The organism is Flagellimonas maritima, assembly GCF_003269425.1.
Taxonomy (GTDB): Bacteria; Bacteroidota; Bacteroidia; order Flavobacteriales; family Flavobacteriaceae; genus Flagellimonas; species Flagellimonas maritima.
In genome coordinates this window covers 1,333,247-1,390,917 of the sequence record NZ_CP030104.1, presented here as the reverse complement: position 1 = coordinate 1,390,917, position 57,671 = coordinate 1,333,247, and the positions used below count along the sequence as shown (strand labels likewise).

General features: G+C 37.9%; 53 protein-coding genes (1 of these 53 cut by a window edge). 16 read left to right on the top strand and 37 right to left on the bottom strand.

Annotated features, from left to right (window positions below; genetic code table 11):
• Positions 1–43: 43 nt before the first annotated feature.
• Both HME9304_RS06140 and HME9304_RS06135 read left to right on the top strand, forming a co-directional pair.
• A complete protein-coding gene (locus tag HME9304_RS06140; protein WP_112377745.1) occupies positions 44–2,785 on the top strand; it encodes a carboxypeptidase-like regulatory domain-containing protein in 2,742 nt (913 codons plus the stop codon).
• Between the two features lie 30 nt (positions 2,786–2,815).
• The gene (locus tag HME9304_RS06135) at positions 2,816–4,183 is read left to right on the top strand and encodes a DUF5689 domain-containing protein (protein WP_112377744.1); all 1,368 of its coding nucleotides are present in this window, start codon (positions 2,816–2,818) and stop codon (positions 4,181–4,183) included.
• A 59-nt stretch (positions 4,184–4,242) separates the two neighbouring features.
• Here HME9304_RS06135 and HME9304_RS06130 read toward each other — a convergent pair whose 3' ends face one another.
• The 3 genes from HME9304_RS06130 to HME9304_RS06120 all read right to left on the bottom strand — a co-directional run bounded on the left by HME9304_RS06130 (position 4,243) and on the right by HME9304_RS06120 (position 8,503).
• Positions 4,243–4,866, bottom strand: coding sequence for a DinB family protein (locus HME9304_RS06130; RefSeq protein WP_112377743.1), 624 nt, complete (start codon positions 4,864–4,866; stop codon positions 4,243–4,245).
• 241 nt (positions 4,867–5,107) lie between these two features.
• A complete protein-coding gene (locus tag HME9304_RS06125) occupies positions 5,108–5,509 on the bottom strand; it encodes a response regulator (protein ID WP_112377742.1) in 402 nt (133 codons plus the stop codon).
• 27 nt (positions 5,510–5,536) lie between these two features.
• On the bottom strand, positions 5,537–8,503 hold the full coding sequence (locus tag HME9304_RS06120) for a PAS domain S-box protein (RefSeq protein ID WP_112377741.1): 2,967 nt from the start codon (positions 8,501–8,503) through the stop codon (positions 5,537–5,539).
• Between the two features lie 291 nt (positions 8,504–8,794).
• Here HME9304_RS06120 and katG point away from each other — a divergent pair, with 291 nt between their 5' ends.
• The 3 genes from katG (at position 8,795) to HME9304_RS06105 (ending at position 12,406) form a co-directional block, all read left to right on the top strand.
• A complete protein-coding gene (gene katG / locus HME9304_RS06115) occupies positions 8,795–11,044 on the top strand; it encodes a catalase/peroxidase HPI (RefSeq protein ID WP_112377740.1) in 2,250 nt (749 codons plus the stop codon).
• Between the two features lie 95 nt (positions 11,045–11,139).
• Positions 11,140–11,619 carry an ankyrin repeat domain-containing protein gene (locus tag HME9304_RS06110; RefSeq protein WP_112377739.1) on the top strand — a complete coding sequence of 160 codons (480 nt, stop codon included), beginning with the start codon at positions 11,140–11,142 and terminating at the stop codon, positions 11,617–11,619.
• A 13-nt stretch (positions 11,620–11,632) separates the two neighbouring features.
• Positions 11,633–12,406, top strand: coding sequence for an amidohydrolase (locus HME9304_RS06105; RefSeq protein WP_112377738.1), 774 nt, complete (start codon positions 11,633–11,635; stop codon positions 12,404–12,406).
• On the opposite strand, the gene HME9304_RS06100 is transcribed toward HME9304_RS06105, so the two are convergent.
• Positions 12,393–14,012, bottom strand: coding sequence for an Ig-like domain-containing domain (locus tag HME9304_RS06100; RefSeq protein WP_112377737.1), 1,620 nt, complete (start codon positions 14,010–14,012; stop codon positions 12,393–12,395). The genes HME9304_RS06105 and HME9304_RS06100 overlap by 14 nt on opposite strands.
• Before the next feature lie 70 nt (positions 14,013–14,082).
• Positions 14,083–14,772, bottom strand: a complete 690-nt coding sequence (locus tag HME9304_RS06095; protein WP_239023399.1) for a ComF family protein — start codon at positions 14,770–14,772, stop codon at positions 14,083–14,085.
• A gap of 47 nt (positions 14,773–14,819) precedes the next feature.
• Between HME9304_RS06095 and HME9304_RS06090 the strand changes: the two genes are divergently transcribed.
• Positions 14,820–15,716 carry a hypothetical protein gene (locus tag HME9304_RS06090; protein ID WP_112377735.1) on the top strand — a complete coding sequence of 299 codons (897 nt, stop codon included), beginning with the start codon at positions 14,820–14,822 and terminating at the stop codon, positions 15,714–15,716.
• A gap of 36 nt (positions 15,717–15,752) precedes the next feature.
• The gene (locus HME9304_RS06085) at positions 15,753–17,294 is read left to right on the top strand and encodes a glycine--tRNA ligase (protein ID WP_112377734.1); all 1,542 of its coding nucleotides are present in this window, start codon (positions 15,753–15,755) and stop codon (positions 17,292–17,294) included.
• 107 nt (positions 17,295–17,401) lie between these two features.
• Here HME9304_RS06085 and HME9304_RS06080 read toward each other — a convergent pair whose 3' ends face one another.
• Genes HME9304_RS06080 through HME9304_RS16910 form a run of 3 tightly spaced genes read right to left on the bottom strand, consistent with a single transcriptional unit; the run spans position 17,402 to position 19,303 of the window.
• Positions 17,402–17,947 (bottom strand): DUF4442 domain-containing protein, encoded by a 546-nt coding sequence (locus HME9304_RS06080; protein WP_112377733.1) that lies wholly within the window; start codon positions 17,945–17,947, stop codon positions 17,402–17,404.
• Between the two features lie 6 nt (positions 17,948–17,953).
• The gene (locus HME9304_RS06075; RefSeq protein ID WP_112377732.1) at positions 17,954–18,550 is read right to left on the bottom strand and encodes a DUF1287 domain-containing protein; all 597 of its coding nucleotides are present in this window, start codon (positions 18,548–18,550) and stop codon (positions 17,954–17,956) included.
• 57 nt (positions 18,551–18,607) lie between these two features.
• Complete coding sequence (locus HME9304_RS16910) at positions 18,608–19,303, bottom strand: LytTR family DNA-binding domain-containing protein (RefSeq protein WP_206170501.1); 696 nt, start codon at positions 19,301–19,303, stop codon at positions 18,608–18,610.
• Positions 19,304–19,859: 556 nt separating this feature from the next.
• Between HME9304_RS16910 and HME9304_RS16820 the strand changes: the two genes are divergently transcribed.
• Both HME9304_RS16820 and HME9304_RS06060 read left to right on the top strand, forming a co-directional pair.
• Complete coding sequence (locus HME9304_RS16820; RefSeq protein WP_123877362.1) at positions 19,860–20,255, top strand: hypothetical protein; 396 nt, start codon at positions 19,860–19,862, stop codon at positions 20,253–20,255.
• Positions 20,236–20,835: a TlpA family protein disulfide reductase gene (locus HME9304_RS06060; RefSeq protein ID WP_112377729.1), complete on the top strand. Its 600-nt coding sequence runs from the start codon at positions 20,236–20,238 to the stop codon at positions 20,833–20,835. The genes HME9304_RS16820 and HME9304_RS06060 overlap by 20 nt, the downstream gene beginning before the upstream one ends.
• Positions 20,836–20,846: 11 nt before the next feature.
• On the opposite strand, the gene HME9304_RS06055 is transcribed toward HME9304_RS06060, so the two are convergent.
• The 24 genes from HME9304_RS06055 to HME9304_RS05930 all read right to left on the bottom strand — a co-directional run bounded on the left by HME9304_RS06055 (position 20,847) and on the right by HME9304_RS05930 (position 45,247).
• Positions 20,847–22,514, bottom strand: coding sequence for a formate--tetrahydrofolate ligase (locus HME9304_RS06055; protein ID WP_112377728.1), 1,668 nt, complete (start codon positions 22,512–22,514; stop codon positions 20,847–20,849).
• 52 nt (positions 22,515–22,566) lie between these two features.
• A complete protein-coding gene (locus HME9304_RS06050) occupies positions 22,567–25,686 on the bottom strand; it encodes a WD40/YVTN/BNR-like repeat-containing protein (RefSeq protein WP_112377727.1) in 3,120 nt (1,039 codons plus the stop codon).
• A 359-nt stretch (positions 25,687–26,045) separates the two neighbouring features.
• Complete coding sequence (locus HME9304_RS06045) at positions 26,046–26,516, bottom strand: hypothetical protein (protein ID WP_112377726.1); 471 nt, start codon at positions 26,514–26,516, stop codon at positions 26,046–26,048.
• 156 nt (positions 26,517–26,672) lie between these two features.
• Positions 26,673–27,143, bottom strand: a complete 471-nt coding sequence (locus tag HME9304_RS06040) for a GNAT family N-acetyltransferase (protein ID WP_112377725.1) — start codon at positions 27,141–27,143, stop codon at positions 26,673–26,675.
• A gap of 35 nt (positions 27,144–27,178) precedes the next feature.
• Entirely contained in the window at positions 27,179–27,910 is a 732-nt protein-coding gene (locus HME9304_RS06035) for an acetolactate decarboxylase (protein WP_112377724.1), read from the bottom strand.
• Positions 27,911–28,100: 190 nt separating this feature from the next.
• Positions 28,101–28,733 (bottom strand): hypothetical protein, encoded by a 633-nt coding sequence (locus HME9304_RS06030; protein WP_112377723.1) that lies wholly within the window; start codon positions 28,731–28,733, stop codon positions 28,101–28,103.
• A 282-nt stretch (positions 28,734–29,015) separates the two neighbouring features.
• On the bottom strand, positions 29,016–29,519 hold the full coding sequence (locus HME9304_RS06025; RefSeq protein WP_112377722.1) for an SRPBCC family protein: 504 nt from the start codon (positions 29,517–29,519) through the stop codon (positions 29,016–29,018).
• Between the two features lie 17 nt (positions 29,520–29,536).
• Complete coding sequence (locus tag HME9304_RS06020; RefSeq protein ID WP_112379744.1) at positions 29,537–29,893, bottom strand: SnoaL-like domain-containing protein; 357 nt, start codon at positions 29,891–29,893, stop codon at positions 29,537–29,539.
• 50 nt (positions 29,894–29,943) lie between these two features.
• Positions 29,944–30,543: a DinB family protein gene (locus tag HME9304_RS06015; RefSeq protein WP_112377721.1), complete on the bottom strand. Its 600-nt coding sequence runs from the start codon at positions 30,541–30,543 to the stop codon at positions 29,944–29,946.
• 113 nt (positions 30,544–30,656) lie between these two features.
• On the bottom strand, positions 30,657–31,529 hold the full coding sequence (locus HME9304_RS06010; protein WP_239023398.1) for an RNA polymerase sigma factor: 873 nt from the start codon (positions 31,527–31,529) through the stop codon (positions 30,657–30,659).
• Between the two features lie 300 nt (positions 31,530–31,829).
• Positions 31,830–32,465, bottom strand: a complete 636-nt coding sequence (locus HME9304_RS06005; protein ID WP_112377719.1) for an SCO family protein — start codon at positions 32,463–32,465, stop codon at positions 31,830–31,832.
• Between the two features lies 1 nt (position 32,466).
• On the bottom strand, positions 32,467–34,149 hold the full coding sequence (locus HME9304_RS06000; protein WP_112377718.1) for a tetratricopeptide repeat protein: 1,683 nt from the start codon (positions 34,147–34,149) through the stop codon (positions 32,467–32,469).
• A 116-nt stretch (positions 34,150–34,265) separates the two neighbouring features.
• Positions 34,266–35,123, bottom strand: a complete 858-nt coding sequence (locus tag HME9304_RS05995; protein WP_112377717.1) for a TolB family protein — start codon at positions 35,121–35,123, stop codon at positions 34,266–34,268.
• A gap of 189 nt (positions 35,124–35,312) precedes the next feature.
• Positions 35,313–36,065, bottom strand: a complete 753-nt coding sequence (locus tag HME9304_RS05990; protein WP_112377716.1) for a hypothetical protein — start codon at positions 36,063–36,065, stop codon at positions 35,313–35,315.
• 170 nt (positions 36,066–36,235) lie between these two features.
• On the bottom strand, positions 36,236–36,643 hold the full coding sequence (locus HME9304_RS05985) for a hypothetical protein (protein WP_112377715.1): 408 nt from the start codon (positions 36,641–36,643) through the stop codon (positions 36,236–36,238).
• 180 nt (positions 36,644–36,823) lie between these two features.
• Positions 36,824–37,336, bottom strand: a complete 513-nt coding sequence (locus HME9304_RS05980) for an alpha-ketoglutarate-dependent dioxygenase AlkB (protein ID WP_112377714.1) — start codon at positions 37,334–37,336, stop codon at positions 36,824–36,826.
• Positions 37,337–37,487: 151 nt separating this feature from the next.
• Positions 37,488–37,787, bottom strand: coding sequence for a type II toxin-antitoxin system RelE/ParE family toxin (locus HME9304_RS05975; protein WP_112377713.1), 300 nt, complete (start codon positions 37,785–37,787; stop codon positions 37,488–37,490).
• Entirely contained in the window at positions 37,780–38,031 is a 252-nt protein-coding gene (locus HME9304_RS05970) for a type II toxin-antitoxin system ParD family antitoxin (protein WP_112377712.1), read from the bottom strand. Before HME9304_RS05970 ends, HME9304_RS05975 begins: the two co-directional genes overlap by 8 nt.
• 701 nt (positions 38,032–38,732) lie before the next feature.
• Positions 38,733–39,437 (bottom strand): hypothetical protein, encoded by a 705-nt coding sequence (locus HME9304_RS05960; protein WP_112377710.1) that lies wholly within the window; start codon positions 39,435–39,437, stop codon positions 38,733–38,735.
• 459 nt (positions 39,438–39,896) lie between these two features.
• Positions 39,897–40,349 carry a hypothetical protein gene (locus tag HME9304_RS05955; RefSeq protein WP_112377709.1) on the bottom strand — a complete coding sequence of 151 codons (453 nt, stop codon included), beginning with the start codon at positions 40,347–40,349 and terminating at the stop codon, positions 39,897–39,899.
• A gap of 326 nt (positions 40,350–40,675) precedes the next feature.
• A complete protein-coding gene (locus tag HME9304_RS05945; protein ID WP_239023397.1) occupies positions 40,676–42,652 on the bottom strand; it encodes a TonB-dependent receptor family protein in 1,977 nt (658 codons plus the stop codon).
• 98 nt (positions 42,653–42,750) lie between these two features.
• Complete coding sequence (locus HME9304_RS05940) at positions 42,751–43,818, bottom strand: Gfo/Idh/MocA family protein (protein WP_206170500.1); 1,068 nt, start codon at positions 43,816–43,818, stop codon at positions 42,751–42,753.
• A 330-nt stretch (positions 43,819–44,148) separates the two neighbouring features.
• On the bottom strand, positions 44,149–44,703 hold the full coding sequence (locus HME9304_RS05935) for a cysteine hydrolase family protein (RefSeq protein WP_112377705.1): 555 nt from the start codon (positions 44,701–44,703) through the stop codon (positions 44,149–44,151).
• 28 nt (positions 44,704–44,731) lie between these two features.
• Entirely contained in the window at positions 44,732–45,247 is a 516-nt protein-coding gene (locus HME9304_RS05930; RefSeq protein WP_112377704.1) for a hypothetical protein, read from the bottom strand.
• A gap of 128 nt (positions 45,248–45,375) precedes the next feature.
• Here HME9304_RS05930 and HME9304_RS05925 point away from each other — a divergent pair, with 128 nt between their 5' ends.
• Both HME9304_RS05925 and HME9304_RS05920 read left to right on the top strand, forming a co-directional pair.
• Complete coding sequence (locus tag HME9304_RS05925; RefSeq protein ID WP_112379743.1) at positions 45,376–46,140, top strand: exodeoxyribonuclease III; 765 nt, start codon at positions 45,376–45,378, stop codon at positions 46,138–46,140.
• Between the two features lie 62 nt (positions 46,141–46,202).
• Positions 46,203–47,243 carry an aldo/keto reductase gene (locus HME9304_RS05920; protein ID WP_112377703.1) on the top strand — a complete coding sequence of 347 codons (1,041 nt, stop codon included), beginning with the start codon at positions 46,203–46,205 and terminating at the stop codon, positions 47,241–47,243.
• Positions 47,244–47,412: 169 nt separating this feature from the next.
• Here HME9304_RS05920 and radA read toward each other — a convergent pair whose 3' ends face one another.
• Positions 47,413–48,774, bottom strand: coding sequence for a DNA repair protein RadA (gene radA, locus HME9304_RS05915; protein ID WP_112377702.1), 1,362 nt, complete (start codon positions 48,772–48,774; stop codon positions 47,413–47,415).
• Positions 48,775–48,788: 14 nt separating this feature from the next.
• On the opposite strand from radA, the gene HME9304_RS16905 reads away from it, so the two are divergent.
• Positions 48,789–48,953, top strand: coding sequence for a hypothetical protein (locus HME9304_RS16905; RefSeq protein ID WP_164674777.1), 165 nt, complete (start codon positions 48,789–48,791; stop codon positions 48,951–48,953).
• A 130-nt stretch (positions 48,954–49,083) separates the two neighbouring features.
• Here HME9304_RS16905 and HME9304_RS05910 read toward each other — a convergent pair whose 3' ends face one another.
• From HME9304_RS05910 to panC, 4 genes are read right to left on the bottom strand one after another with little or no spacing between them, the layout of a single operon-like run.
• Positions 49,084–50,226: an alpha/beta hydrolase gene (locus HME9304_RS05910; protein ID WP_112377701.1), complete on the bottom strand. Its 1,143-nt coding sequence runs from the start codon at positions 50,224–50,226 to the stop codon at positions 49,084–49,086.
• Between the two features lie 27 nt (positions 50,227–50,253).
• Entirely contained in the window at positions 50,254–51,219 is a 966-nt protein-coding gene (locus HME9304_RS05905) for a lysylphosphatidylglycerol synthase transmembrane domain-containing protein (RefSeq protein WP_112377700.1), read from the bottom strand.
• A 1-nt stretch (position 51,220) separates the two neighbouring features.
• The gene (gene panD, locus HME9304_RS05900; protein ID WP_112377699.1) at positions 51,221–51,571 is read right to left on the bottom strand and encodes an aspartate 1-decarboxylase; all 351 of its coding nucleotides are present in this window, start codon (positions 51,569–51,571) and stop codon (positions 51,221–51,223) included.
• Between the two features lie 13 nt (positions 51,572–51,584).
• Entirely contained in the window at positions 51,585–52,433 is an 849-nt protein-coding gene (gene panC, locus HME9304_RS05895) for a pantoate--beta-alanine ligase (protein ID WP_112377698.1), read from the bottom strand.
• Positions 52,434–52,535: 102 nt separating this feature from the next.
• Between panC and HME9304_RS05890 the strand changes: the two genes are divergently transcribed.
• From HME9304_RS05890 to HME9304_RS05875, 4 genes are all read left to right on the top strand, one after another.
• Positions 52,536–53,345, top strand: a complete 810-nt coding sequence (locus HME9304_RS05890; RefSeq protein WP_112379742.1) for a glycogen/starch synthase — start codon at positions 52,536–52,538, stop codon at positions 53,343–53,345.
• Between the two features lie 5 nt (positions 53,346–53,350).
• Positions 53,351–55,207: a DUF4270 domain-containing protein gene (locus HME9304_RS05885; protein WP_112377697.1), complete on the top strand. Its 1,857-nt coding sequence runs from the start codon at positions 53,351–53,353 to the stop codon at positions 55,205–55,207.
• 121 nt (positions 55,208–55,328) lie between these two features.
• Positions 55,329–57,176: a glutamine--fructose-6-phosphate transaminase (isomerizing) gene (gene glmS, locus HME9304_RS05880; protein ID WP_112377696.1), complete on the top strand. Its 1,848-nt coding sequence runs from the start codon at positions 55,329–55,331 to the stop codon at positions 57,174–57,176.
• A 209-nt stretch (positions 57,177–57,385) separates the two neighbouring features.
• Positions 57,386–57,671, top strand: the beginning of a protein-coding gene (locus tag HME9304_RS05875; RefSeq protein WP_112377695.1) for a TonB-dependent receptor. Its footprint extends 2,501 nt past the window's final position; the window shows 286 of its 2,787 coding nt (coding positions 1–286); its start codon is at positions 57,386–57,388; the stop codon falls past the right edge of the window.

Here is a 57,671-nt window from a genome sequence, read left to right as displayed (position 1 = left end):
AGACAATAACCCCATATTTTACGAAGTTAACCTACAATATTCTATGAGAATTGCATTATTCTTTGTAGTGTCCTGTTACACTTTATCGTTATGCGGGCAACAAGTAACAATGGTTTCTGGAACTGTTCTAGCTGAAACAACAAAAAATCCCGTTAAACATGCCGTTATAACAATTGAAGGCAATACCAAAGAATTTTCTACAGATTCAAACGGAGTTTTTCAATTGAGGACCTCTCAAATGGGAGAACACATTATTACAATCGAATCACTTGATTTCTTGCCCAAAAACTTTGCGGTACAATTGAACGGAAAACCAATAGATTTAGGAGTTATTTCTCTACAAAAGGATATTACTCGGGAAAAAACCGACAATCTGATCACTTTAACAGACAGCGACATTGCAGGGGATGATGAATCTGTCACAGGCTCTTCAGGATTATTGCAATCCAGCAGGGATATTTTCTTGAACAGGGCAGCATTCGATTTTGGACAGGCTTTCTTTAGGGTAAGAGGCTATGATTCGAGTTATGGCGAAGTATTGCTGAACGGAATGCCCATGAACAAATTTTTTGACGGAAGGCCCCAATGGAATAACTGGGGAGGCCTCAATGACGTAATACGAAACCAAGATTTTTCCAATGGTTTGGCAATCAACCAATTTACCTTTGGGGGTATACTCGGTAACACCAATATAGACACCAGGCCTTCCAAACTTAGACCAGGATTGCGGTTGTCCAGTTCTGCATCCAACAGAACATATACGGCCAGAGCAATGGCTTCATATAGCTCAGGGCTAAAGAAAAATGGACTGGCCTATACGTTCTCATCATCTAGAAGGTGGGCCAAAACAGGGTATGTAGATGGTACTTTGTACGATGCCTATTCTTTTTTTGGCGCGGTGGAATATAAATTGAACCAAGAAAATAGTTTGGTATTGACCGCTATATTGGCAAAGAACAGGCGAGGTCGCTCCTCTGCACTTACCAAAGAAGTCTTTGATTTGGTAGGAAATCGGTACAATCCCTATTGGGGAATCCAAAACGAACAAGTCAGGAATTCAAGGGAACGTGAAATTTTTGAACCACTATTTATTTTAAACCATTTTTTACAGTCTGATAAGCTCAGTTTAAATACGGGTGTCTCCTATCAATTTGGTATAAACGCAAGAAGTAGATTGGGGTATTATAATGCACCAAACCCAGACCCTACATATTACAGATATTTGCCAAGCTTTAATTTAAACAGTCCTATCGGTGCTGATTTTAACAATGCCTTGCTTTCAAAGCAGGGATTTCTGGAAAACCCCCAAATTCAATGGCAGCAATTGTATACAGCCAATTTAAATACAGCCAATGACGGAAAAGCGGCCTATTTGCTTTACGATGATGTAATAGAAAATAGCCAATTAACAATATCAAGTACTGCCGAATATGATATCAATGACGGTATAAGTATAGGTGCTGGAGTTAATTTAAAAACATTGTCGTCAGAAAATTTTGCAGAGATTCAAGATTTATTGGGAGCTGATTTTCATGAAGATATTGATTCTTTTTCCAACACTTTGAACGATGTTGACGGAAACGCAATTAAAACAGAAGGGGAAAGATTCAATTACAACTATGCAATAGAAGCATCCCAACTGGAAGCTTTTGGTCAGATAAATACAAATTTCAATAAATGGGGCGTTTTTGTATCTGCTTCGTTTTCCAGTTTCGACGTATTGCGAAATGGACTTTTTGTAAATGAGCGTTTTTCGGAAAACTCTTTCGGGAATAGTGAAAAAATATCTTTTTCAAATTTTGGGTTGAAATCGGGGGTTACGTATTTTTTATCCGGAAGACATTGGCTAAATATCGATGGCGCACTTATAAATAAAGCTCCTACATTACAGAACATATTTATAAATCCAAGAGAAAACAATACAACGGTTCCAGAAATCCAAACAGAAAAGATAACGACATTGGATGTGAGCTACTTTATAAGATTGCCTGATGTAACAGGAAGAATCACTGCATTTTATTCTCGTTTTCAAAACGCTACGGACATTAATTTCTTTTTTGTGGATTCTGGACTGGGCTCAGATTTTGTCCAAGAAGTAATTACTGATTTGGATAGGTTGCACAAGGGAATCGAACTTGGTTTGGAATATGAGGTTTCTTCCAGCGTAAAATTATCGTTGGCAGGTAACTTGGCAAGTTATGTATACGCGAGTAATCCCTTTGTTTCGATAAATTTTGATACAGCAGGTGCTGCAGAGGATTTGATAGACCCAGAAGGAAATATAGACCTAGGGATTGCCAAACTAAAAGATCTAAAATTGGCGCAGGGTCCGCAAACGGCATTTGCTTTCGGAGTCGAATACAGAAGTCCAAAATATTGGTGGGTAGGGGTTACAGCTAATTATCTGTCAGATAATTATGCAAATATTTCAACAATTACGAGGACCCAAAGTTTTTTGATTGACCCAGATACCGGAAAGCGTTTTCCAGACGCAACTGATGAAAATGTAGCCCAAATATTAAGACAACAGAAATTGGATGACTTTTATCTTTTGAATATGGTTGGAGGGAAATCTTGGATATTCAATAAGAAATACATCAGTGCATTTATAAGCGTAAACAATGTGTTTGATGAGGTTTTTAGAACGGGAGGCTACGAGCAGAGCAGAAATGGAAATTACGGACAGTTGAAACAGGACAACCTTAGTGGAACACCCTCTTTTGCCCCCAAATATTGGTACGGCTTTGGAAGAACATATTTTCTGAATCTAGCCGTTAGTTTCTGAGTTACATATATCTTGATTATGATCATAATTATGAAAAAAGGATTTAACCGCATAATACCATACCTGATTATTTTGCATATTATATCGGCCTGTGTGAACAATGGAGAATATGATGTACCAAGAAATACCTGCGAATCTGGGTTGGTGGCCAATATTACATTGGTGGATTTATTTAATATGCTAGAAGAGAAGACTTTTCAAATTCAAGAGGATTTGGTTATCGACGGCTATGTTATCTCATCGGACAGGGAAGGAAATTTTTTTGGCACATTATATATTCAGGATAATCCTTCCAACCCGACAGGTGGATTTCAGATAGATATTGATTTGCGAGAATCACATTTGTTTTTTGAAGTTGGAAGTAAAGTTTTAATTAAGTTAAAAGGCCTTTATCTAGGTTCTAACGGGGAATCATTTAAGCTTGGAGGCTCTTTCTTGGCATTTGGAAACCTTTCAGTAGGAAGATTACCTGCATTAAAAGTACATGAGCATATTTTTCTATCCTGTGATGCCGCAGTAAAAATAGAACCCGTTCCTACACAAATACCGAACTTAAAAAGTTCCATAGATAAGACTCTGGTCAGTTTTGATGGACTGGAAGTCATTGAAGAAGAACTGGACAGTATTTTTGCGATGGCTAAAAAAGAGACAGAACGTACCTTACAAGATTGTGAAGAGAACAATATCAAAATACTCAATAGTGGTTTTTCTGACTTTCAGGACGATGTTTTGCCAGAAGGAAATGGTAGTATTACAGGTGTTTTACTAAAAGATGGAGATGATTTTCAAATTGTTATCAGATTTTTGGAAGATATCGATTTTTCCAACGAACGCTGTCCAGAGATTATCACGGAATTTACATCAAAAAGTATTTTTATTTCAGAATTGGCCGATCCAGAAAACAATACCGGGGCACGGTTTGTAGAATTGTATAATGCTGCAAAAGAGCCGTTAAATTTGAACAAATGGACTCTTAGGAGATACACCAACGATAATATAGAGGTGAGTTCCACTATAGACCTATCTGAGATGATAATAGGTGCAGAAAGTACATTTTTAATATCTCCAAATGCAAGTGAGTTTGAGTTGGTATACGGTTTTGCACCAGATTTAGGAGTATCTACGAACAGCCCTGCCGATTCCAATGGAGACGACAATCTGGAACTTGTAGACCCCTTTGGTACGATTATCGATGTTTTTGGAGTCGTAGGGGTTGACGGAACAGGGACAGACCACGAGTTTGAAGATGGCAGGGCTATACGAAAACTGGAAATATCGAAGGCAAATGCAACTTATACTTTCAGCGAATGGGATATTTTTAATGATACAGGAGGTTCTGGCACAACCAACCAGCCCCAAAATGCTCCAGGGGATTTTACCCCAGGTTTACGAGAATGATTTTGATAAAACGAAAAACCTCTTGCTAAGGCAAGAGGTTTATTTTAATTGATAAAGTTTTATTTGTCCTCTTCCTCCTCTATAGGAAAATCTTCATGCTCCATAATCTCTTCCATTTGGAGAACATGGCGTTCTGTGTGGCCGGCCATAAAGACGATCAACAGTACGCCATCAATTGTGCCAAAAGGCAGATCACTGTTATAACGATTTCTTAGATCATCTTCTGTAGTTTTTACATACTCAATATGTTCTTTTCTCTTATCCATAAAAGCTTCTAAGGTAGCTTCGTGCGAACCAAACCCTCCACTTGGCTCAAAGGTCTCCGATGTTTTTACTTTATTGGTGCGATCGGTAATAAGGCCCATAAGCTGGTCATCCTTTAATTTTACGGAATCCTTCATTGCTGGATTTGCACCTGTAGCAACAGTTTTTTGGACCAGTCCTCCAAAAGCATTTTCAGAAATGGCAAGATGTTCAACACATTCAGCAATGGACCATGCGTTTTCATCCGATTTAAAATTCAGTTGTTCATCAGTAAGTCCTTCAAGAGCATCGGTCATATGATCACGGGTCTGGGTAAGATGTTTGATTGCCATTTTACGATCATCATCCGTAAGTTTTACACTGTTTGTGGTAAAGCTAAAAAGTAGCAGTAACACAATGGGTACGATAAATTTTTTCATGTTCAATAGTGTTTAAGTTTATAAGAAATTAACGTCTTTTACATAGTTCAGACGATTAAAGGTAAGAGGAATTGGACAAACTCAGGAATTTTTAGAATAGTCGGTTATGTTCAATTTAATTTTCCGTATAAAAACTTTATATGAACAAGACATCTATTGTGTTTTTTCAAACTAGAGAAATTGAAGTTTTCCCATGTCATTGTTCAATAAAAACCAGCCAATACCTCTAAATTCTAAAAAACTAAATCATGGACTCCAATACCTCTTCTAAATCTTGAGGGGAAAGAGGTTTTAAAATATAGTTGTTTACAACGTCATAATTTTTTATACGTTCCAAATCCCTGGGATCTACAGAAGAGCTGATAATGTATACCGTAACCTTTTCCCTATTATTATTGGGAATCTGAACAAAGTCTTCCAAGAACTCCCATCCGTTCATAATGGGCATATTTAAATCTAAAAAAATGACAGAAGGCAAGTCTTTGCCCTGCGAGGTCAATTCATTAAGACCGTCCATGGCATCTTGCCCATTATTAAAGACCAAAATATCATTGCAGAAGTCTATTTCTTTCATAATTCTTTTGGTTCCATAAATAAAAATGGGATCATCATCTATGATGCAACTTGTTTCTATCTTTTTCATTATTCTTTTTTTTAGCAAATATTAATCTTACGAATTTTGCGAAGAATCAAATGTCAATAGAAATTTTGTACCAACATCTACCGTGCTTTCAACTTCTATAGTTCCGTTCATGGCCTCAATTTGATTTTTGGTTATGAACAGCCCTATTCCCTTGGCATCTTTGTGTCTATGGAATGTTTTGTACATGCCAAATAGTTTTTTGGCGTGTCTTTCCAAATCTATCCCCAGACCATTGTCCTCAAAGGAAATAGTAGTTAAACTATCGTTCTCTACGGCACTTACTTTTATAACAAGTTGCCGTTTTGGAGATGAATATTTAATACTATTGGACAACAAATTAAGAAAAATACTGTCAAAGTAAGCAGGAATACCCTTTATTTTTAATTCTTTTGGAATTTCTATTGTGCAAATTGCATTTTTATCCTTTAATAAAATACTGAGATTTTTTTCTACATTTTTGAGGGTTTTAAAGATATTGACCTTTTTTACTTTTTCGGAAGCACCAACTTTTACTTGCACTACTTCGTTGAGATGCATTACGGTTTCTCCTAAACTTTCCGAAGCATTATGGAGCATCGCCAATAGATTTTCACGTTCAGTATCGTCTTTTTCAGATGATAGGAATCCTGTTAGCATGGACAGATTACTGGAATGAGATCTTAAGTTATGTGATACGATATGGGCAAAATTCAATAGACTCTCGTTTTGCTCTTTTGTGACGAGCAATAATTTTTTAGTACGTTTTTCAGCTTGTATCCTTGAGCTTATATCTAGTATTTGTGAAATAAAGTGCGATAAATTTCCTTGTATATCTTTAACCGCTGTAACTGTTAATATTGCTGAAACCAAATTACCATCTTTGTGAAAATAACGCTTTTCAATCTGATACGTAGATATCTCTCCCTTAATCACCTGCCGTAACAGTTTAAGATCAAGATCAAGGTCGTCTGGATGGGTTATATCCTGAAAAGTAAGCTTCAGTAATTCATCTTGGGTATAGCCGAGACTATTGCATAAACCTTTATTGACAGAAACCCAGCTGCCGTCTAAGCCGACCAATGCCATGCCTACTGCCGAGTTTTCAAAAGTTTTTTCAAAGGATTCTTGGCTACGTTCCAGCTTTAATCTTGTAGTTTTTAGTTCGGTAATGTCCCAATTGGCTCCAATGATGTTTTCTATATCCCCTTCTATTCCTTTTTGTGCCTCACCAAAAGCAATCAAATGAACGATATTGCCATCAGGTCTAATACCTCTAAATTGTATGTTGAACGGTTTTTCTTCAGTTATGGTCAATTCCAGCTCTTGAGATACGCGTTCCCTATCTTCAGGGTGGATCCTATTCATCCATTCGTTTAAGATATCTGATGAATCCTCCGATATCCCATACATTGCATACATGTTTTCATTACAGAGAACGACATTTTCTTTTATCCTGTAATCCCAAATACCAATATTGGCCACGCTCGTAGCCATATTTAAACGCTCCGAAATTTCTTTATGCTTTGACTCTGCTTTGATTCTTGAAGTAATATCAAGTACTTGTGCGATAAAATGAGAGGGTTTTCCCTCAATGGTCTTTACAACAGTTAGAGTAAGGATTGCATGTATCAAATCGCCATTTTTGTGCAAATATCTTTTTTCGACCCGAAAGCTTTCACGCTTGCCATCAATGACTTCCTTGAGCAACAGGGCATCTTTATCCAAATCTTCTGCATAAGTGATATCCTTGAATGTCAATGATAATATCTCCTTTTCGGAATAGTCTAAACTTTCACAGAGCATCTTATTTGCTTTGAGGATTTTACCATCAAGCCCGACCAAAGCCATACCTATGGCCGAATTTTTAAATGTGTCCGTGAAGGATTCTTCAATTTTTTCAAGTTTTAATCTAGTTCGTTTGAGCTCCGTTATATCCCAATTGGTCCCAGTCATTTTAATGGCCTTTCCCTCTTTATCCCTTTGGGTAACCGCATAAGCTTTAATATGTCTTATTTCTCCCGTAGGCCAGACAACCCTAAACTCAGTATCAAATTCCTTTTCACCGGAGATGGCCATTGCTATCTCTCTGTCCCCTCTTTCTTTATCTTCTGGATGTAGTCCTGACTGCCAAGCTTGGTATACCCCATCAAAATCTTTTTTATCGATACCATATAAATTGTACATATTATCATCCCAGACAAGTTCATTTTTTTGAATATCAAAATCCCATATTCCTACATTGGCACCTTTGGTGGCAATGGCCAATCTATCACTTATCATTTTGGATTTTAACTCAGCTTTTTTTCTTTTGTCGATGTCTTGGAAAGTTCCCTGTAGGCGAATGCATTTTCCATTCAGCATTTCGGCCTCACCTTTTGCACGTACCCAAAGTTCTTTGCCTTTTGCGGTTACGATGACCAATTCGGTATCCCAGGGTGTACCGTTCAGTATACTATCTTCAACCAATTTTCTGATTGACTTCCGGTGTTTTCCTTCCTTGTAAAAATTTATTCCTTCTTCAATAGATGGGACATAATCACTCGGCACTTCATGAATTTCTTTGGTTACTTTGGTCCAAAAGACTTGATTGGTGACTAAATCAACGTCCCAACCCCCAATGCGAGCAACGCTCTCTGCTATTTGCAATAATTCGATCCTTCTCTTTTCTTTTGTAATGTCCTCTTGAACTATAATTAATCCACCAATACTACCATCCTCATATTTCCATGGATTTATTTTCCATTTTAACCATTTTACCAATCCATTGGGAAATATAAATTTTCTACCATTATTGGAACTGGACAAACCTTTAAGGCACTCTTCGTAAATGTTTTTCAACTCGTTTGGAGTAGGTTGCATTACTTTGTAAAATGACTTTCCAATGATGGTTTTATCTAGAAGATCAAATTCTTGAAGCCATATCGCGGAATGGTTGATAAAACACATATTGCGGTCCAGTACGGCGATAGGTGTTGGGGAATCTTTAATTAGAAAGTTGGCAGATAGCGTTTCCAAATAGTACAGGTTTTGGTGGTTAGCAACTAGTTTTATACTAATGTAAGAAAATATGGTATAATTGTAATAAACCTCTTATTGGAAAATTTATTGTTTAGAATTTTAATAAAATCCTTTCAAAGTATAGACAAAGTTTATTTTTTAATAATTGATTAATATAGTTCCCTTATATGACTGGCGTCTATTTTTGTACTTTTAGAGATGTACTTATTGGCTATAAACTTTATAATAAAGTATTCAAGATATAATTAGTAACACCCAATAAAACTTTGGTTAAAACAAATTAAAACAATGGAGAACAACGAAAACTACAATTCTCAGGGAAATGCTTGGGATGTTAATGAATCAAGTGCAAAATGCCCTTTTTTGAACGGTGAGATGAACCAAGCTGCCGGTGGTGGAACGACCAATAAAGATTGGTGGCCAAATGCATTAAACCTAAATATTCTTCGTCAACACTCTAATCTAACGGATCCCATGGACGAGGATTTTGACTACGCCAAGGAATTTAAATCCCTTGATTTGAATGCCATCAAACAAGATCTTACAGATTTAATGACCGATAGTCAAGATTGGTGGCCTGCCGATTACGGCCATTATGGTCCTTTCTTCATCCGAATGGCATGGCATGCCGCAGGAACGTATCGGATAGCGGATGGTCGCGGAGGCGGAAGTACAGGAGCACAACGTTTTGCTCCATTAAACAGCTGGCCCGATAATGCTAATTTGGATAAGGCCAGATTATTGCTATGGCCGATAAAAAAGAAATACGGAAAAAAAATCTCTTGGGCAGATTTATTGATTTTAACTGGAAATGTAGCCCACGAGTCAATGGGATTGGAAATGTTCGGTTTTGGTGGAGGCCGTAAAGATATTTGGCAGCCCGAAGAGGATATTTACTGGGGCTCTGAAGGCGAATGGCTTGGAAATAAAGAACGCTACAATAAAGATGGAGATTTAGAAAGTCCATTGGGAGCGGCCCACATGGGACTGATATATGTTAACCCTGAAGGACCAAATGCAAATCCAGACCCTGTTGCAGCAGCGCACGATATCCGCGAGACTTTTGGAAGAATGGCAATGAACGATTACGAAACTGTTGCACTAATTGCTGGGGGACATACCTTTGGCAAGACCCATGGTGCGGCCAGCGATGCAGAATTTATCGAAATCGAGCCTGCAGGAGCATCCATTGAAATGCAGAGTATGGGCTGGAAGAATAACTTTGGATCGGGAATTGGAGCAGATACCATAACCAGTGGATTGGAAGGAGCTTGGACAGATACACCAATAAAGTGGAGCCATAAATATTTGGAGAACCTGTTCAATTACGAGTGGGAATTAACCAAAAGTCCGGCTGGGGCACATCAATGGCAGCCAAAAGATGGCGCAGGTGCAGGAACCATTCCAGATGCCCATGATCCAGAAAAGAAACATGCACCATTTATGCTGACTACGGACCTGTCATTGCGTATGGACCCGGATTATGAGAAAATTTCCAGACACTTTCTTGAAAATCCCAAAGAATTTGCAGACGCATATGCTCGTGCCTGGTTCAAATTAACTCATCGAGATATGGGACCCAAAGATTGTTACCTAGGTTCTGAAGTACCTAAAGAAGAATTGCTTTGGCAAGATCCAGTGCCTTCGGTAGACCATGAACTGGTCAATGAGCATGATATTGATGAACTAAAGAAAAGAGTACTTGCCTCTGGCCTAACCATTTCAGAATTGGTTGCCACAGCTTGGGCTTCGGCATCCACATTCCGTGGTTCTGATCGTAGGGGCGGTGCCAACGGTGCTAGAGTTCGATTGGCTCCCCAAAAGGATTGGGAGGTCAATAACCCAGAACAACTATCAAAAGTATTGGAAACACTGGAGGCCATTCAAAATGAGTTCAATAATTCACAGAACAGTGGCAAAAAGGTATCACTCGCAGATTTAATTGTATTGGCAGGATCAGCTGCCATCGAGGAAGCTGCCAAGAATGCCGGCCATACTATACAAGTACCTTTTACGGCCGGTCGTACAGATGCTTCAAAAGAACAAACAGATGTTGAATCATTTGAAGCTCTTGAACCACGTGCGGATGGTTTCCGAAACTATGTAAAAGGAAACTCAAACGCCAAGGCTGAAGAGCTATTGGTAGACAAGGCACAATTAATGACACTTACAATACCGGAAATGACCGTACTGGTTGGTGGAATGCGAGTCTTGAATACTAACTATGACAATTCAAACCATGGGGTGTTCACCGATAAAAAAGAATCGCTGACCAATGATTTCTTTGTCAATCTTATCGATTTGGGCACTACTTGGAAAGCTACGTCCAGTGATGAGGTTTCTTTTGAAGGATCGGATAGAAAGACAGGTAGTTCAAAATGGACAGGTTCTCGCGTTGATTTAATTTTTGGTTCCAATACAGAGCTCCGTGCTATTGCCGAGGTTTATGCCTGTGACGATGCAAAGGAAAAATTTATAAATGACTTTGTTGCAGCATGGACCAAAGTCATGAACCTAGATCGTTTTGATTTAGGTTAATCATTTCCGAAGAAAAATAGAAAAAGAAGATATAGTAATAAGACTGCCACAACCAACCTGGGTTATGGCAGTTTTTTTATAACTTTCCATTAGGTATGGATGAGAAGGAAAATTTCTTTAATCAAATTAGAAATGGCAACGTCAAATCGGTAGAGGAACTGTTGCAAGGCAATAAGCGATTATTGGAGTCCTTTGATCAAAGAGGCTCTACACCATTGGTAATTTCCACATATTATGGCCATGAAAACATCTCAAAGCTTTTGTTGGACAATGGAGCAAAAGTAGATGCTAAGGACAGTTCCGGTAATACAGCTTTAATGGGAGTATGTTTTAAGGGCTACACTGAGATTGCCAAATTATTGATAGCTTCTGGAGCCGACGTCAACCATGTCAATGCCATGGGCGCTACAAGCCTTATCTATGCAGCGACCTTCAACCGCATCGAAATTGCCCGATTATTATTGGAGCATGGAGCAGACAGCACCCGCAAAGACGCTCGCGGAAATACAGCTTTGGACCAAGCTAAAATGCAGGAAAACAAACCACTGATGGAATTATTGCAAAACTATTCTTAATATATATATAAAAATGAGCCTTGAACTGAAAATAGCACTTGTTCAGTCCGCATTGATTTGGGAAGATCCAGATGCCAACAGGGCCATGTTCGCTAAAAAAATAGCAGCTATAAGAAGTAGTGTGGATTTGATTGTACTTCCAGAAATGTTTACTACGGGCTTTACCATGAGTCCTAAAAATATAGCTTCTAGTGAAGGTTCAAAAACAGTAAAATGGATGCAGCGAATTTCCCGTGAAAAGAATGTAGCTATTACAGGAAGTATTGTATTTACTGAGAACGATGAAAATTACAATCGACTATTCTTTTGTTTTCCGAACGGGAAATATGAAGAATATGATAAAAAGCACACTTTTACTTTAGCGGGAGAACATGAGGTTTACACAGCTGGAAAATCAAAATTAATAGTTCAGTACAAAGGGTTTAAACTAAAACCTTTGATTTGCTATGATCTAAGATTTCCAGTTTGGTCAAGAAATACAGAAGATTACGATATAATCCTATATGTCGCAAATTGGCCAAAACCAAGAATTGATGCATGGGATACTTTGCTTAAAGCACGTGCCATTGAAAATATGTCTTATTGTATTGGCGTAAATAGAATTGGATTGGACAACCTTGGGCATGAATATTCAGGTCATTCCGCAGTTTATGATACTTTGGGAAATCAAATTTCTTATTCGGAAGATGAGGAAATACTCTATGCTACACTTGTTAAGCAACATATTGACTCAACTAGAAACAAACTTAAATTCCTTGAAGACCGAGATGACTTTAATCTGATATGATAAACGTCTGTTCCAGTTCCCAATTGGCACGAACATCAATAACATCCGGATAATAACTTACTTTTTCGGGCTGAATTTTTTTGAGGTAGCTACCAGTATCCCAAATCCCGTTTCCATTATCATCAAAAATTACGCGGATTGTATACTGTGCCGGTTCTAGATTATTGAACTCAAATATTTTGGGCTCTGTCGCCAGTATTTCACGAACCACTTCACCCTTGCTATCCGTTAACTGCACTATTAAAGGATAACTCGCCGAACCGCTTATATTGACACGCAAGTTTCCATAATCGGCAAAGCTTCCTGTTGAAAAAGAATATTCCAGAGAATCGTTTTCCATACCAAAAAAATCGGTTATGGCGCCTGGAAGAAACGTAAAGCGATACCGTTGGTTTGGTTCAATGTCAAAATCAAAATCAAATTTATTTTCAAGGGTATCCAAGGCGTAATCATAAGGTGCGCTAAGAGAATCACTAATGAAAAAATCAACTTTACTAGAATCCAAGTTTACCAATGGCGTATTTGCCAAAATACTAAAAGTATCCTCAAAATTGAACCTCCCGCTCACATTCGTTTTCAGTTTCAAAGAATCCAACGCTAGTTTTCTGGTTTTTACAGTGAACGTATCTATTCTTTCCAATTTAGTATTCTCTATGGTAAAAACGATTGAATCGATATCTGTAGGAGTAAGCCAATAATTCAAGGTATCCTTTTCCCGATCCTTCAATATGGTCGTCTTTACGGAATCTGGCAGATCGATCAGCGTTTCTATTTGAATATCCCTGTAGTCTCCTTGGTATCCAAAAAGAATATGATTTTTGGCAACATAACTAGGCACTGAAATACTATAATCAGGGAGTTCTTGAAATAGATTCAATAGATAAGTGGAATCAGTTGGAATCGTAATTGTATCTTGTAAAAAACCTATTTTATCCTGTCTTTGATCGAAAATGTTGTTCTTGTTCACATCTTTTATAGCGACAATGGCATATTCACCCGCTTTAAGATTTTTGAGCTCAAAGAGCGGCAAACTGTCAGAAGTACTTGTTAAATAATTAGGTGGTGTTTTATAAATTGTGGAATCTGTGTAAGCACTGTCCAACTCATAAAGCATTACACTTATATATTCATCGGCCTTTCTATTAAAAGCATCCCTTACGGCCCCGGATAAAGTTAAAGAATCTATGTAAGTGCCCGTGGAAAAAACATAGCTTAAAAAGCTATTGGGGTTTCCTTCATTATTGTCTACGATACTTTGCCCAAAATTGAGCGTATATGTTGTATTTTCTTTTAAAGTGTCCTTTATTTTAATTTCTATAAACTTGCTTGCCCCACCCAATGGTTTTACTTCTATTGGGTACTTTAATGGTGGAGAAACAATTAATTGACTTTGCACATCCTCCAATTTTACAAATTCATCAAAGGACAATTTAATTTTATCCGCTTTAAAATTGATTGAGAAATTATCAGGTTCCGCTTTTATTAGTTCAGGCGGAGTAATGTCTTCCGGTCCACCCGTTGGATTGCCTCTTCTGGCACATTGCCAAAGCGCTAAACCCATTAATATAAGAAAAGAAAAGCTCAGCAGTTTTTTTAGATATTGCATTGTAAAAACTAGTGTTGGACAAAGAAACGATTAATTTAAAAATTGAAGGGAAGCGTTAATAAAATTTAACCTAAGGAACCACGGCAATACTCAATACTGAAATATCAATGTCTTTAAGTTGAAAAAGCTTTTTTGCGGAAGCTTCTATAGTTGCCCCCGTGGTTATTACATCATCTACAAGAAGTATATGTTTAAAATGAATTGGCTCAACATTTTTTAATTGAAAAACATCTTTGGTATTCTCCCAACGCAATTGTCTATCCTTTTTTGTCTGGGTTTTTGTGTTTACAACTTTAAAAAGTATATCGTCCCTATAAGCGGCATCAATGTGTTTTGCAATTTTTTGAGCAAATAATGCCACTTGGTTATAGCCGCGTTTTTTCTCTTTATTAGGATGTAAAGGCACAGGAATTACGATATCAACAGTTTTAAGCGTACCATTTTTTTTCAGTAAATTACCATACCAATCGCCAAAAAAGCTACCTATTTGTTCTTGGTTTTTGTATTTTAGATGGTGTAAAAGATTTTTAACGATTCCATTTTTGGCGAAAAAAACGAAAGAAGCCGCTTTTTTAATAGGAATTCTCCCATAAAAAATAAGGTCTACCGAGTTTTCATCAACAAAGTTATAGTCGGTGAGTGGCAGCTCATGTCGACAAATGGCACATAATACGCTTTCTCCTCTGGATAATTGCGCATTACATCCAAAACATACCTTTGGCAATAGTATGTTGTTAATCTCGTTTAGTATCTTAGCCAACCTTTTTATAATCAAATCTTATACGCTTTAGAGTAGCCTATTAACCCATGGATGCCCAAGATAATAATTTTAACTACAAGATTATTTTTGCTGCCCTTCTTGCGGTAATTGTCGGCATTTTGATTGCTTTCTATTATAGTTACGCACAATCCAAAAACCAAATGTCATTTTTGGAACAGGAAAAATCACTTTTGGTCAAGGATTTGACTTTAATGAAAGCTGAAGTTGATCGCTTATCAGGTCTAAATGAGGTGAACGATATTGAGTTGCAGACATCAAGGTTCAAAGTGCAACAATTATTGGATTCCGTTGGCCGTCTAAACTTTAGCATTACCAAGATAAAAGAAACTCGAAAAGAACTCCGCACATTGGAAGTAAAGTTTGATAGCTTAAAGCTGAAGAACAATTTTCTTAGATATAACAACGGTTTGTTGGCAAGCCGATATGAAGAAACCCTAAAAAAGCTGGAAGAGGTAAGGGGCAGGGCAATTAATATGGAACGCGCGGAATCTCTTTTGCGCGAAACAAATAAAGAACTGACCAAGGAACTTAAAATAAAAAGCTATTTAAAACTTCAAAATGCAGAGGGCAGCGGCTTTAGATTGCGCGCAGGACGACCCTTAAAGACCAATAAAGCTTCGACTATAGAAAAACTAAGGGGCTGCGTTACTATTTTGAGCGATGCCACCGAAGATGGCGAGGTAAAGGTATTGTACCTTCAATTTCTCGATCAGAATATGAAAGTAATAGAGGACAATGCCACTACTATTTCCGTAAGTGGCAACACCTATAGCAAAAAAGTAGAAATCGTTTACACGGGCAAAGAGATCAGTATCTGTGACGCTATCACCGTTCCAGAAGGTTCTTTGGAAGAAGGAATCTACACGCTCAATGTTTTTGAGGATGAAAGGCTTTTGGCTTCTACAGAATTTCAGTTGAAATAAATCATTTCTTTTAGGGTAAAATTCTATTTTTGCCCAATGGCAAATCAGGAAGACATTTTTAAGAAAGTTATCTCCCACGCAAAGGAATATGGATACGTATTTCAATCAAGCGAGATTTACGACGGGCTCAGCGCGGTGTACGATTATGCACAGAACGGTGCTGAGCTAAAAAAGAATATCAGGGAATATTGGTGGCAAGCCATGGTACAGCTCAATGATAATATTGTTGGGATAGACGCTGCTATCTTTATGCACCCGACCACTTGGAAAGCTTCCGGTCATGTAGATGCTTTCAACGATCCATTGATCGATAATAAAGATTCCAAAAAAAGATACCGTGCCGATGTTTTGGTCGAAGACCATGTAGCCAAGATTGAAGCAAAAATCGATAAAGAAGTTGTTAAAGCTGCTAAACGTTTTGGGAACAGTTTTGACAAAAAACAATTTTTGGAGACCAATCCCAGAGTACTTGGATATCAAGCCAAAGCCAATGAAATCTTAAAGCGACTTGGAAAATCATTGGAGAAAGAAGATTTGGCCGATGTAAAAGCCTTGATAGAGGAATTGGAAATTGCCTGTCCACTTTCAGGCTCTAAAAACTGGACGGATGTAAAGCAGTTCAATTTAATGTTTGGCACCAAGTTGGGGGCCTCTGCAGACTCAGCTATGGATTTATATTTGCGTCCCGAAACTGCCCAAGGAATCTTTGTGAACTTCCTAAATGTCCAGAAAACAGGGCGAATGAAAATTCCGTTTGGTATCGCCCAGACAGGAAAGGCTTTCCGAAATGAGATTGTAGCGCGCCAGTTCATCTTCCGTATGCGTGAATTTGAACAGATGGAAATGCAGTTTTTCATTAAACCGGGCACACAAAAAGAATGGTACGGGAAATGGAAGGAAAAAAGAATGAAATGGCATCTTTCCCTTGGAATGGGGGAGGACAATTATCGCTTTCATGACCATGAAAAACTGGCTCATTACGCCGATGCGGCAGCTGATATCGAATTTAAGTTTCCGTTCGGATTTAAGGAGCTGGAGGGAATCCATTCCCGTACCGATTTTGATTTAAGCCAACATGAAAAATATTCAGGGAAAAAGCTGCAATACTTTGACCATGAGCTGAATGAAAGTTATGTGCCCTATGTTCTCGAAACCTCTATAGGTCTGGATAGGATGTTTTTGGCAGTTTTCTCCAATTCGTTGCAAGAAGAAGAACTAGAAAATGGCACAACAAGAACCGTTCTTAAAATCCCAGCAGTTTTGGCTCCGACCAAGGCAGCTATTCTCCCACTCTTAAAACGTGATGGTCTGCCAGAAGTAGCGGAAAATTTGGTAGAAGAGCTTAAGTGGGATTTCAATATTGCTTACGATGAAAAAGATGCCGTGGGAAGGCGCTATCGTCGCCAGGATGCAGCAGGTACGCCTTTCTGTATTACTATTGACCATCAAACCTTAGAAGATAATACAGTAACCATACGTCACCGAGATACGATGGAACAACAACGAGTGAAGCTTGATGAGGTAAAGGAGATTATTAAAAAGGAAGTTGACATGCGTTATTGGTTGCAGCGTATATAACGTTAATGCTTCTTGGGGGCGAAGTATATCACCTCGTGGGGAGGCCAAAATTGCAAACAGCAATTCTGGAAGGGAAAGTTTTCAGTAAGTCATGCGCAACATAAGCGCTAATTTGAGTTTTGCGTCTCTTTCAACCTTCGCTTGCCCAATTTCTTTTTATAAAAAACCTTATCGGCCACGTAGATAGTTTTCTTTACAGTACAATACACGACCGATCGGTCTTGATTTGTAAGGGACGAGGACTTTATAATTTCTACTTCATTTTGATTTTCAACCTTGTTTCGTATAGCGTGCAGCTCTTCTAAACTATAAGTGAACTCACAATAGAGATTTTCCTTGGCAGGACGTTTAAAGAAAATTTCTGCAGATTTATCCCATACCACGTAGTCCTTCCCCAAAAGGCTTACCAATTGGACCATTGGGATTGGGTCTACTGCAGAAAACATGCTCCCTCCAAAAATGGTATTCATATAATTTCTGTTCTTATAATTGACGGGGAGCTTGATATTAATTTTCAATAAATCCTCAGAAACATAAGTAATTTTAGCTGTGCTTCTTCGGTACATAGGGGATAGGTTAAAGCCATATTTAAAAAGCTTATGCTTCTTGATATACTTGGAGCCAACCTCGGTTACTTTTTGATAAAAAGACATGGTTTGCTAGTTTAAAGAGTATTGTGTTTTGTAGCGATAATGCCCAATAATTTTAAAGTCAAAAAGCATATCCTCAAGCACCTGTCCGCGACCAATATTATGTACGATTAAATTCCGTTTCCCATCGTTCGATTTTTTATTCGCCACAATTCCTATATGTGTAATGGCTCCACCTAAACTCCAACAGACAACATCTCCAGGGAGATAATCTTTGGCTTCATCTGAAATTGATTTTTGGGCACCCTTCCGCTTAAAATAGGTCATTAGATTGGGCACCCTTCGGTGATCGATATTTTTATCGGTAGTTCGCAATCCCCAAATTTTAGGATACATGCTAAAATGGGCTTTCATATCCTCATGAACCTCCTTTTGTAAATCGATTCCCAATTTTCGGTAGGCCCTAATCACTACATCAGTACAAACACCTTTATCGCTTGGCACATCACCGTTGGGATAAGCAATGGAAAAATAACTAGGGTCATAGGTCACGTTCTGTTCAGTTAGCTCCAGGGCAGCATTGGATAATGTAAGTTGCTCAACTTCGGTCTGGGCCCATATAAAATCAAAAGTAAATAGCGCTAAAACTATAAGAAATTTTCTCATAAAATCTTGACTAGAATTACTCTGATAAACAAAATTTAAATCTAAAGCTAAGGAAAATCATTTGACTATCTCATCAATATTTTTAACGAATTTCTTCGATAGCTTTAAATGCCCATCAAAATATTTCATCTTAATAACACCGCCCTGAGCGTTGAGGTTTAGATTGATAACATAATCAAGATTTATTATATAACTTCTGTTTATACGCACCATTTCTCTACTCAATTGAGTTTGAAAGTGACTTAAACTACCTCTCAATAGAATCTTTTTAAATTTATTATCACTAAGATAGAAGATTGTAGTATAATTTTTCTCTTGGCTCAACGCCAAAATCTGATTTCGCTGAACTTGTAGGTATTTAGGATTTGTATCAGCTGATTTTAGTTTAATTTGTGAAGGCTTATCTTTAAATAAGTTCAATCTATATATCAATATAAAAATTGAAATCAGTGCAAAAGTGATTAAAGAGACTTTGCCCAGTACTGTCCAATAATCATTCAAAGTATAAACAGTGAACTTCAACCAAAGATTTTTAATAAAAAAAATTGAAATCGAAATACAAATGAAAACTATGGAATACCAAAGGGTAACATAAAATGGATTCCACTTTCTTTTTTTTAAAATGGGGGCAGCCCAAAGGTCAAAACTTAAATAAACAATAGAGGTCATTATTGAATATGTCAACACCCTGACTATACCTGTAAACGTAAAGCCGTGCTTAATATCAAAAGGTTGAAATATAAGCAAAACCATAAAACTAGTGGTTAGTATTGCTAGGGATACTTTATATTTCTGATTTACAGAGAGTGTTTTCATTGACTTAAGCTTCTTCAAATTTAAAGAATTGCAAATCAATTTGACGAGGATTGGTTTGTACATAGTTAAAACATTAAGTTGCTAGTCCACCAATTGATCGTGGCCAAATTAATTTGCAAATATTTCCTTCACCTTCTAGAGTTGTTTATCCCTATATATTCGTTTTAAGCACATATTTTCATTTCTGGATAGAAACTATGTTTCTAATATTAGTTTTAATCCTATAATCTTGTTTATGAAACTATCTTTCAATGAAAGGAAACAAGCCATATATCTGGCACTTGGTTGCGGAATCATCGGCTCTTTTACATACCCTATAATGACTTCATATCACAGAAATGATATTTGGTCACTTTTAATGGAGATCACTTTTGGACCCTTATTTATAATTAGTTGTTTAGGTTTTTATTTGTTCATCAGGCGTCATGGCAACAGTATCTATAATATAGTAGGGTTGGTATTTCTGGCATTTGCAGGTTTTTGCAATACTCTTATGTTCAATGTACAGAAGGCAATTTATAGCTCTGTCAGCGATTACAGGAAATTAACTTCACAACTATCTAAAGAAATATTTGAAAGAAGTTTTGAAATTGGGAATCTGACTCAATTGGCAATGGATTTTTGTTTTGATATATTCGTTTCTTTCGGTACTCTTTTTCTAAGTATTGCGATTTTTAAACAAAAGAAACTATCAAGGTGGTTGGCGATTGTAGGCATGCTTGTTAGCACTGTAGGACTTTATTTAAATTTATCAACTTTTCCTGAACCGCCGGCAGATTTAAAACTCCCAGACCCAGGTCCGTTTTTCGGTTTTTTCTTCGGGTTATTAATACTCAATATGATATACATTATAATAAAATCAAAGTACAATGGCACATCTTGGATTTAAATCAATAAGGTTAATGATTGTCTTAGCATTCTTGATGTTTTTTGGTTATGGATTAAAGGCTCAGGTAAATCAACCTGATTCTTACATACAGATTAAAGCACTTGAGAATGGGAACTATTTATCGCATAGAGCATGGCTAATAAACAAAAATGGTGATACTATACCATACACCAAATTTAAGGGCAAATGGTTGTTAATTGATTATTGGTCCTCTGGGTGTGTTCCGTGTATTAAAGAATTTCCTTTTTTAAACTCAAACTATAATAAGCTGCATCCTAACTTAGTGTTAATAAGTGCATACATAGGAAAAAATAAAAAAAGATGGTACAGGGATATAAAAAAATTTGATTTGCAATTTCCACATTATTATACTGGAACGACTTATAAAAACCCCTTTTTAACATTAAACCTAAGGAAACTAGGAGATAAGAGCAACGATAGCAAGCTATTAAATGTGACTCCACAGTATGTTTTGATTAGTCCTACTGGTTTGATAGTAGATAAGAATATGCCAAAGCCTTCATCTGCCAACTTTAAAAAAGTACTTCACAAATACATTGCAAATACTAAAACAGATTGAATAACTGAAAACTAAAACAATCCAACAATTTCCCCGTCATCCGTAATATCTATTTCTTCAGATGCAGGATGCGCGGGCAATCCTGGCATTCTCATAATATCGCCCGTAATCGGAATCAAAAAACCCGCACCGGCAGCTATTTCTATCTCCCTGACCGTGATGATAAAGTCTTTGGGCCGCCCCAGCAATTTTGGATTGTCCGATAACGATTTTTGGGTTTTGGCAATACAGACCGGTAGGTGATCTAAACCTAGATTGGATATTTTTCTAAGGTGCGCTTTTGCTTTGGAGGAATAATCCACATGCTCGGCACCATAGATTTCTGTGGCAATAGTTTCTATTTTGTCCATAACGCTGGACTCCCATTGATACAACGGTTTAAAATCCGAGGTGTCCGATTCAACGATATCAATAACATGTTGGGCCAGTTTAATTGCACCTTTCCCTCCTTTTTCCCAAACCTCTGCCAAGGCTACTTTAATCCCTTTGGAAGCTGCAAAATCTTTAATGGTATCGATTTCTTCTTCAGTATCAGAAGTAAATTTATTAATGGCAATCACTGCAGATACATTGAACTTGGAAATATTTTCCAGATGTTTCTCCAAATTCGGAATTCCTTTTTTTAAGGCTTCAACATTGGGCTCTGTCAGGGATTTTAAGTCTGCACCGCCGTGGTACTTTAAGGCGCGGATTGTTGTAGTGAGCACTACGGCCTTAGGTTTTAGGCCAGCACTTTGACATTTTATATCGAAGAACTTTTCTGCACCAAGGTCAAATCCAAACCCAGCTTCGGTAACGGTGTATTCTGAATGGGACATGCCCATCAAGGTTGCAAGAACGGTATTGGTTCCTTGGGCGATGTTCGCAAAGGGCCCCCCATGAATGATTGCGGGATTCCCTTCTATGGTCTGTACCAAGTTCGGCTTTATAGCATCTTTGAGCAAAGCCGTCATAGCTCCTTCAGCTTTTAAATCCTTGGCGTAAATCGGATTTTTATCAAAAGTGTATCCAATAAAAATATTGCCCAACCGCTTTTTTAAATCGTTCAGATTTTCCGCTAAACAAAGAATGGCCATAATTTCTGAAGCTGCGGTGATATCAAAACCAGTTTCCCTAGGCACACCGGATGTGGTTCCGCCCAAACCTACGATAACATGCCGCAATGCACGATCGTTCAAATCCACTACGCGTTTCCAGGTTATGGTTCTTGGGTCCAATCGTAGGGAATTTGTTTTACTTTGAATGTTATTGTCGATGATGGCAGCCAAAAGATTGTGGGCTTTCTCAATAGCGGAAAAATCCCCCGTAAAGTGAAGATTGATATCTTCCATGGGTAGTACTTGGGAATATCCGCCACCAGTAGCACCGCCTTTTATTCCAAAAACCGGGCCTAATGAAGGCTCTCGTAAAACAACTGTCGTTTTCTTGTTCAAACGGTTCAAACCTTCAGAAAGACCGATGGACATGGTTGTTTTTCCTTCGCCCGCCGGTGTTGGCGAAATGGCAGATACCAATATAAGATTGCTCTGGCTTGCCCTTTGCTTGTCAATAGCTTTTAAAGGTAACTTGGCCTTAAACTTCCCGTACATTTCTATATCATCGGGGTCTATACCGAATTTTTCAGCAATTTTGGAAATATGCTTCAAGGTGGTTTTCTTGGCAATTTGTAAATCGGACATACACTGAATTTTGAAATTGTTTACCTTTTTTTACACTATTGGCTTTTGGTCATCATTTGGATACTTCAATTTGATCAACGCCACTACTTTCCAGAATAGCGTTTACTTTGGGCAAGTCTTTCTCTAAAATGGAATTGAGATCAGCAAGGTGTTCTTCAAGTTCCGCAGAAAGTTCTTTGTATACTTTGTAAGCACCATCCGTCGGTTTTGCATCGCCGCTCTCTACACTTCTTCGTAAAGAGGCCAACCGATTGTTCAGTTTAATGGGGAAATTGAGTGGGTCTTGTCCAGATTGATTCTTTACCTGATACAGAGCTTCTTCAACCGTAGTAATTTTAGCTACGAATGGGTCAATCGTTTTTTTGAGGGCAGTACTGGAGATTTTCCCCCTGCTGGAATCGATTACCTTTCGCATTTCACGGATATTAATTACAGCTTCATTTGCTGTACTGGTCTTTTCCATGATTTTGTTAGCGAGCTTAAATTGCTCATCCAAGTCTGCTTTGGTAATGCCTTTAAGGTTAGGGTTTATGGTAACTGAGAATGGATAGGTTTTCTCGTAGTCCCCAGACTTCATACGAACCTTATACGTGCCCAAAGGTGCTTTTGGCCCTCTTTGCGGACGCGCGCTCCAAATGATCATTCCATCAAATTCGGTAGCGCCCGGATATCGTAAATCCCAAGTAAAGGTGTTGATGCCCTTGGCCGTTGTGGGTTTTGAGGAACCTCCTTTTTGCCACCATGGAAGATTTGGATCTTCTTTGTATTCAGGTTTACTGCCCGTAAAGGTATCGATCAACTGGTCTTTTGCATCCAAAATCTCGAAGGTAATCGTATCCATCTGTTCCTTTAGGTAATATTGAATCGTAGCGTCACTGATTCCGCGGATGGCATCCGAAGGCTTAAATAGCACTGCCGACTGATTCTTCATCCCGTCCGTGTACTGGCGCAAGGGTTGAATATCATCCAAAATCCAAAAACCGCGACCGTGCGAACCCAAAACCACATCATTATCCTTAATAACCAAATCCCGAATGGGCGTATCGGGTAATTTTAATTGTAAGCTTTGCCATTGCTCCCCATCGTTCATTGAAAAATAAACGCCATGCTCCGTAGCCAAAAACAGAAGGCCTTGTCGAACGTGATCTTCTCGAATCGCTCTGGCAAAATGTCCGTCCGCTATGCCGTTGGTGATTTTGGTCCATGTCTTACCATAATCGTTGGTCTTGAAAACATAGGGCTGTCTGTCGTCCACTTGGTAGCGGTTCGCAGCTACGAACAAAGTGCCCGGTCTGTGTTTTGACTCATCTATGATGCTGACACGTGAAAATTTCGGCAATTCTTTTGGGGTAATGTCTTCCCAATTTTCACCTCCATCCCTGGTAATGTGAATTTTCCCATCATCTGAACCTGCCCAAATGGTATTGATGTCGTGGAAAGAAGGTGCTAAGGCAAAAACGGTTGCATAGATTTCTGGGCCGTTCATGTCCATGGTGATTACGCCTCCCGTTTTTCCGAGCGTAGTGGGGTCCGCATAGGTGAGGTCGGGACTTATTTTTTCCCAGGATTGTCCGTCATTCGTAGTTTTCCATACATGTTGTGAACAGGTGTACATGACATTGGAATCCTGCGGGGCGAACATAATTGGGAATGTCCACTGCCAACGCTCTGGGAGTGCTTCTGCCGGCTCTCCCGAAAAAAATCGGGGGTACACTTGAATATCCCTTGATTGTCCATTGCTTCGGTCATAGCGCGTTAACAAGGCACCTTGACTTCCAGCATAGAAAATATCCAGATTTTTAGGATGTTGGGTAATCCAGCCACTTTCTCCCCCGCCCACCGCATAGTACCAACCGTGATTGGGCCCTCTTGCTTGCATATGGTCCCAGCCGTCGCTCGGCATGGCCAACGTGCTATTGTCCTGCTGTGCGCCAGCTACATGATAGGGAACATCGTTGGTGGCCATCACATGATAAAATTGCGTAGTAACGTAATCCTGTTCTGTCCAACTTTTACCGCCGTTGATGGTCACGTTGCCACCACCATCATTGGAATTGATCATACGATCAGGATTATTGGGATCTATCCATAGATCATGATTATCGCCATGTGGCGTTTGTATAATGGTATCAAAGGTTTTGCCTCCGTCCGTGGATTTGTACATTCGGGTGTTAAGGCCGTAAACAGTTTCCTTGTCCAAAGGGTCAGCATAAATTCTGGAATAATAAAATGCACGTTGCCGTAGCTTGCGCTCGTCGTTGGTACGCTCCCAGGTCTTACCTGCATCATCGGAACGAAAAACACCGCCCTCATTGGCCTCCACTATGGCCCAAACCCTATTGGAATCTACAGGAGATACGGTAACGCCAATTTTTCCGATGGGTCCTTTGGGCATTCCCGAATTTTTTGTGAGGTCGGTCCATGTATCGCCACCGTTTACAGATTTCCACAGTTTGCTATCGCCGCCACCACCCCACATTTTCCATGCTTTACGGTACACTTGCCACGTACTGGCGTATAGTATATCTGGATTGTTGCGGTCGATGATTAAATCTACTGCACCTGCCTTTGGACTTACATACAATACCTTTTCCCAAGTATCTCCTCCGTTTGTACTCCTGAACACGCCACGCTCTTCATTATCGCCATACGGATGTCCCAATGCGGCAACGTAAACGATATCTGGATTGGTGGGATGGATTCTGATCCGTGCAACGGCCTGGGTTTCTTTTAGTCCTAAATGCTTCCAAGTTTTGCCTGCATCCTCGGATTTGTATACACCATCGCCTTGGGTGATGCTACCGCGCAACTGTACTTCGCCCATGCCGATGTAGACCACATCTGGATTGGTTTCTGCAACCGCTACGGCACCTACGGATGAGCTGGTGACCTGACCATCCGTAACGGGTTTCCATTCGTTACCGCCATCTACTGTTTTCCATAAACCACCACCTGTGGCCCCAAAATAATATTCGTTGGGTCGGGTCGGGCTTCCTGCGCAGCCTAAAGAGCGACCGCCGCGGTTTGGTCCAATATTTCGCCACTCCAAACCTTCATAAAAGCTCTTGTCTATAGTGGGAATTTGGTTTGACTGGGTTTGGGTTTGTGCCAGCAGGCTAAAGCTGAAACATAGAAAGGTAAATAATAGTGAAGTTGTGTAGTGTTGTTTCATTTTCGGAAGGTGTTTCGTGTTGTTTTTGGGGTTTAGCCAGCAGCTAAAACCGTAACACTAAATATACTACAATCAGGGGAGTATTCCGAACGGGAGATGGGAGGGATTGGACTGTATGGTTTTCTGGAAAATTATGTATTTATTCTAGAGGCTATTGGCTTATTTTATCCTGAATTTAGAGTGGCACTCATAGCACTGGGATTTTCTTGCTGGGAATGGAGTTGAAAGTCCAATAATCATTAAAACCACCAAGGATTTGATTCTATTGAGTTTAATTTTGGTAATGACAGCTAATAGTCTTTACAAGTCTACCCTTTTATAATTTTTAAGTTTTAAATCATGGCCTTGTTAGCAAATGTTCAATTACAAAATTCTATTCCCCAGTCAGTATGTCCTCTACCATTCCAACATTTCCAATTCTTTTTTATGGAAAGAACAGTCCATTTATTGTTATTTCTCTTTAATTCTATTATATATTTCTCTCCTCTTACAGAATCATCCAATAGATTATCATGGATTAATGTTACTATGACATTTCCATTGTCGGAGACCTTTTCCAATAATTCTATTTTTTCATTTCCTTCGCCAGTTTCTACCGTGTTAGGATAAAATAAATTCATAACTTCCTTGGGAGATAAGTCTCCTCCCTTTTTAACCAGCAGTTGATTCAAATCATCAGAATCAATTGCTTTAAATTCTTGGTTATCATCTATAATCTCTACCGGGACTTCTTCTTTTTGGGATAATGAAGTTTTTTTATTTTTCTTGTCTGTCTCAGTATTACAAGAAATTAGAGTTAATGTTAAGAATGTTAGTATCGTTTTTTTCATAATATTATTTTTAATATTTGCTAATAGTCTCGTATAACCGTCAGTTAAGGGTTAATATGTTTTAATTTTCGGTTAAACACTGATGCTCGCAATTTCGAGTGGATTCAGCCAGCCTTGAACGAAGCCGAAGGGTAGGCGAATCTACCATAATTGCGGTTATATATTGTTGTAAGCAGGCTTTATTTCCATTTCCATAATTGGTAAAAATCTGTCTTTAATTGAGCTTTTTAGTTTTCCGACTACTTTAAATCCAACACTTTCATAAAACTTTTCAGCGTTTGGGTCAGCGTCAAGAGTAGCTTTCTTATGGCCAGTTTTTTCAATCCGTTTTACAAAGTCAGTCATTAGTATTTTTCCGTGTCCTTTTCCAATATATTTTGGTTCGATAAACAGGAAATTCAGTTTGACTAATTCATTGTTTTCGGGCCGAAAAGCGTAAAATCCAATTAGTTCATTATTTATTGTCAATTTATATACTTGATTTTCATCAATGTATTTTGAAGTAATGGTCAGTTCATCTTTCCATTCAGCTATTTGGCTATCCCCATAATTCCAGTAGTTTTTAGAACAGATTGTCAAATCTGTTATTTTTTCAGCGTCCCCTCTATGTGCTTTTTCGATTTTCATTTTTTAGCTTATAGCCAATATTGGCAGTAGTTTTTTTAATTTTTTGGTAGATATAATTTCATTTCTTCGATCTCTAATTTGTCCAAATGTCCCATTTTACTTTCGTCTTTTGTGATTAAGTGCATATGTAAAAATGAATCGTGATGCGTGAAAACTCCTTTATGTTCGGTTGAGAAGAATCCAATTATTTCAGCATCTTCATTCGCTACATTGTAATTTGTCTGTCCTTGGTGTGCTTTATCAGGTGAAGAAACTTTTGTTCCTTCTGGCAAATTCTGAATGTGAATAATGGCACTGGATACTTTTCCAATTAACTTGAAAGCAAAAGGTCTTTTGTAGTTAGATGTTTTATTGTCAATATATTTCTCCAAATCCTTAATCGTCTTGATTTCAGACGGCAATTCAATTTCATTCCATTCAGTTACGTTTCCATAAACAAAAAATGGTGCAGAAGTTTTAAAAGTTCTTTCCACGGTCATTGTCGAATCCGAAGCCACTTTTGACACGTAGCTTTTCCCATTGTTAATTAACAATTCACCAATTAAATAGCTCACAGGTCCAAGTCCATAGAGTCCGTTCTTATTGGAAATAGTGTCAAGGTCAATGCTGCTCCCTAATTCGCCTTTCCACATTACGTTTTTCATAGCACCTACAATTTTAATGTCAGGATAAGTATTTTTTTCACTCTTCTTCTTTTCTTTCGGAGTCGAATTGCAACTCATCAGTCCAATGGTAAGAAGTCCGATTGCTAATGGCTTTACGTTCATGTTGTATTTTAGTATTGCTAAAATTACTACCTACGGTCTCGTTTATAAGTAGTTGCGTGGTTAAGCGACTAATTTAGCAGACAAAAACGTACCAGGGAAAATTCCAAAGGGATTTTTCAAGTAGGCAATTGCCAAAGCAGTTAATTTTACACGTCCTTGGCAACTGGTTTTACACGATTTATTGGGTTAATTATATTGAGCTTTTGCCACCTCCAAATGTAAACCCAATAGAGACTGCAAAATAACTATTATCAACTGTTCCTATTGTCTGTTCATTGGGGATTTTAATATCAGCTTTTGGAATAAAATTATATTCCAAACCAAGTTTTGTTCTGCCCAATTCCAATCCTCCTCTTAATAGAAATCCTAACTGGTTATTGACATTTCCTTCGGTTATATTTTCGGAAGGATTTGCAATGATGACTGATGAAAATAAATAATATCCTAATCCTAAGCCAAAATAAGGTCGAGTATTATTGTTATTCAAATAGTAATCAAAAGTTGGAAGAAAAGAAATGACAGCATTATCATTTACTTCATCAAAGTTAAATGGAGTGCTATTATTATTTTCAAATTTTTGAGGATTTAATGCAATTCCAAATCTTAACCCAATTACGCCTTTCTCTGAAATTGTAATATTTGGCTCGGCATTAAACGATAAACCTAAATTTTCTGATTGAGTTTTTTGTAGGAACCCAATTTCCATTTTCAATTTTACTTGAGCGTTTAAATTGAATAAACCAAATAATAGCGTTATCAGTAATAACAGTTTTTTTAGCGAAATATATCTTTTGGCAAAAAATTGAAGTTTAAAATTTTTCATTAAAATCGGTGGTTCCGTTGTTAAAACTAAAACGTCATTTTTGTTTCATAATTGTTGCTGATTTATTTGTTAAAAAACGAGAATTTTCAAGAAGTTGCCCGACTTTAAAATTATGTAGCCTTATTTCAGGACGGGTCAAGCTTGTGTCTAAAGTGTTTGCATTTATAAAGTTGAAGATTCAAAACCTATACTTTTCCGACAAATAAAATTTATTAAAAAAGCGCAAACCTCATGGTTTGCGCTTTAATTGCGATTACTTTTTTAAATTATCAGGAACTGACTTTAGCTAGCCATTTTTACCATATTCTCAACCATTTCCGATACAGCTCCCAGCATAAAAGCTTTGAACTGTTCTTCTGTCATGTTAGGATTTTCCATAAATTTATAGTTTGAAGACCACACAATCATAGATTTGTTTAAGCCCAAATCTACTACTCTAAAGCTGTTGGTAACTTTTGCTGGAACACCTTCAACTACTTGCCAAGTGTATGTTCTTTGTTCATCATCAAACTTTATAATGTTTTCTTTAAAAGAACCTTTTCCATCAGGAGCAGTACAAACTCTACTGCCACCTGCACCTTTTGGTCCAGTCCATTTCACTTTGCCAACGAAAGATGAAATTTCATCAATGTTATCCATCACTCTAATTTGTTCCCAAACCTTATCAGCTGATAGTTCAACGGTTGATACATAGCTTAAATCTGCTTTACTGTTTTGTGCGTTCACGTTTAAACCACCCAACATTAAAAGAGTAGTTACTGTTATTGTGTTAATTAAATTATTCATTTTTAAATATTTATAAATTAATAAAAGAATTGTTCAAGGATTATTTTCCCGTTTTCTACTTGGTAAACAATCAGTTCATCAAGCTCTGCTTTGTTGCCGTCTTTCATTTTGAAAGACATTTTGTAGGGTAGTGCAATAAAATCTTTGCTGGTAATGGCATCGCCAATTTCCATTGAATGAACTTCGGCAATATTTCCTGCCATAACACTATCTTTTTCCTTAAGTGCATTTACTCCTGTTACATCCGGAAAATGAGGTGATTGTGGTTCAACGTGTTTAACCTTTTCTTGGTCAAACAAGGTGTCATAAATTTCTTCAAATTTACCTTCTCGTAGAAGTGAAGTGAGCTTTTCAGCAATTAGTTGTGTAGTCATACTTATATTATTTTTATGTTCATAGTTTAGATACAAGAGTTAGAGAGGTGTTACAAAAGTCCATATCGGTTTTTCAAAACATTAAAATGATGGGTTTGATGTCCAGAAATACAAAGTCCAATCATTCGTACAGAAGCTATGTTGCCATCCAAGGTTCCAACAGTTTTAAGTTCTCCATCTGTTAATGACTTAAAAGCTTCGATGGTATTCTCTCGTACATTTGTAAACTCTTCGAGTAGTTCTTGCTTTGATTTATTTTTTGCTCCTGCTACGGTAGTTGATTGTGTATAGAATGTAAATTTTAGCGAGTCGGTTTTGATGCCTGCTACAACCAAGGCTCTTTCCGTCATTATCAGTTCATAACTTATTATATGTTGTATTACTTCTGCTACGGTCCATTTACCGTTAGCATATTGATAATCTATTTTATCATCTGGAATAGATTGAAGGTATTGTTTCATTGCTTGTTTTGAATTTTCTAATACTTCTAAGATGGTTGTTCCTTTATCTGCTTTATCAGTATAGAATAGAATGGCTTGTCCATATTCATTTGGCATAATTTTGTCTGCAAGCATAGTTTTTGGTTTTTTTATTTGCGCATTCGTACAGCTTGTTATGATTATTAACATTATTGATATCATTGTTTTCATAACAAACTGTTTTGAGTTTATTAGTTGGATACAAGATTGCTGGTGGTGTTACAAAACAAAAAAGCCTTTTGATTTGAATTCAAAAGGCTTTACATAAAATGGATTGTACCTTTTTAAGGTCGCAAATGCTTCATTAGGTCATCATCATTTAATAATTCGTCAATTATGGTCTCTTTACCAAAATGTTTTTTAGCAGGATGATTTCTAAATAGCAAAGTGTATTTGTCTTCAATTGTCTCCATCAGTTCTACGTGATTTTCTGATGCAAAATCTTTAATTTTTTTAGCTGTCTTAACATTAAAAAGCATCTTGTTTTCATTTAAAAAGCCAATTTTTTTGAGCGCTTTGGTTTTCTTTGGACAACGACAAGGATTAGCCTTATTGACCAAACCACATTTATTATTCATGAAGTTGTAAAGTTCTTTTCTTGACCTATGTAACTTTATTCGAAAGTTTTGTGGGGAAATTTCAAAAATCTCTGCTCCTAAATTGTGGTCGATATTGAATGTATCGCCTAAAATATAAATAAGCCTTTGCTCTTCATTTAAACACATCAACATTCCAGACATACAACTAATTTGCATTTCTTTTGAAAGCTCTGCATATGCTATCTCTTCTTGTTTGTTGAGCTCTGGATTGGGGATATTGTCTAGCGTATTTCCATAATGTTCGAAAGATTCAAACTGGGGATTTTTATTCTTTCTTTTTGTTTGTAGAAATTCATTCACTACAATTCGGTACAGCCAAGTTGGAAAAGCACTTTTAAAAGAGAATTTTGAGAGATTGGTTATTACCTTAATCAAAACTTCTTGTGTTAAATCTTTGGCATCGTTTGGATTGTGTGACATTTTCCAAGCAACATTATAAATAAATGGTTGATGCTTTTTTATCAGTTTATCTAGTGCTATTCGGTCTCCATTCAAGGAACTTTTCACTAATTCAAAGTCTGTATTCTTTAGGTCTATTTTTTCGAGTGGATTATGCATCTTGTGTTGGTTTATCATTTAGATGCAAATTTTTTAATGGTGTTACAACGTTTTTTTCAGCTTGTGCCTAACAGCCTGGCCTTTGTACCACAATAGCCCAGAGAGCAGTCCCCGATGTGTTCGGGACGGTCTGAGCGACCGCAGGGATTGTGGCTCAACGCTTTGTATACGGCTTATTGCGGTAAGTGAGCTATTATTTACTGCAGTGACCGAAAGATAGTAATTTGCAAAGAATTATGATTGAGAATTTAGCTGCAATGAGCTATGCACGGTGTTATACCCAGTAGAATTTGATAATAATTAGTTTGTCAAAATACGCATGTCATTTACTAACCGTTCGATTTCTTTGTCATTTGTTCCATCATACATTCCGCGTATTTGTTTTTTCTTGTCCACCAATATAAAGTTAGGTGTATGAATAAAATCTTGGAGACCTCCATCGCCTTGCTCTACAACAGCGAAATAACTTTTTCTGGCTAATTCATAAATGTGTTTTTTATTGCCGGTAGTTATATTCCATTTAGAGTCTATCACATCATTTTCTTTGGCATATTTTTTTAGAACTGAAATACTATCGATAGCAGGTGTTACGGATAGTGACAAGAACATAATGTCTTCATTTTTTAAAAATTCATTTTGAAGTTCAGCCATATTAGTTGTCATTATTGGACAAATGGTTGGGCAACTCGTAAAAAAGAAATCGACCACATATATTTTATCTTTATAATGGTCTTGAGTTATCGTATCTCCATTCTGATTTATCAATTCAAAGTCTCCAACCGTATGATTTTTATTTGTGTTATGTAAACTTACATCTACCAATTCTGGATTAAAATCTGATGGATTATAAACTGGTAACTCTTTTATTTGATTACAAGAAAATACACAACAAATTGCAAAGACAATAAATATTGAATGTGATATATTGAGTCTCATATCAAATAATTTTCTTCTTAAGAAAATCTTTTGCCTCTTTAATTTCTGGTCTATCGCTAACTACGTTTTCTGTTAGTGCAAGTAAACTTTCAAAATATAATGTTGCTTTTTCCATGTTACCAGATTGTTTCGCTGCTATTGCTGCACCATAAATGCCATTGAATCTGTTTGGACGTCTATCTAAATTTACTTCGTAAGCAGTTAAAGCTTTTTGAGGTTTATTTAAAGCCAAGAGCATATCAGCTAAAAGTTCATCCGCTGGTAAGATTTCACCCGGAGTTACAGGATGTTTTGAGGTTAAACTTTCCATATCTGCCGCAGTAATCATTAAGGATATGGCTTCGTCATTATTCCCTTTTTTTAGTTGGAGCCATGCTTCTATGGTTTTAATTTGGATAGCGACTTGATTTGCTTTATAAGCGTCCTTCAAATCTATCAACTCCTTTTCAAAAGAACGTAGCAAATCAAGTTCGTTTTGAGCCGCTTCTATATTATTAACATGAATATTTCCCAGAGCTTTTGCATAATGAAGTAATGCTTTTTGCCAGGGGAATTGTTGCCACTCTAATCCCGCAAATTGAGGCAATTCAAGATGTGCAGCCTCTTTCCAATTTTTGTTTTCCACGGCTAAACGAGCAGGAATCGCCGCTGCTGTATATGCAATTTTAAAGTTAGGCGGAAAGATTTCCTTAAAAGATTTAAGATACTCGTATTGTTCATAAGCAAGTTTATTATTCCCTGTTTGCAGATAGGCATAAACCAAATATCCCATGGCATGTACTTCTTCATCCCAATGTGCTCCGGGTGAAATACTTTCAGCATAACAAACTGCTGATTCGGCAGAATTGAGATTAGTGTCAATTGATTCATCCCAAAGTCCCAAACGTGTAAAAATATGTGATGGCATATGTTGGGCGTGGGCAGAATTTGGAGCAATATCTGCATAGCGTCTGGCTGTACTCAATCCTAGTTTGGCCAATTCTTGATAATCATAGGAATGAATAATATAGTGTGCAATACCCGGATGGTTCGGTTCCTTTTTGAACAAATCTTCTAAAATTTTTCCAGCTTCACGTTGTTTTGAATAGGTTTTGTCTGAGGCTATTGCAGATGCACGAAGCGCCAAGGCATAGAATACAGCTACTTCGGTATCCTCGCTATTTTCTTCATACATCTCTTTCATTTTTTGGGCATAAGCAAGCTTTCGGGTTTGGTTATCGACTGATTCCCAGTTCTTATAAAAAGAACCTATGGCGTCTAAATATTGTTTCGCTTTTTTAGATTTAGGTAATTTTTGAGCTATTGCTATAAGCTTTACTCCTTTTTCTAAAACGGAGTTCGTTGGAGGTGCCCATAATCCATGATAAATACTCATTGCTACGCCCCAGTAAGCCATGGCACAATCTGGGTCTTTGTCTATTATTTTAACAAATGCTTTTTCTGCTTCAATATATTCAAAGGAGTGGAGCAAAGAAATGGCAAGATTAAAGGTTTCTCTTGTTTCGTAGCTACAGGATTCAGAAAAGTTGACATCTCCAAATTGTCCGTTACCACATAATTGTAGTTCTCCTCGCAATAGGTTTAATGATGTTAAATTTGGATTCGGTGTGTTGTTTTTACATGAAGAAATCGAAAAAAAAAGGATAGTTCCCAGAATGAGCAGTGCGCTTTTAGAATATTTCATTCTGAAAAGGTACCGAATTAATTATTAAGGGTTTGGGGCTATTGGATACAACGTTTAGTATATGAAGCGTAGCATCCCGCATGGTGCTATGATTTTATATACAGTGTTATGTCTTATTAATTTAGATTAGCAATATTTTGCAGTTCCTTATTTGATAATAATTTAACATCAATTTGAAATATGTCTGCTTGTCCATTTACGTATCTCGTGAAATAGAGAGTTTTCAAATCAGGAGAAAGAACAGGCGAATATTCCCAATCAATTGTATTTACCTTGCCTGTTGTATCGACTGGAGTCGGGGTCGTCCATTCATCATTTTCAAAAAGAGTTAAAAAAATATCGCCATTACCTACAGTATTATGTCCCGCGCTCATAAATAGCATTGCATTACCATTATTAAAAATATACGGTTCGCCATCAACTTTTTCACTACTTACTGATATATACTTTGCCGAATCTTCTGTTGCTCCTAACGGTAATGAGTATATATCAACGTCATTCAATCCTTTTCCTTTTCGATCCGAATGGAAATAGATTATGCCATTAGAACTTTCCGCTCCACTCTCAATTCCATTGGTGGAGAAATTTCCTTCCAAATGAATTGGCTTTGACCACATATCATTTTTCAACTCTACATACCAGATGTCATTGGAGGCTTTAATTTTGTCATTCTCGGATGGTCTTTTAGATGCAAAAAATAATCTGCTTGTAGTTCTATCAAATCTAGGATATTCATCAGGATATACTCCTGAGAATGGAGCTATGATTGGTTTTGTCCATGAATTATTTTCATACCTAGAAAACATGAGTGTATTTCTATCCTCAGATTTAGTAAAACAGATCCAATTTTCAGTTATGAATGTAAGCCCATATTCATTATAGTCAACGGTGCAGATAATACCGTCTGCAAATTTTTCTTGGGCATTTGTTACTAAAACACTAAGCATAGTGAAGAATATTAATATGTGTTTCATAATTCTTTATACTTTTTTATTCAAAAATAAGACATAACAGTCTCGTATAACCGTCAGTTACGGGTTAATATGCGTCAATTTTCGTCTTAGCACTGACGTTATCAATTCCGAGTGGATTCAGCCAGCCCCGAGTGTAGTCGAGGGGTAGTCGAATCCGCCGTAATTGCGGTTATAGAATTTTGTACACTGTTATTTATATTTTCTTCTAGCAACAAGATATTCTTTTCCATTTACTGATTTATACTTTTTAGTCCAAAGGCCAATCCTGTTATATTTGTATCTGAAATACTCATACTCATACAAAAAAGGTCCTCCTGTCATTGGGATTGGAAATTCTTGTGTTGGTTCATATTCTCTGTGAATTTCAATCACACTATTTCGGTCGTCATATTTATAATATGATGTAGCTTTTTCGTTGACAGTTTTTCCGTTCAAATCGTCGTAAGTACTGAATTCTGTTGATTTAATAATATCTCCTTTTTTATCATATTCCACCAGTTCTTTATAAGGCCAAGCTTTGAAATCAGATTCCTCAATTCTTTCAATCAGTTTGGGTTTTCCCAATTTGTTGAAGTCAGAATATTTTTCGGTCATTCCAAAATCAAATTTCTTTCTTACAAGCAATGAGTCATAATATTCCAATTTAAGGTTTGAAATATCGTTTATCTGTCCTTTGTTGATGTCAAAGGTATTTGTTTCACGTTCTACATTTCCAAATCGGTCGTATTCAAATTCCGTTCGGCTTCGTAGTTCATTTTTCCAATAATTTTCTCGTACTGAAACAATTCCGTTTATAAGATAAAATTTAGAACTCCATTTTCCCATTTCTATGTTTTTCTCAACATAGAATTCATAATTTTTCAATAATTCAGATTCACTTTTTTGAGCAAAGGAATTATTAAAAATCAGAAGGGTAATTATACTTGCAAGCAGGTTTTTCATTGATGGTGTACAACGGTCTCGTATAACCGTCAGTTACGGATTTTAAGTTACTGTTTTTTGGTTTGGCACGGACTTTAACAATTCCGAGTGGATTCAGCCAGCCCCGAGCGTAGCCGAAGGGTAGTCGAATCCGCCGTAATTGCGGTTATACATTGTTAGCCTTTCGTTTTTTATTCAGTTTTAGATTCCGCTTTTAATTCAGTCAGTTTTTTATATCTCAAATAGCCCAATATTCCTAAAATAACCAAAAGTATCGCTGTTGTATTTAAATCCAATTGAAAGTCAGTCGAATTTACGCTACCATCAGATTCAGAACGCAGAATTAATCCATATCGAAAATTTTCGAAAATCAATTCAGTTCCGAACATTTGAATTCCATAAAAGATTATAGTTCCAATGTATCCATAGACGTTGTTTTTGAACAATAAAATTAAAAGTCCGATTGAAATTATAGTTCCGCCAATTATGTAGATATTGTTATTCAGTCCCATATCGTAAACCAAGAAGCAGAAAATCATAAAGAGCATATTTATGATACTGATAATAGTAATTATAATTCCGTAGATATTTTTTTTCATTGAGTTAAGTTTGGTTGAATGAAGGCTAACGGTCTCGTATAGCCGTAGGTTACGGTTTTTAAGTTACTGTTTTTCGGTTTGGCACGGACTTTAGCAATTCCGAGTGGATTTAGCCAGCCCTGAGCGGAGCCGAAGGGTAGGCGAGAACTAGCAATTACTTATAGCCATTGTTAGCCACAGTTATTTTATCTTTCTAAATGTCAAACTCATTCTTCCGTTTTCAGTTTCAGATTTCGGAATTGAGTGTTGCCATTCGTCTTGTAATTCATTTGTCATATAAATGAATGAACCTGAAGGAAGTTCAAAGTCTTTTATTATATCGCGATTTTCAATATTCCTAAACCTTAATATTCTGGTTTCTCCAATAGAAACTATTCCAACTCCTGTATTCTCCTCTAAAATATCTGTTTGGTCAGAGTGAAATCCCATTTTAGATTTACCGCCCAAATAGTAATTAATTAAACAATTATTCGGTTTGAAATTCAGTGTGTTATTTATCTTTTCAATTATTTCATTCAATTCAGCCGTAAACTCTTGAAAAGGATAACTAATTTGAGAATAATTATATGCTTTTCCGTAACTCGCTGTTTTGCGAGCAGACATTCTCTCATCCCATTCAACATTGTTTTTTAAACTATTAAACAATTCGGTTGGATTGTCAATATAATTCTCTATAAATGTTATTCCGTTCATTTTTTCTAATTGTGGCTAACGGTCTCGGCTATGAACAGTTGCGTGGTTTAGCACTAACTTTTGCAAGTACACACCGAACTGAAAATCCGTGAGGATTTTCAGAAGTAGGCGAGAACAAGCAATTACTTATAGCCATTGTTGTGTGCAGTTTTTATTCGGTTATTCTGTTCTTTAAATCCATTCGTTCGTGCAATATCCTCGTTATTTCAACATAATTTTTTTCCGCCGTTCTGTAAAATATTATGTGTCGATTTGTTTTCATTCCGAGAAGTTGTTTGGATATTCCTTCATAGTTTTTTCCCAACTCTGGATTTTCTGCGATTTCTTCACAGTTAGAAATTAGTCCATCGTAATATTTGTCAGCTTGTTTTTCAGACCAGACTTCAAATGTATAGTCCCAAATCTTAGATAAATCCTCGACAGCTTTGTTGGTCAGTTTATATTCAACCATTCGAGCGCTTTTTCGCTTTTAAAGATTCCAAATGTTTTTTTGGGTCAAAATCGTGAGCAATTCCGCTGTCAATTCCTTCTTGTATTGCGTTTTTTAATGCAATGACTTTACTTTCTTCTTCCTCTAAAAGTCTTAGTCCAGCACGTATGACCTCACTAACGTTTTTAAATCTTCCTTCACTTATTCGGCTTTGAACGAATTGGTCAAAATAGTTTCCGAGTGATATTGATGTGTTTTTGTTCATTTGACATATTTTTCTCAAATATACCAAAAATTGGTATTATAACAAAATTTTGCTCAAATTGCACACAACGGAAGCGCTATACGCAGTGCGGCCGTGGATTTTGTTCTGTTGGGTATCCAAGATAGCCATAAAGGGCAAAATACGGGTAAGGCCGTGCCAAATTGCTTATGGCCAGGTGTTCGTGTCAGTTCGACCCTGCGCGCTGTCTTATCCGGCCGTGCGCCGGACCTGGAGAGGGGGAAAACCAATTTGGTACAGTGCTTCCGTTCAGGTCGATTTCCCGTGGGGCGGGATTTTGCGAAGCAAAATATAGCAACGCGGGTCGGCACCGGCCGAATTGACCTGAACTTGTTTGTGTATGATTTCGTTGCGTGGTTAAACCACTAAAATAGCAAATAAAAACGGACTAGAAAATTCGGAAGAATTTTCGTAAGTAAGAACTGAACTAGCAATTAATTATATACCATGTTGTTGACAGTACTTTATCAGTTCAAAAGTTCATTGACATACTGAATACTTTATTTTTTGAGGGAGGGCAGATTGCTGACAGTCGGAAGCAAAAGATAACAAAATCTATATAATTATTTATAATAACAATTTAAAAAGATAAAACTATGGAAATAATTAAAATATATTTAGCAGTAATTTGTTTATTACTAATGCTTATCAATATTCAGATAGCGTTGAAAAACAATAAAAAATCATAATTTAACACCTAAATATTTACCCCTCGGATACTTGAATATTCGAGGGATATTTAAATCGGTTGGAGTTGGAGCATTTTGCTTGTTTTCTCCTATCGGTTTTACCTTAGTGCCTTTACCCTTCTCCATACCATAAATAGCAAATCCATTAGCTTTTTCATCTAATAAAAATCCAGTTAAATAAGCCTCCCCTTTTCTATATTTAATTTGAAAAAACACCTTTCTTTCTCCTTTAGTAACCATTTCAAAGGTAGTGTCGTCATTATTATATTCATAGTTATTATCAAAAATAGTCCATACGTTATCTTCTATTACTGCTATAACTTTTCCGTTTAAATCTCTTATTATGAAATTAATTAATAATGTATTATTTTCATAACCTAATTTAAACCAAGGGCCATAATTACCTATTCTAAACACACCACTAACAGTAACAAACCCTGCAGCCCACTCTTTATCTCCCAGTTTTATTTGCATTCTTGGTGAGCTGCTAGTTTTAATATCCCCAAATTTAGCATTTACCCTTTCAATTAAGGCTTCCTTTTTTGTTTGTCTGAAAGAGTTTATAGCAATAAATATCGTAGCAATTATAACAGCTATTAATGTGATTTTACCTAGTATGTCTATGTTTTTCCACTTATATGATACAAAAGCGGTTAAAATTGCAGCTATAAGACTAAAAATAATTTCAAGTGATTTCATATTATATAGGGTTTTAATTTTATTTGAAATTCTTTTTAATCCGTAAACAAGCTAAAAAAAGAAGGGAAAAAAATAAAGAGATTTCAGTAAGTCAGTATAATATTATAACGTTCAGCCGAATTCGACATCATCGTTTGTATATATAAACCTAGCCAAAAAGGTAAGTATATCCAAAGAGAATCTTAGGTTATCTTACACGTTTTTAGGTAAATTATGATAACCTATTCTTTTTTGATTATCAACACTTTTTAAGCATACCGTTGTCCACATCCTTTTAAAAATACCCAGTTATCCCGGTTCAGCTTGGGCGCATATAAGTAAGAAATGTATGCTTAAAAAAGATACCCCAACCGCACTCCACCAAAATAGTTAAGCTCTATAATTATAGTTTATGGATCGTAAAGAAAGCCTCTTTAATCAAATAGTAAAGGCCTGATAGGTATCGTTGTTCTAAACGAATCATTTGATTATTGAAATAGCTTCTCTTACTTGCAGCATATCTGGTTGATGTTTTTCACATTGCTGTACAGCATTTTCAAGTTTGGGTTCAATAAATTCATTATAGTCCTTACAGGATTTAAAAATATTGAACTCCTTATTTTTGAAGTCCCAAACTATTCCTTTTCCTTTTATAAGACCTTGATAAACCGCCCCTCCAGCGACTCCAAAGTTTACGGCAGTACCTGCAGCCCATTTGTTGACCAATTCGGCTTCGGTATATAAATAGTTTTCACCACCCATGATGGCCCTTACAAATGAATTCTGTAAGCTTGAACTTTGAGCTCTATCATCTTTGTTCCGGTTTTTGAGTATTGCTTTAATTTGGAAATACAGGTTACCGTTGTAAGATATGGCAAATACATTTTTAATCTTTTGAGAGGTTTTCTCTGAAAAGAAATAGCAATTATGCACTTTGGAAGTTTCAGGAAGCCTGTCTCTTCCAAAAAGGCTTACTGCTTATACGCCATCAAATTGACTTGGAGTCTTTTTTATAAAATCGGACTTGTTAACATAAACTCCTTCGGGGTAATTAGGATAAAAAAGTGTATCAGTTTGGATAGTTGTAGTCTCGGAATTTTGCCCAAAGGAATAAAGAAAACAAACTAAGAGAGTGACTAAAACCAAGAGATTTCTATTCATAGCATTTAGCAAACTTTATTTTATTAAAATTGGTTTATCTAGACATCTATAAATATAGTAGAAAAGCATAAGATTTTATGGAGTTAATCCTATCTATATTAAAAAAGATACCCCAACCGCACTCCACCAAAATAGTTCCTATCGTTCCCAGGATAAAAGTAACGGGGTTCCGCTCCACCAAAACTATTGGCATTGATCAACACCGATTGCGCAAACCGGGTATTGAAGAGGTTATTGGCGCCAAAATTTAAGCCTAAGGAGAAATGTTTGCCAATAGGGGTGCGGTAATTTAAGCGGGTATTAAAAACATGAAACGCCTCACTTTGTAAGGTGTTGGCATCGGTCAATGGAATTTCGTCCACATACAGGTGGGTCAAGCTTGCACGAAGTCCTTCCATATACATAAAATCAATACCCGAGCTAATACGGTGTCTTGGAACACCTGTCAACGGATTGCCCGAAAAATCAGCATCACCATCTACAAAATCCACAAAGCGATGGTCGTTCAAGGTATAGCCAATATACGGGGAAAGCAATATCTTTTTGGCAATGGGGATTTGGTATTTGGCATCCAGTTCCAGACCCTGGTGGCGGGTCTCCCCCGCATTTCGGCCCACAAATTGGTCTTCGCCCACGCGTTGGGCGACCAAAAGATTTTTAATATCCATCCGGTAGAGCGTTGCTCCAATGACCAATTTTCGGTCAAAAAGATTGATTTTACTGCCCAATTCATAACTGGTTCCCGTTTCTTGGGCAATATCGGGATTGATGATGCCGTCCGGGGTAAGGGTTTCCTCCAAACTGGGGTTGGAAAATCCACGGCTCACATTGGCGTATATATTTCCGTTGGCGAAGGTATAGCGCAAGCCAAAACTGGGGAGCAGGATATCATCAAAGTTTCGTTCGGCAGAGGTGTTGTCCGCACCCGTGTTGAACAAGTCCCGAAAGTCGTAATCCGTTTTGTTATAAGTAAGCCCCATTTGTGCCGAGAATTGTGCCGAAAATGGATAGGTTAGCGTTCCAAAGAGGTTGAGCTGCGTCCTAAATTCCTTGTTTTCACTGATTTGATTCCCCCTAAAGCTACCATCACCATCACGGTCTCTAAATAGATTCCTAAAAGTGCTCCATTCGTATTCGTCCTTGTACAGTTCCCCGCCCAGAACGTATTCTGCCTTCCCAAAATTTCCTTCAAAAAGACTTCGTAGCCCAAACCCGTTGGTAATTTCTTCCAGAATATTGAACGGTCGCGGTTCATTTTTATCGAGATAGGTATAGAAAACGCTGGTAGTGTTCTTTAGCTTATCCGTAATTTGATAGTGATGGTACAAGCCGGTCAAGGTATATTTATTGGCTTCAAAACCTCTTGCGGCCAACCAATTGGCGGCCGCCCTGCGTGGGTCTTCCCTAAAATCGGTTTCCCCTAAAGAACTGGGAATTTGTGCATTGTAATCGATATGGTTGACCAAAATGCCGAGGGTGCTTTTTGAACTCAGGGCAAGATTGGAATTGACCAGAATCCCATCCCGAACAAAGCGATTGTTCTGCCGAAAACCATCTGTCTCCAAACGATTGTAGCTCACTTTAATGCCGAATCCCTTATCTTGATGACTGACGGAGACATTGTTTTTGAACATACCGTAGGAACCTGCGGTAAAATTGTTACCCAATCGGGTTGTTCCTTCGCGGGCAAGTTTGGTATTCAAGAGAATGGCGCCACCCAGATTGGCACCGTAGGCTGTTCCTTTGGGTCCTTTAATAACTTCAAGCGATCCCAAATTTTCCAAGTCAAAAGCTTCAATGGTAGAGAAACCCGTTCCGTTGGTCACGGGAATTCCATTAAAATATAGACGCAGTTTGTCGGTGCCAAAAGGCGTGCGTGCCCCAACCCCACGAATGGTGATACGATTGGTGTTGAGCGCACCTGAAAGTACATAAACCCCAGATATTTGATTTATCCCCGAAGGAATGTCCACGGGGTTGAACCGTTCAAAAGTTTCGGTGCCGATAGCTGAGGAAGGAGTAATCCCAACTGCTTTTTTTGAAATAACCTCCTCGGTCAAGATGATTTCATCCAAGCGGGTGAGGGTATCGTTTTTTACTTGCTGACACCAACTTTTAATAAAAAATAAAAAACAAAGACTTAGACAAAGATTTCTCATGGGCTGGGGGAACACTATTTCTTCAGGTTGATTGTTTTTCCTTTTTTGGCACTTTCCCTTGCAGCGTCCAAAATTTCCATGACCACCATATTGTTTTCCAAAGAGGACAAATCGTAGGGAGCAAGTTGGTGTTGCCCTTTTACTACGGTCGCCAATAGGGAAAAGGGGTCGTTCAATGGATATTCCCGCTCAGCAAGGTTCATTTTTTCTTCGGAAAAACCATCATAACCTTCCGCGATACGAATACGTAATTCATTTCTATTGTCCGCATAAAGTGCTCCGGTAATACCATAGATTTCCATATCCTTTCTACCAATGGGCCAGTTCCAAGAGGCCTCTATTATTGCCTGAGAATCATTATAGGTGAGAATAAGGGTAGCCTCATCATCTACCTTTGGGTTGTTCTTCGCCTGCAACTGTTGGGTTACCGCAGTTACCGTATTTGGTTTTTCACCATTTTTCAACCAAGTCAATAAATTGGCTCCGTAACATCCAAAATCCATGATGGCGCCTCCTCCGTTGGCGTCCGGGTCCAACAACCAATCCAAAAACTCACTGTTGATTCCCAGTTTTGCAGGACCTCGGTGCCCGTCACGAACCGTGACCTTTCTCAAATCACCTATGCTGCCCGCTTTCAACAATTCCTTTGCTTTGTGATTGGTAGGATACCAAGTGGTTTCATAATTGGTCAAAAGGTGAATGCTGTTTTCTTCCGCCAAGGTTTTCATTTTTTTGGCATGTGCCAAACTGACCGCCAACGGTTTTTCAACCATTACATGGATTCCTTTTGGGGCAGAGGTTTCGACCACTTCCAAATGCTCATGGATGGTACCAAAGGCGGTCACTGCCTCGGGTTGTGTTGCGATGATCATTTCTTCAAGGGAGTTGTACACCAAATCCATGGAGTAGCCGTGCTGTTTTGCGTAGCGTTCGGCCAGCTCCCGGTTGGGTTCCGCAATTCCCACGATTTCGATATCACCGATATCGTCCCGTCCCAAAATCCAGTGCACGTGGGTATGGGTAAGCCCTGCAACACCAATTCTAAGTGGTTTTTCTTGGGCTGATACTGGTAAAAAATTCATGATGAAACTTAAAAAGGAAACAATGGCTAAGCGAAACATAAAAGGTCTTGAATGATGGGGAGTGTTTAAATTTCTTTTTTCTTATCCGAAATTGTACCAGAAACTATTATAATACTTTTGTAATGTGCTTTTTGTCTCCTTGAACGCAGTCGAAAGGTTGACAAAAACATCTCGACTGCGCTCGATGTGACAGTTGGATTTAATACTGGTATAATAATATAGAATCATTTCTTTTTATAGTTATAAAGGTTAAGGCGTCACCCTGAATTCATTTCAGGGTCTCACAATATTAATTCATGAATCCATAATGAAGACGAAATAAAATTACGACTAATTGTCCAGTTCTTGCAGGAGTGTCGCTGTATCTTTTATAGTTGCAAATTCGTCTTTAAGATTGGCCAACGCAATTTGATGAACGGTCTTTGCGGATATGGGTTCCCCATCAATTCCAATTTTATTGAAGGAGGCCGTGGCATCTGAAATCAATGTTGTTTTAAAGCCAAGATTTGAAGCCATTCGCGTTGAGGTAGAAACACAATGCTCCGTGGTCAATCCGGCGATGACCAAATGTGTAATCCCTTTTGCCTTAAGTTGGGATTCCAGTACGGTTCCTATAAAAGCGCTGTTCACGTTTTTCTGTATGATCGGTTCATCATCTTTTGGCGCAACCAAAGGATGAAACGCATTTCCTTTTTTGGTGGGGTGTAAGGGAGATTCAGGGTTTGTGGAGCAGTGTTGAACATGAAATAAGGGCAAGTTTCCCTTTCTGAATTCATCAAGTAGTTTGCTACAGTTTTTTTCTGCATTTAAATTACTACGTTCTTCTCCATAGTAATCGGTTTCTTGTAAACCTAGCTGTACATCGATCAATAATAGGGCAGTCATGGAAAGAAATTAAATTTAAAAATAGGTATTAAAACCTAAAACCAATGGCGAGTCCACCTCGATACATAAAGGTATCCTGAAAATCCTCTGGATTGATGTTTCTTCCAAAACCACCGAAGATTTCCAAGGTAAATTTTTCGCTTCGTGTTGCCCATTTATTTCCCAGACCCAGACCCAGTGCTAATGTACTATAGTCGTTGTTCCTAAGGGCATTAGGGTCATCAACTTCATCCTCGCCGGTGTAATACAGGCCAAAAGCTTCGGCAAAAAAACCACTACGGGGCTGGTAACCAAAATAGGCCCTAAAATTGGTACCAATTCCAAAGTCGCCGTTGTATTCCGTGGCATCGCTATTAAAGTATACCGTACCGCCAATACTGGTATCCTCACCAAGAAAATATTCGTACGAACCCTCTACGGCACCTGTAACCAGAAAAAGACCAGCGTTCAATTTTACTTCGTGGTCGTTGTCAAATCTTGGATAGGCTTGCGCATTCATGAAATAACAAGAAAGAAAAAGACCTAAGAAAAAGAGTTTTTTCATGATTTTCGTTTTTAAATCCAGCAGTAGGAATCAATTAACGTTCCACAATTCAAATTTAAACCATGTCCGTTGAAAAGTCGAATTTTAAATAGCGAAACACAATGGCTATTTTTAACAAAAATTTGAAGATGAAGATCGTATCCTACAATGTCAACGGAATTAGAGCGGCCTTGAACAAAGGTTTTATCGAATGGTTACAAGCTGTGGACCCGGATGTGGTCTGCCTTCAAGAGATCAAGGCCATGAAAGAACAAGTGGATGTTTCTCTTTTTGAAGCGGCCGGGTATAATTTTCATTACTGGTTCAGTGCCCAGAAGAAAGGATATAGTGGGGTGGCACTGTTATGCAAGAAAAAACCGGACCACGTAGAATATGGTACGGGGGTCGACTATATGGATTTTGAAGGGAGGAATATCCGAGCTGATTTTGAGGATATTTCCGTAATGAGTATGTACCTTCCCTCTGGTACCAATATTGTTCGGTTGGAACACAAACTAACGTATATGGCAGATTTTCAAAAATATTCCGATGTACTTAGAAAAGAGCGTCCCAATTTGATAGTTTGTGGGGACTACAATATTTGCCATGAGGCCATTGACATTCACGACCCCGTTCGGAATAAAAATGTATCCGGGTTTTTGCCCGTGGAGCGGGAATGGATAGGGAATTTTATTGATAGCGGCTTTATTGACAGTTTTAGACATTTTAATACAGAACCGGACAATTATACCTGGTGGAGCTATCGTGCCAATGCGCGAGCCAACAATAAGGGCTGGCGACTGGATTATGGTATGGTAAACGAGACCTTAAAAAATAGATTGAAAAGATCTGTTATTTTATCTGATGCCAAGCATAGCGATCATTGTCCAATTTTGTTGGAAATTGAAAAATAACAATTGCTTTAAATGTTGGGTTCAACTATTGAGTATTTTTGCAATTCTAAAAAGATAGCTAGATGAAATACACCAGACTCCCGCATACTGACATCAAAGTGAGCAAAATCTGTTTGGGCACCATGACCTGGGGAAGACAGAACAATGAAGAAGAGGCCCATGAACAAATGGATTATGCTCTGGAGGAGGGCATCAATTTTTTTGATACGGCAGAGCTGTATCCCATCCCTGCCAAAAAAGAGCTTTACGCGGTCACCGAAGAGTTGATAGGAAACTGGTTCAAAAAAACAGGAAACAGGGATAAGGTGGTATTGGCCACTAAAATAGCGGGAAGAGGTGGTCCGGCCCAATTTATAAGAACAACAGGTTTTAGAAAAGACGCGATTATCAATGCGGTCGAGGGCAGTCTTGAAAGATTGCAAACCGATTATATTGACCTTTATCAGCTTCATTGGCCGGAACGAAACACCAATTATTTTGGACAGCGAGGATACAATGCACATGCCATTGATGCTTGGGAGGACAACATTCATCAAGTTTTGGAGACATTACGTGATTTGGTTTCCGAAGGAAAAATTAGGCAAGTTGGAATTTCCAACGAAAGTCCTTGGGGCACCATGCGTTTTTTGGAAGAAAGCAAAGTGCACAGAAGTTTGCCCAGAATGCTGACCGTTCAAAATCCATATAATCTGTTGAATAGGCTCTTTGAAGTTGGAATGTCTGAAGTTTCCATGCGTGAAAATATTGGGCTTTTGGCCTATTCCCCACTTGGTTTTGGAGTGCTGAGTGGAAAATATCTCGACGAAGTCAAACCTAGGAAGGCACGGATTACGCTTTTTCCCAATTATAACAGGTACAGTGGGGACAATGCTACACGGGCTACCGAAAAATATAACCAATTGGCCAAGGATAATGATTTGAGCCTTACACAGATGGCTTTAGCTTTTGTAAATACGAGACCTTTTATTACCAGTAACATTATAGGTGCCACGACCATGGAGCAGTTAAAGGAAAACATTGGGAGTATCGATGTTGAACTTTCCGATGAGGTTTTAAAGGGCATTGAGGAGATTCATAACGACATTCCAAATCCAGCACCTTAACTTACATCAGTTCTATATGTATTCCGGTGTTTGATTTTTTTTCAACTATTTAAAATTTTATCAGGTCGAGCGCAGTCGAGACCTATTGAAGAGGTCTCATTTTAAAGACTTATCGGCTGCGCTCGAAGTAATATCGATTTTGTTTATTTGATATTGAACCCATGTAAAATCAAATGAACAGGACATTGACCACATCCTCAATCTTTGATACCAACCGTAACCGAATGGAGGTGTTTTTAATACCAATTTTATTGCTTTTGGACACATAGATTGTAGTAAATCCCAATTTTTCGGCTTCAAGAATACGCTGATCTACCCGCTGCACCGGCCGTATTTCTCCCGCAAGTCCTACCTCTGCGGCAAAACAGGTCCCCTTTTCTATGGGAATATCTGCATTGCTGGACAATATGGCCGCAACCACAGCTAAATCAATAGCGGGATCATCAACAGAAATTCCACCTGTAATATTTAGGAACACGTCTTTTGCTCCCAACTTAAAGCCTGCCCTTTTTTCAAGAACGGCCAAAAGCATATTCAGGCGTTTGGCATTAAAGCCCGTTGCAGAGCGTTGCGGAGTTCCATAGACTGCCGTGCTTACCAAGGCCTGAATTTCAATCAACAATGGTCGCATGCCTTCAACGGTTGCTGCAATTGCCGTACCACTAAGATCTTCTTCATTTTTAGAAATGAGTACTTCAGATGGATTGTTCACTTCGCGCAATCCGCTTCCCTGCATTTCATAAATTCCCAATTCTGCAGTAGAACCAAACCTGTTTTTAAGAGAGCGAAGAATCCGGTATACATAATTTCTATCCCCTTCAAATTGAAGAACGGTATCCACCATATGTTCTAAAATCTTTGGTCCGGCAATGGTTCCATCTTTGGTGATATGACCGACCAAAACAACGGGAGTATTGCTTTCTTTGGCAAATTTGATTAGCTCGGCCGTACACTCTCGTATTTGTGATATACTGCCTGCAGCAGATTCAATATAATCAGTATGTAAAGTTTGTATGGAGTCGATAACCACTAAATCCGGTTCCAAAGCACCGATTTGTTGGAAAATATTTTGTGTTTTGGTCTCGGTAAGGATATAGCAACTTTCACTATCGGGATGAATTCGATCTGCCCGCATTTTTATCTGTTTTTGACTTTCCTCACCGGAAACGTAGAGTGTTTTGTAGGGAAGTTTCAAAGCAATTTGCAAAAGCAACGTACTTTTTCCAATACCGGGTTCTCCTCCCAATAAAATCAATGAGCCAGGAACAATACCTCCACCCAAGACCCTATTGAACTCTTGGTCCCTTGTATCCATTCGGATTTCACGCTCATTGGTTATTTCGGATATTTTTAGAGGTTTTGGAGCTTTCTTGGCAGAACTTGTAGTGTTTTTCCAACCTTTTTTATCCTCTTTTTGGACTACTTCCTCAACAATCGTATTCCATTGTTTGCAAGAAGAACATTGCCCTGTCCATTTTGGGTATTGTGCACCACAATTTTGGCAGAAAAAAGCTGTCTTGGTCTTTGCCATGAACCGTTTTGGTTTTGGCTAAAGATACTGGTTTTGATGGATTTTTAGAGGCTTGGATTATTCGATTTTTGGAAGCCTGGATTATTAGGTCGCTCAACCTAATGTTTCATGTTCACTTGTTCGATAAGGATATTCCAACTATCCAAAAAATCAGGGAATTCAAGAATATAACCATATGACTATTGGCAGATTAAAAATTAAAGTCATATGCGAACCTACAACGAGTTCAGGTCGAATTTCTAAGAATCTAGAATATCAATAATCCAAACATCAAGAAATCTGAACAGCTAAACAATCCAATTGACCAAATTAATATCCAAAATCCGCTTTGAGGGCATCTATTTTTTCAAGGGCCATATCCTTGGTCAAAAAGTCTATTTCTTTCATCTGAAAAGCTTTTTCAAATGTTTTGAACGCTTTTTTGGGTTCTCCCAACTCTTCATAATATTCTCCTTCAATATAAAAGCCCAACATGGTATCAGGAAATTGTTTTTTGCAAAGTTCAGCCAACGGTTTAAGCGATTCAACATCGTCCTTTTTTAAACTGGCGGCATAGATGGCCATAATGTCATTAAGTTCCACAGGTTTTTGAAAACCGAACAGTTCTTCGATCATGTTATATCTATCTTCCAAATATTTAAAGACCGGTTCGTCGGAAGTCAATATCTCCGTCTTATATTCTTTTGGACTGATGGGTTTGAACATTTTAAAGGTTCTTTCCCAAGCCTTTCCCAGACCGTAGGTGATAACGGAAATTTCGTTCGCATCAGCATATTCATCCAAAGCGTAATGGATGTTTTCTTTGGCCAAACTTTTAATTCCCCTGTCCAATTGTAGAAGGTTATTGGTGATTTTATCCCTATTGCCCGCTGCTATAATAGTATAGAAAATATGCTTGTCCATTGTAGATAAACGCTCTGGAATCCTGCTTTCCATTTCTGGGGCCAAAAGGGGGGAAATGCCCACATAGGAATTAAAAAGTGAACGCTCCTTAAAAAGCCAATAGTTTATAAAGTTTGCCGTAACATCATACCCTATAATCATTTTGAACGGTGCCGTGCTGTACTGTGTATCTAAATAAGGGATGATTTCCATGCCCAAAAACTCAAAGAAAAGTTTTCCTTTTTCTGAAGGCAGACCACTTGCTTCATCGAAGGCACAGTCTTCCCAACGCTGTTCATCTTCCAGCTGGTCTATGCCAACAATTATGGTCTGTGGCATTCCTTGGAATTGACTGTTGAATTTTGAAATGGCCACTACTTGGTCAAAAAGATATTCGGCATCCAATACCAAAATCAAGGGATACTTTTTTTCTTCGGAATAATCTTCTGGAAAATAATAGGAAACGTTTCTTCTTTCCTGGAGTTTGAACGATTCAAAAATCTCTTTTTTTACCTGTGCGCCAAGATTAAAACACAGTAGGCCTATTAATAAAAATAGACATCTTTTCATTTTGGTCAAGTTTTAGGTGGTTGGGGTTTACCTGTTTCTATTTAATAACGGTAATACAATAAAGGATATTGTACCAAAAATGACGACCATCAATGTTTGGGCGGTCCACATGATCCAACCGTAAGCATCGCCAGAGGTCTTGCTAACGCCATAGACCGATAAAGCTGCGGTTACTACGATAGGAAAAAGTCCCAAACCTCCATTGGTGGCCGCCATTGCAAATGCACCAGCTACAAATGCAACCAAAAAAGCACCTAATGGAAGATTTGTGGTTTCGGGCACCGTGAACTTAATGACCCAGAACATAGCGATATAACAAATCCAAATAAAAAAAGTGTGAAAAATGAAAGCCCATTTGTTCTTCATCTTGAAGATGCTTAGAACGCCTTCCAAAAGTCCGCTAAGAAAGTTCTTGACTTTAACTGCAAAGTTGGAAGTTGATTTTTTGATAATGCGAATAGCTATCAAAAGTCCAAGAATACCTGTAACCAAGAGCGCCAGTGAGCCTACCAAACCTATTCCCTTTTCCTGAAGAATCCCCAAGATTACGTCTGTCTGAAATAGCAGCGCGGTAACTATAATCAGCATAAGCATGATGACATCGATAATCCGTTCTGTAACAATGGTTCCAAAGCCTTTTTCAAAAGGAACGCTTTCATAAGTGGTCAATGCGGTAGCTCTTAAAAATTCTCCAGACCTTAGCACCAAGGTATTGGCAAAATAGCTTGTAAGAATTATAAGAACGTTGTTAATCAACCTAGGCTTATACCCTAAAGGACTTAAAAGATAGTTCCAGCGAACCGCTCTTGATATATGGCTTAGGATACCAATTAATATTGATAAAAAAACCCATTTTAAATCCGCATTTTGAATAGACTCGAGAATTTTAGTTCTATCTTCCGGAGAGGTTGAAGAAAAAGAATAAAAAACCAAACCTGCCCCTATAAGTATGGGCACAGCTATTTTAAGGAATTTCTTGAGTGAGCGGCTCAAACTATTTTAGGAGATTGGTTTCTTCGTTGGGGAAAACTAAAGCGGGATTGAATGATTTTGCCTCTTCAATATCCATTCTTGCGTAAGTTATTAAAATAAGGATATCGCCAACAGCCACCTTGCGGGCTGCCGCGCCATTAAGCGTTAGTTCACCGGAACCCCTTGGCCCGGGTATTGCATAAGTTTCCAATCGCTCACCATTATTGTTGTTTACAATTTGGACTTTTTCACCTTTGATGACATTGGCCGCATCCATCAAATCTTCATCGATAGTAATGCTGCCAATATAATTTAAATCAGCACCGGTAACCTTTACTCTATGGATTTTGGATTTTACAACTTCTATTTGCATTGTGCAAAATTAATTAATTCAATCTTAGATTGTCTATTAAACGAACATCATCCGCATAAACGGCAATGAATGCCCTATATTTTTTTTTAGGTTGTACTTTAAGGATTGGGGTCAAAGTAGCTTCATCTGCAATCTGAAAATACTCTAAATCCAATAAAGTATTTTTTTTGAACTGGGACTTCACCCAATCTGTAATTTCATCTGCACTTTCTGTGCCAAATTTTCTCTTGGCAGATAACAATACTTTGTATAGTAAACCTGCCTCTATCCTTACTTCTTTTGATAGTCTTTCGTTGCGCGAACTCATGGCAAGCCCATGTGGCTCACGCTCGATTGGGCAACCAACTATTTCAATGGGCATGTTCTTGGATTCAACTATCTTTTTGATGATCTGGAGCTGTTGAAAGTCTTTTTCTCCAAAATACGCCCTGTCCGGTGAAATTGTTAACAACAGCAACTCAACAATAGTTGCAACACCTTCAAAATGTCCTTCCCTAAACTCACCTTCCATAACTTTGTCCAACCCATCGAACTGATAAGTGTTTGAAACAATACTTTCACCATAGATTTCATCGACGGTGGGAGTAAAAACAATAATATTGTCCGATTGGTGTTCCAAAATGATCAAATCCCCTTGTAAATTTCTGGGATATTTTTCCAGATCAGCTTTTTTGTTGAACTGTGTAGGATTAACAAATATACTTACCACAACCAAATCGTTCTGGAAAAGCGCTTGCTTTATTAAGGAAACATGACCTTGGTGCAACGCTCCCATGGTTGGAACCAAACCAATAATATTTTTGCCGTCCTTCTTTTCTTTTATGTAAGATCTAAGTTCCCCTTTGTGGTCAAATACGTGCATAAAGTTATTCCAAAACGTGCAAAAATACTATAAATACTGCTAATCAGCATAATTTTTGTACTTTTGCAGCTACGTTTTTCAGACAAGCAAAATAAAGTGTTTATGAATGGTAAAAAGATATTGTTTGTATCTTCTGAACTAGTACCCTACCTCCCAGAGAATCAAGTTTCCCTAATGTCCTATGAAACCCCAAGAATGGTCAACAGCAATGGGGGACAGATACGTATTTTCATGCCTAGATATGGAAATATCAATGAAAGAAGGCATCAATTGCACGAGGTAATTCGCCTTTCGGGGATGAATTTGGTCATCAATGATATGGATATGCCTTTGATCATAAAAGTTGCATCAATCCCAAAAGAACGTATTCAAGTATATTTTATAGATAACGAAGAATACTTCAAAAGAAAAGCGACATTCACTGACGCTAACGGAAATTTGTTTTCAGATAATGACGAACGCGCCATTTTCTTTGCGAAAGGAGTTGTGGAGACAGTTAAAAAATTGAATTGGTCTCCTGATATCATTCACGTGCATGGTTGGATGGCATCCTTGCTACCTTTATACTTAAGAAACTATTATGCAGATGAACCTTTGTTCGCTGATAGTAAAATTGTGACTTCGGTTTACGATAAAGGTTATGAGGGCGAGCTGGATGGTGAAATGAAGAAGAAAATTGCTTTTGATGGCATTTCAGAAGAAAGTATAGCCTCGTTGTCAACTCCTGACTATAATAATTTGTTAAAAGTTGCAGTAGATTATTCCGATGCGATTATTTTAGCCTCGGAAGAGGTCTCGGATGAGTTAAAAAATCATATTGAAAGTCTTTCCAAGCCAGTACTGCCTTACGTATCGCTGCAAGAAGCGGAGGAGGCATACACAAATTTCTATAATACGGAAGTTTTAAAATAAATTGCATGGTTTTTTTTAGGATTATCAAGTTTTCAACTTTAGTTGGGACTTTCCTCATATTAATGGCTTCTTGTGAAGAAGAATTGGAAACTTTAGGAGAAGGTGTGGTGGCCGGTGAGCCTTTTACCACTGATAGTGAGATTTTTGAGGTTTTTGCATACAATAAGGGAATTGATGCGGTGCAGACCAACGGACTGCCTTTATATCAACTGGGCGTGTTCAATGATCCCATTTACGGGAAAAGAGTAGCAAGTATCACATCTCAGCTTACCTTGCCAGGTGGGCAGGGAAATCCGACATTTGGTGATTCCTCACAAGCTACCGAAGATAATGCCGATAACGATGATTCCGCATCTACCATACCAGAAAACGAAGAAGTAGCAAAGGTTACTTTATATATACCGTTTCAGAGACCACCAGCTACTTTGAGAGACAGAGATGGGGATGGTGTGGAAGATGGGCTCGATAATGACCCTGACGACCCTAATTCTGATGAAGATGGGGACGGAGTTGTTGATAATGACGAACGCATTTTAGGTTCAGACCCATTTGACCCAGAGGAAGACGGGACCGGAGACGATTTTGTTCCCAATAATTTTCCGATAACGTTCGATTTGGATAGTATTTTTGGTGACAGGAGCAAGCCTTTTGACTTAAAGGTGTTTCGTTCAACTTTTTTTCTTAGGGATTTAGACCCCAACAGTAATTTTGAAGAACAGCAACAATATTTCTCAAGTCAAGATTTCAGTGCTTTTAGGGGAGATGTTCTTTTTGACAGTACTAGTGGTGTAGAAGGACAAGATCCAATTTTGGTAAATAATGTAGAGGAATTGGTTTATGAAGAGGACGATCCTGAAACGGATGAGGATGAGTCTACCCAGATAGCTAACAGAATTCCGCCAGGTATAAGCATAGATTTGAATACTGACCTTTTCCAAGAGATTTTGGACAAAGAAGGACAGTCTGAACTTTTAAGCCAAGCTAATTTTAACGACTATTTTAGGGGGATACAGCTCGTTCCAGGTTCAGATACCGAAGAGTTGATGTTCTTGTTAAATCTTGCTCAGGCGACTATTACCATTACGTATAAATTTCAAGATTACAACACAACAGAGGAAGAAGAAGAAACTGTGGAGCGGGATTTTGTCTTGGGTTTTCTTGCATTAGACGGTGCCGGAGGTGTAATAGGTAATGCAGTTAATACTTTTGACAATGAAACATTCCCAGCGGATATTTCCAATGCATTGGAAAGTGATGAGAATGCTTCCAGAATTTACATAAAAGGAGGTCCGGGAGCGATTACAGAGATAAGATTATTTGGTGAAGAAGAGGATTCCAAAGTGCGTGGTCAGGAGTTTATTGATCAAATTAAAGCCAATAATTGGATTATTAACGAAGCCAATCTGGTTTTTTCTGTTGATCGGACGACTTTGGATGCAGCTTCAGGCAGTGTTATAGAGCCACCTAGACTTTATCTTTACAACGGTGAAACCAATCAGGCCATATACAACGCATCAACGGAAAGAGATGAAACAGACGAACCCCTTGGACGTTTTTTGAATTATGATGGAATTTTACAGAAAGAAAGTGGCCAAGGAATTCAATACAAAATTAGAATCACCGATCATATCAACGATATAATTGTCAGGGATTCTACAAATGCCAAGTTGGCACTTACATTGACTTCAGATATTCGAATTCCTGCTGTTTCGGAAGCCATGGGTGCAAATCAAACTACAATAGACGTTCCTTTAATGTCTACAATCAATCCTTTGGGCACCGTTTTGTTCGGCAGTAATGTAACTCCCGCAAATGAAGATAAGAAATTGAAGTTGGAAATATTTTATACCCAGGCCAATTAAGGATATACCATTTATAGATTTTTTTTGTTTTATAACATGTAGAATAGCAGGTTTTCTTTAATAGATTATACCTTTGCGTTCTCAAAACCAATAAAGGTTTACTGGGCTTAATATCAATCTTATGTGTGGAATTGTTGGTTACATCGGTCATAGGGATGCTTATCCCATAATAATTAAAGGATTGCAAAGACTGGAATATCGCGGATACGATAGTGCAGGAATCGTCCTTTTTGATGGAGAAAACACACATCTCTCAAAAACAAAGGGGAAGGTAGAGGATTTAAGGAAAAAGTCTGAAGCTACAATATCGATAAACGGCAAACTTGGTCTTGGCCATACAAGATGGGCAACTCATGGTGTTCCAAATGATACTAATTCCCACCCGCATTATTCCAATTCTGGAGATTTGGTTATCATCCATAATGGAATAATAGAGAATTACGAGTCCATAAAAAAAGCATTGATAAAACGTGGCTATACGTTTGAATCGGATACGGATACGGAGGTTTTGGTCAACCTTATAGAAGAAGTCAAGAAAAAAGAAGGTGTCAAACTTGGAAAAGCGGTTCAAATAGCCCTTAATCAAGTTGTAGGAGCATACGCTATTGCAGTATTCGATAAAAACAAGCCAGATGAGATAGTGGTTGCAAAATTGGGTAGCCCACTTGCAATTGGAATAGGGGAAAATGAATACTTTATTGCTTCGGATGCGTCGCCTTTTATTGAATTCACCAATAATGCCGTTTATTTGGAAGACGAAGAAATGGCCATTGTCCGTATTGGCAAGGAAATAAAAATGCGTAAAATTAAGGATGATGCCATCGCCTACCCTAATATTCTTGAGCTTCAAATGAACCTTGAAGAAATTGAAAAGGGTGGCTACGATCATTTTATGCTCAAAGAGATTTATGAGCAACCCAGAGCTATTTTGGATACCTATAGAGGACGTTTATTAGCCGACCAAGGGTTGGTTAAAATGGCGGGCATAGACCAGAATCTGGAGAAATTTTTGAATGCAAACAGAATTATTATTGTTGCGTGCGGTACCTCATGGCATGCTGGACTCGTAGCCGAATATATCTTTGAAGACCTTGCTAGAATACCTGTAGAAGTTGAATATGCTTCCGAGTTTAGGTACAGAAATCCCGTAATAACAGAAAACGACGTTCTTATAGCTATTTCGCAATCTGGTGAAACAGCAGATACACTCGCGGCCATAAAACTGGCCAAGGAAAAAGGTGCATTTGTTTTTGGTGTTTGTAATGTTGTGGGCTCTTCAATTGCCAGAGAGACCCAAGCTGGAGCTTATACCCATGCCGGTCCTGAAATTGGAGTGGCTTCAACAAAAGCATTTACAACACAAATTACCGTGCTTACACTGATTGCTTTGAAATTGGCCCATGAGAAGGGAGTTTTTTCACAGTCAAAATACCACGAATATTTAACGGAACTGGAAGGAATACCTTCAAAAGTGGAGAAAACACTCGAATCCAATGAAATTGTAGAGAAAATATCAGAAATATATAAGGATTCAACAAACTGCCTATATCTTGGTAGGGGATATAATTTCCCCGTTGCTCTTGAAGGAGCCCTCAAGCTAAAGGAAATCAGCTATATCCATGCAGAGGGTTATCCGGCAGCAGAGATGAAGCACGGACCTATCGCCTTGATTGACGAACAAATGCCAGTGATCGTTATAGCTACAAAAAAGGGACACTATGAAAAGGTAGTGAGCAATATCCAAGAGATAAAATCCAGAAGTGGGAAAATCATTGCTGTGGTGACCGAAGGCGATAAAACCGTTAAAGAGTTGGCAGACCATGTGATTGAAGTTCCCGAAACATCAGAAAGTCTTACGCCATTGCTAACAACAATACCCCTACAACTACTCTCTTATCATATAGCGGTAATGAGGGGATGCAATGTAGATCAGCCCAGAAATTTGGCCAAATCGGTTACCGTAGAGTAACTTTATAAAAACAAGAAATACTTATAAAAGCACTGATATCAGTGCTTTTTTTTGTTAAAATCGTAGAGATTGTCATTTTTTTTTGGCAAATAAGTACTATGCATGCATAATTTTTTTCAATTTTACAGCATGCAAATGAAAAAAAATGTATCTTCCGCTTCCAATGATTTACATTTGCTTAAAACTAATTTAACTCTAATTCGAGACCAATGAAAAGACTAATAGGCATTTCCCTCATGCTGTTCGGTGTTATTACTTATGCGCAGACTACAGTACAGGGAAAAGTAGTTGATGAAAGTAATGAACCTATACCTGGAGCCAACGTAGTATTAATGGGTAAGGCCGAAGGGACCACTGCCGATTTTGATGGTAATTTTACATTTAATACTTCAGAGCAGCCCCCATTTAAACTAAGATTTACGAGTATTGGATTTTCTGATTATATCGCGGACGTTACTTCCAACAACCAAACGCTTACTATTGTATTGACAGAGA

What these genes read in the sequence shown, in the direction of transcription:
- HME9304_RS06140 (WP_112377745.1), top strand. Translation starts at nt 44, where the DNA reads ATGAGAATTGCATTATTCTTTGTAGTGTCCTGTTACACTTTATCGTTA.
- HME9304_RS06135 (WP_112377744.1), top strand. Translation starts at nt 2,816, where the DNA reads ATGAAAAAAGGATTTAACCGCATAATACCATACCTGATTATTTTGCAT.
- HME9304_RS06130 (WP_112377743.1), bottom strand. Translation starts at nt 4,866, where the DNA reads ATGAAAAAATTTATCGTACCCATTGTGTTACTGCTACTTTTTAGCTTT.
- HME9304_RS06125 (WP_112377742.1), bottom strand. Translation starts at nt 5,509, where the DNA reads ATGAAAAAGATAGAAACAAGTTGCATCATAGATGATGATCCCATTTTT.
- katG (WP_112377740.1), top strand. Translation starts at nt 8,795, where the DNA reads ATGGAGAACAACGAAAACTACAATTCTCAGGGAAATGCTTGGGATGTT.
- HME9304_RS06110 (WP_112377739.1), top strand. Translation starts at nt 11,140, where the DNA reads ATGGATGAGAAGGAAAATTTCTTTAATCAAATTAGAAATGGCAACGTC.
- HME9304_RS06105 (WP_112377738.1), top strand. Translation starts at nt 11,633, where the DNA reads ATGAGCCTTGAACTGAAAATAGCACTTGTTCAGTCCGCATTGATTTGG.
- HME9304_RS06100 (WP_112377737.1), bottom strand. Translation starts at nt 14,012, where the DNA reads ATGCAATATCTAAAAAAACTGCTGAGCTTTTCTTTTCTTATATTAATG.
- HME9304_RS06090 (WP_112377735.1), top strand. Translation starts at nt 14,820, where the DNA reads ATGGATGCCCAAGATAATAATTTTAACTACAAGATTATTTTTGCTGCC.
- HME9304_RS06085 (WP_112377734.1), top strand. Translation starts at nt 15,753, where the DNA reads ATGGCAAATCAGGAAGACATTTTTAAGAAAGTTATCTCCCACGCAAAG.
- HME9304_RS06080 (WP_112377733.1), bottom strand. Translation starts at nt 17,947, where the DNA reads ATGTCTTTTTATCAAAAAGTAACCGAGGTTGGCTCCAAGTATATCAAG.
- HME9304_RS06075 (WP_112377732.1), bottom strand. Translation starts at nt 18,550, where the DNA reads ATGAGAAAATTTCTTATAGTTTTAGCGCTATTTACTTTTGATTTTATA.
- HME9304_RS16910 (WP_206170501.1), bottom strand. Translation starts at nt 19,303, where the DNA reads ATGGTTTTGCTTATATTTCAACCTTTTGATATTAAGCACGGCTTTACG.
- HME9304_RS16820 (WP_123877362.1), top strand. Translation starts at nt 19,860, where the DNA reads ATGTTCAATGTACAGAAGGCAATTTATAGCTCTGTCAGCGATTACAGG.
- HME9304_RS06060 (WP_112377729.1), top strand. Translation starts at nt 20,236, where the DNA reads ATGGCACATCTTGGATTTAAATCAATAAGGTTAATGATTGTCTTAGCA.
- HME9304_RS06055 (WP_112377728.1), bottom strand. Translation starts at nt 22,514, where the DNA reads ATGTCCGATTTACAAATTGCCAAGAAAACCACCTTGAAGCATATTTCC.
- HME9304_RS06050 (WP_112377727.1), bottom strand. Translation starts at nt 25,686, where the DNA reads ATGAAACAACACTACACAACTTCACTATTATTTACCTTTCTATGTTTC.
- HME9304_RS06045 (WP_112377726.1), bottom strand. Translation starts at nt 26,516, where the DNA reads ATGAAAAAAACGATACTAACATTCTTAACATTAACTCTAATTTCTTGT.
- HME9304_RS06040 (WP_112377725.1), bottom strand. Translation starts at nt 27,143, where the DNA reads ATGAAAATCGAAAAAGCACATAGAGGGGACGCTGAAAAAATAACAGAT.
- HME9304_RS06035 (WP_112377724.1), bottom strand. Translation starts at nt 27,910, where the DNA reads ATGAACGTAAAGCCATTAGCAATCGGACTTCTTACCATTGGACTGATG.
- HME9304_RS06030 (WP_112377723.1), bottom strand. Translation starts at nt 28,733, where the DNA reads ATGAAAAATTTTAAACTTCAATTTTTTGCCAAAAGATATATTTCGCTA.
- HME9304_RS06025 (WP_112377722.1), bottom strand. Translation starts at nt 29,519, where the DNA reads ATGAATAATTTAATTAACACAATAACAGTAACTACTCTTTTAATGTTG.
- HME9304_RS06020 (WP_112379744.1), bottom strand. Translation starts at nt 29,893, where the DNA reads ATGACTACACAACTAATTGCTGAAAAGCTCACTTCACTTCTACGAGAA.
- HME9304_RS06015 (WP_112377721.1), bottom strand. Translation starts at nt 30,543, where the DNA reads ATGAAAACAATGATATCAATAATGTTAATAATCATAACAAGCTGTACG.
- HME9304_RS06010 (WP_239023398.1), bottom strand. Translation starts at nt 31,529, where the DNA reads ATGCATAATCCACTCGAAAAAATAGACCTAAAGAATACAGACTTTGAA.
- HME9304_RS06005 (WP_112377719.1), bottom strand. Translation starts at nt 32,465, where the DNA reads ATGAGACTCAATATATCACATTCAATATTTATTGTCTTTGCAATTTGT.
- HME9304_RS06000 (WP_112377718.1), bottom strand. Translation starts at nt 34,149, where the DNA reads ATGAAATATTCTAAAAGCGCACTGCTCATTCTGGGAACTATCCTTTTT.
- HME9304_RS05995 (WP_112377717.1), bottom strand. Translation starts at nt 35,123, where the DNA reads ATGAAACACATATTAATATTCTTCACTATGCTTAGTGTTTTAGTAACA.
- HME9304_RS05990 (WP_112377716.1), bottom strand. Translation starts at nt 36,065, where the DNA reads ATGAAAAACCTGCTTGCAAGTATAATTACCCTTCTGATTTTTAATAAT.
- HME9304_RS05985 (WP_112377715.1), bottom strand. Translation starts at nt 36,643, where the DNA reads ATGAAAAAAAATATCTACGGAATTATAATTACTATTATCAGTATCATA.
- HME9304_RS05980 (WP_112377714.1), bottom strand. Translation starts at nt 37,336, where the DNA reads ATGAACGGAATAACATTTATAGAGAATTATATTGACAATCCAACCGAA.
- HME9304_RS05975 (WP_112377713.1), bottom strand. Translation starts at nt 37,787, where the DNA reads ATGGTTGAATATAAACTGACCAACAAAGCTGTCGAGGATTTATCTAAG.
- HME9304_RS05970 (WP_112377712.1), bottom strand. Translation starts at nt 38,031, where the DNA reads ATGAACAAAAACACATCAATATCACTCGGAAACTATTTTGACCAATTC.
- HME9304_RS05960 (WP_112377710.1), bottom strand. Translation starts at nt 39,437, where the DNA reads ATGAAATCACTTGAAATTATTTTTAGTCTTATAGCTGCAATTTTAACC.
- HME9304_RS05940 (WP_206170500.1), bottom strand. Translation starts at nt 43,818, where the DNA reads ATGAATTTTTTACCAGTATCAGCCCAAGAAAAACCACTTAGAATTGGT.
- HME9304_RS05935 (WP_112377705.1), bottom strand. Translation starts at nt 44,703, where the DNA reads ATGACTGCCCTATTATTGATCGATGTACAGCTAGGTTTACAAGAAACC.
- HME9304_RS05930 (WP_112377704.1), bottom strand. Translation starts at nt 45,247, where the DNA reads ATGAAAAAACTCTTTTTCTTAGGTCTTTTTCTTTCTTGTTATTTCATG.
- HME9304_RS05925 (WP_112379743.1), top strand. Translation starts at nt 45,376, where the DNA reads ATGAAGATCGTATCCTACAATGTCAACGGAATTAGAGCGGCCTTGAAC.
- HME9304_RS05920 (WP_112377703.1), top strand. Translation starts at nt 46,203, where the DNA reads ATGAAATACACCAGACTCCCGCATACTGACATCAAAGTGAGCAAAATC.
- radA (WP_112377702.1), bottom strand. Translation starts at nt 48,774, where the DNA reads ATGGCAAAGACCAAGACAGCTTTTTTCTGCCAAAATTGTGGTGCACAA.
- HME9304_RS05910 (WP_112377701.1), bottom strand. Translation starts at nt 50,226, where the DNA reads ATGAAAAGATGTCTATTTTTATTAATAGGCCTACTGTGTTTTAATCTT.
- panD (WP_112377699.1), bottom strand. Translation starts at nt 51,571, where the DNA reads ATGCAAATAGAAGTTGTAAAATCCAAAATCCATAGAGTAAAGGTTACC.
- panC (WP_112377698.1), bottom strand. Translation starts at nt 52,433, where the DNA reads ATGCACGTATTTGACCACAAAGGGGAACTTAGATCTTACATAAAAGAA.
- HME9304_RS05890 (WP_112379742.1), top strand. Translation starts at nt 52,536, where the DNA reads ATGAATGGTAAAAAGATATTGTTTGTATCTTCTGAACTAGTACCCTAC.
- HME9304_RS05885 (WP_112377697.1), top strand. Translation starts at nt 53,351, where the DNA reads ATGGTTTTTTTTAGGATTATCAAGTTTTCAACTTTAGTTGGGACTTTC.
- glmS (WP_112377696.1), top strand. Translation starts at nt 55,329, where the DNA reads ATGTGTGGAATTGTTGGTTACATCGGTCATAGGGATGCTTATCCCATA.